At 60.9% G+C, this 57,671-nt stretch carries 45 protein-coding genes (1 of these 45 running past the window's edge); 18 read left to right on the forward strand and 27 right to left on the reverse strand.

What is annotated here, in order from left to right; genetic code table 11:
• Both htpX and D8U71_RS12965 read right to left on the reverse strand, forming a co-directional pair.
• On the reverse strand, positions 1–863 hold an 863-nt coding region (htpX, locus tag D8U71_RS12960; protein WP_130887910.1), incomplete at its 3' end, for a protease HtpX.
• A 303-nt stretch (positions 864–1,166) separates the two neighbouring features.
• On the reverse strand, positions 1,167–2,378 hold the full coding sequence (locus tag D8U71_RS12965) for a pyridoxal phosphate-dependent aminotransferase (RefSeq protein WP_016770856.1): 1,212 nt from the start codon (positions 2,376–2,378) through the stop codon (positions 1,167–1,169).
• A gap of 224 nt (positions 2,379–2,602) precedes the next feature.
• On the opposite strand from D8U71_RS12965, the gene msrB reads away from it, so the two are divergent.
• The 3 genes from msrB (at position 2,603) to D8U71_RS12980 (ending at position 4,045) form a co-directional block, all read left to right on the forward strand.
• A complete protein-coding gene (gene msrB / locus D8U71_RS12970; protein WP_130887911.1) occupies positions 2,603–2,998 on the forward strand; it encodes a peptide-methionine (R)-S-oxide reductase MsrB in 396 nt (131 codons plus the stop codon).
• A gap of 106 nt (positions 2,999–3,104) precedes the next feature.
• Positions 3,105–3,590, forward strand: coding sequence for a glutathione peroxidase (locus D8U71_RS12975; RefSeq protein WP_016770854.1), 486 nt, complete (start codon positions 3,105–3,107; stop codon positions 3,588–3,590).
• Entirely contained in the window at positions 3,587–4,045 is a 459-nt protein-coding gene (locus tag D8U71_RS12980) for a MarR family transcriptional regulator (protein ID WP_130887912.1), read from the forward strand. The genes D8U71_RS12975 and D8U71_RS12980 overlap by 4 nt, the downstream gene beginning before the upstream one ends.
• Here the strand turns inward: D8U71_RS12980 and D8U71_RS12985 are convergent.
• Positions 4,029–6,350, reverse strand: a complete 2,322-nt coding sequence (locus tag D8U71_RS12985) for a response regulator (protein ID WP_130887913.1) — start codon at positions 6,348–6,350, stop codon at positions 4,029–4,031. The two genes, D8U71_RS12980 and D8U71_RS12985, sit on opposite strands and share 17 nt — an antisense overlap.
• Before the next feature lie 165 nt (positions 6,351–6,515).
• Here D8U71_RS12985 and D8U71_RS12990 point away from each other — a divergent pair, with 165 nt between their 5' ends.
• Both D8U71_RS12990 and D8U71_RS12995 read left to right on the forward strand, forming a co-directional pair.
• Positions 6,516–7,406: an ATP-binding protein gene (locus D8U71_RS12990; RefSeq protein ID WP_041478431.1), complete on the forward strand. Its 891-nt coding sequence runs from the start codon at positions 6,516–6,518 to the stop codon at positions 7,404–7,406.
• Entirely contained in the window at positions 7,403–7,885 is a 483-nt protein-coding gene (locus tag D8U71_RS12995; protein ID WP_130887914.1) for a GAF domain-containing protein, read from the forward strand. Before D8U71_RS12990 ends, D8U71_RS12995 begins: the two co-directional genes overlap by 4 nt.
• Here D8U71_RS12995 and D8U71_RS13000 read toward each other — a convergent pair whose 3' ends face one another.
• From D8U71_RS13000 to D8U71_RS13035, 8 genes are all read right to left on the reverse strand, one after another.
• Complete coding sequence (locus D8U71_RS13000; RefSeq protein WP_130887915.1) at positions 7,886–10,831, reverse strand: HD domain-containing phosphohydrolase; 2,946 nt, start codon at positions 10,829–10,831, stop codon at positions 7,886–7,888.
• Positions 10,832–10,880: 49 nt separating this feature from the next.
• Positions 10,881–14,525 carry a transporter substrate-binding domain-containing protein gene (locus tag D8U71_RS13005; protein ID WP_130887916.1) on the reverse strand — a complete coding sequence of 1,215 codons (3,645 nt, stop codon included), beginning with the start codon at positions 14,523–14,525 and terminating at the stop codon, positions 10,881–10,883.
• 8 nt (positions 14,526–14,533) lie between these two features.
• A complete protein-coding gene (locus tag D8U71_RS13010) occupies positions 14,534–15,160 on the reverse strand; it encodes a response regulator transcription factor (protein WP_016770847.1) in 627 nt (208 codons plus the stop codon).
• A 369-nt stretch (positions 15,161–15,529) separates the two neighbouring features.
• Positions 15,530–16,858: a deoxyguanosinetriphosphate triphosphohydrolase gene (locus D8U71_RS13015; RefSeq protein ID WP_016770846.1), complete on the reverse strand. Its 1,329-nt coding sequence runs from the start codon at positions 16,856–16,858 to the stop codon at positions 15,530–15,532.
• Positions 16,859–16,927: 69 nt separating this feature from the next.
• Entirely contained in the window at positions 16,928–18,091 is a 1,164-nt protein-coding gene (locus D8U71_RS13020; RefSeq protein ID WP_024013699.1) for an EAL domain-containing protein, read from the reverse strand.
• 120 nt (positions 18,092–18,211) lie between these two features.
• Complete coding sequence (locus D8U71_RS13025; RefSeq protein ID WP_016770844.1) at positions 18,212–18,550, reverse strand: hypothetical protein; 339 nt, start codon at positions 18,548–18,550, stop codon at positions 18,212–18,214.
• The gene (locus D8U71_RS13030) at positions 18,547–18,933 is read right to left on the reverse strand and encodes a phage holin family protein (protein WP_008079909.1); all 387 of its coding nucleotides are present in this window, start codon (positions 18,931–18,933) and stop codon (positions 18,547–18,549) included. Before D8U71_RS13030 ends, D8U71_RS13025 begins: the two co-directional genes overlap by 4 nt.
• A 2-nt stretch (positions 18,934–18,935) precedes the next feature.
• Positions 18,936–19,250: a YqjD family protein gene (locus tag D8U71_RS13035; protein ID WP_016770842.1), complete on the reverse strand. Its 315-nt coding sequence runs from the start codon at positions 19,248–19,250 to the stop codon at positions 18,936–18,938.
• Between the two features lie 300 nt (positions 19,251–19,550).
• On the opposite strand from D8U71_RS13035, the gene D8U71_RS13040 reads away from it, so the two are divergent.
• The gene (locus D8U71_RS13040) at positions 19,551–20,759 is read left to right on the forward strand and encodes an ammonium transporter (protein ID WP_122880979.1); all 1,209 of its coding nucleotides are present in this window, start codon (positions 19,551–19,553) and stop codon (positions 20,757–20,759) included.
• On the opposite strand, the gene D8U71_RS13045 is transcribed toward D8U71_RS13040, so the two are convergent.
• On the reverse strand, positions 20,756–22,468 hold the full coding sequence (locus D8U71_RS13045; RefSeq protein ID WP_130887917.1) for a monovalent cation:proton antiporter-2 (CPA2) family protein: 1,713 nt from the start codon (positions 22,466–22,468) through the stop codon (positions 20,756–20,758). The genes D8U71_RS13040 and D8U71_RS13045 overlap by 4 nt on opposite strands.
• A gap of 198 nt (positions 22,469–22,666) precedes the next feature.
• On the opposite strand from D8U71_RS13045, the gene D8U71_RS13050 reads away from it, so the two are divergent.
• The 3 genes from D8U71_RS13050 to D8U71_RS13060 all read left to right on the forward strand — a co-directional run bounded on the left by D8U71_RS13050 (position 22,667) and on the right by D8U71_RS13060 (position 24,295).
• The gene (locus D8U71_RS13050; RefSeq protein ID WP_122707244.1) at positions 22,667–22,906 is read left to right on the forward strand and encodes a glutaredoxin family protein; all 240 of its coding nucleotides are present in this window, start codon (positions 22,667–22,669) and stop codon (positions 22,904–22,906) included.
• Between the two features lie 110 nt (positions 22,907–23,016).
• Complete coding sequence (locus tag D8U71_RS13055; protein WP_016770837.1) at positions 23,017–23,334, forward strand: hypothetical protein; 318 nt, start codon at positions 23,017–23,019, stop codon at positions 23,332–23,334.
• Between the two features lie 70 nt (positions 23,335–23,404).
• A complete protein-coding gene (locus D8U71_RS13060; RefSeq protein WP_130887918.1) occupies positions 23,405–24,295 on the forward strand; it encodes a pseudouridine synthase in 891 nt (296 codons plus the stop codon).
• An 82-nt stretch (positions 24,296–24,377) separates the two neighbouring features.
• On the opposite strand, the gene D8U71_RS13065 is transcribed toward D8U71_RS13060, so the two are convergent.
• Both D8U71_RS13065 and mobA read right to left on the reverse strand, forming a co-directional pair.
• On the reverse strand, positions 24,378–24,599 hold the full coding sequence (locus tag D8U71_RS13065; protein WP_016770600.1) for a YgdI/YgdR family lipoprotein: 222 nt from the start codon (positions 24,597–24,599) through the stop codon (positions 24,378–24,380).
• Positions 24,600–24,677: 78 nt separating this feature from the next.
• Entirely contained in the window at positions 24,678–25,280 is a 603-nt protein-coding gene (mobA, locus tag D8U71_RS13070) for a molybdenum cofactor guanylyltransferase MobA (RefSeq protein ID WP_130887919.1), read from the reverse strand.
• Positions 25,281–25,360: 80 nt separating this feature from the next.
• Here mobA and moaB point away from each other — a divergent pair, with 80 nt between their 5' ends.
• A complete protein-coding gene (gene moaB, locus D8U71_RS13075; protein ID WP_016770598.1) occupies positions 25,361–25,900 on the forward strand; it encodes a molybdenum cofactor biosynthesis protein B in 540 nt (179 codons plus the stop codon).
• Entirely contained in the window at positions 25,884–27,110 is a 1,227-nt protein-coding gene (glp, locus tag D8U71_RS13080; protein ID WP_130887920.1) for a gephyrin-like molybdotransferase Glp, read from the forward strand. Before moaB ends, glp begins: the two co-directional genes overlap by 17 nt.
• A 59-nt stretch (positions 27,111–27,169) precedes the next feature.
• Here glp and D8U71_RS28365 read toward each other — a convergent pair whose 3' ends face one another.
• Positions 27,170–27,478 carry a hypothetical protein gene (locus D8U71_RS28365; protein WP_177433352.1) on the reverse strand — a complete coding sequence of 103 codons (309 nt, stop codon included), beginning with the start codon at positions 27,476–27,478 and terminating at the stop codon, positions 27,170–27,172.
• Between the two features lie 315 nt (positions 27,479–27,793).
• Between D8U71_RS28365 and yegS the strand changes: the two genes are divergently transcribed.
• On the forward strand, positions 27,794–28,711 hold the full coding sequence (yegS, locus tag D8U71_RS13090) for a lipid kinase YegS (protein WP_122700120.1): 918 nt from the start codon (positions 27,794–27,796) through the stop codon (positions 28,709–28,711).
• On the opposite strand, the gene D8U71_RS13095 is transcribed toward yegS, so the two are convergent.
• The 3 genes from D8U71_RS13095 to D8U71_RS13105 all read right to left on the reverse strand — a co-directional run bounded on the left by D8U71_RS13095 (position 28,695) and on the right by D8U71_RS13105 (position 31,177).
• Complete coding sequence (locus tag D8U71_RS13095) at positions 28,695–29,354, reverse strand: response regulator transcription factor (protein ID WP_016770832.1); 660 nt, start codon at positions 29,352–29,354, stop codon at positions 28,695–28,697. The two genes, yegS and D8U71_RS13095, sit on opposite strands and share 17 nt — an antisense overlap.
• Positions 29,351–30,244, reverse strand: a complete 894-nt coding sequence (locus D8U71_RS13100; protein ID WP_123443514.1) for a sensor histidine kinase — start codon at positions 30,242–30,244, stop codon at positions 29,351–29,353. Before D8U71_RS13100 ends, D8U71_RS13095 begins: the two co-directional genes overlap by 4 nt.
• Positions 30,245–30,706: 462 nt before the next feature.
• A complete protein-coding gene (locus D8U71_RS13105; protein WP_024013689.1) occupies positions 30,707–31,177 on the reverse strand; it encodes a hypothetical protein in 471 nt (156 codons plus the stop codon).
• A gap of 454 nt (positions 31,178–31,631) precedes the next feature.
• Here D8U71_RS13105 and D8U71_RS13110 point away from each other — a divergent pair, with 454 nt between their 5' ends.
• Both D8U71_RS13110 and D8U71_RS13115 read left to right on the forward strand, forming a co-directional pair.
• Positions 31,632–32,567 (forward strand): chemotaxis protein CheV, encoded by a 936-nt coding sequence (locus tag D8U71_RS13110; RefSeq protein WP_016770829.1) that lies wholly within the window; start codon positions 31,632–31,634, stop codon positions 32,565–32,567.
• 191 nt (positions 32,568–32,758) lie between these two features.
• Positions 32,759–33,565, forward strand: a complete 807-nt coding sequence (locus D8U71_RS13115) for an MOSC domain-containing protein (protein ID WP_130887921.1) — start codon at positions 32,759–32,761, stop codon at positions 33,563–33,565.
• Positions 33,566–33,636: 71 nt separating this feature from the next.
• On the opposite strand, the gene D8U71_RS13120 is transcribed toward D8U71_RS13115, so the two are convergent.
• The 8 genes from D8U71_RS13120 to D8U71_RS13155 form a co-directional block, all read right to left on the reverse strand.
• Positions 33,637–33,921, reverse strand: coding sequence for a pyrimidine/purine nucleoside phosphorylase (locus D8U71_RS13120; protein ID WP_130887922.1), 285 nt, complete (start codon positions 33,919–33,921; stop codon positions 33,637–33,639).
• Between the two features lie 71 nt (positions 33,922–33,992).
• A complete protein-coding gene (locus D8U71_RS13125) occupies positions 33,993–34,535 on the reverse strand; it encodes an exonuclease domain-containing protein (protein WP_016770826.1) in 543 nt (180 codons plus the stop codon).
• A gap of 70 nt (positions 34,536–34,605) precedes the next feature.
• Complete coding sequence (locus tag D8U71_RS13130; protein ID WP_130887923.1) at positions 34,606–36,567, reverse strand: acetyl/propionyl/methylcrotonyl-CoA carboxylase subunit alpha; 1,962 nt, start codon at positions 36,565–36,567, stop codon at positions 34,606–34,608.
• A 112-nt stretch (positions 36,568–36,679) separates the two neighbouring features.
• Positions 36,680–37,477, reverse strand: a complete 798-nt coding sequence (locus tag D8U71_RS13135) for an enoyl-CoA hydratase-related protein (protein WP_130887924.1) — start codon at positions 37,475–37,477, stop codon at positions 36,680–36,682.
• Positions 37,474–38,631: a citronellyl-CoA dehydrogenase gene (gene atuD / locus D8U71_RS13140; protein ID WP_056788533.1), complete on the reverse strand. Its 1,158-nt coding sequence runs from the start codon at positions 38,629–38,631 to the stop codon at positions 37,474–37,476. Before atuD ends, D8U71_RS13135 begins: the two co-directional genes overlap by 4 nt.
• A gap of 30 nt (positions 38,632–38,661) precedes the next feature.
• Entirely contained in the window at positions 38,662–40,278 is a 1,617-nt protein-coding gene (atuC, locus tag D8U71_RS13145) for a geranyl-CoA carboxylase subunit beta (RefSeq protein ID WP_130887925.1), read from the reverse strand.
• A 3-nt stretch (positions 40,279–40,281) separates the two neighbouring features.
• Positions 40,282–41,166 (reverse strand): SDR family oxidoreductase, encoded by an 885-nt coding sequence (locus tag D8U71_RS13150; RefSeq protein WP_130887926.1) that lies wholly within the window; start codon positions 41,164–41,166, stop codon positions 40,282–40,284.
• 12 nt (positions 41,167–41,178) lie between these two features.
• Positions 41,179–42,963, reverse strand: coding sequence for an acyclic terpene utilization AtuA family protein (locus tag D8U71_RS13155; RefSeq protein ID WP_130887927.1), 1,785 nt, complete (start codon positions 42,961–42,963; stop codon positions 41,179–41,181).
• Positions 42,964–43,147: 184 nt separating this feature from the next.
• Here D8U71_RS13155 and D8U71_RS13160 point away from each other — a divergent pair, with 184 nt between their 5' ends.
• From D8U71_RS13160 to D8U71_RS13170, 3 genes are all read left to right on the forward strand, one after another.
• Entirely contained in the window at positions 43,148–43,771 is a 624-nt protein-coding gene (locus D8U71_RS13160) for a TetR/AcrR family transcriptional regulator (protein ID WP_125926324.1), read from the forward strand.
• Positions 43,772–43,864: 93 nt separating this feature from the next.
• Positions 43,865–44,662, forward strand: coding sequence for a transporter substrate-binding domain-containing protein (locus tag D8U71_RS13165; protein WP_125926323.1), 798 nt, complete (start codon positions 43,865–43,867; stop codon positions 44,660–44,662).
• An 85-nt stretch (positions 44,663–44,747) separates the two neighbouring features.
• The gene (locus tag D8U71_RS13170) at positions 44,748–45,761 is read left to right on the forward strand and encodes a GNAT family N-acetyltransferase (RefSeq protein WP_130887928.1); all 1,014 of its coding nucleotides are present in this window, start codon (positions 44,748–44,750) and stop codon (positions 45,759–45,761) included.
• 136 nt (positions 45,762–45,897) lie between these two features.
• On the opposite strand, the gene D8U71_RS13175 is transcribed toward D8U71_RS13170, so the two are convergent.
• Positions 45,898–46,452 carry an RNA polymerase factor sigma-70 gene (locus D8U71_RS13175; protein ID WP_008088195.1) on the reverse strand — a complete coding sequence of 185 codons (555 nt, stop codon included), beginning with the start codon at positions 46,450–46,452 and terminating at the stop codon, positions 45,898–45,900.
• A gap of 370 nt (positions 46,453–46,822) precedes the next feature.
• Here D8U71_RS13175 and D8U71_RS13180 point away from each other — a divergent pair, with 370 nt between their 5' ends.
• On the forward strand, positions 46,823–57,671 hold the 5' portion of the coding sequence (locus tag D8U71_RS13180) for a non-ribosomal peptide synthetase (RefSeq protein WP_130887929.1). It continues 2,150 nt past the right edge of the window; 10,849 of the gene's 12,999 nt are visible here — the first part of the coding sequence; it begins with the start codon at positions 46,823–46,825; its stop codon lies off the right edge, out of view.

The raw sequence follows: 57,671 nt of genomic DNA on the forward strand, positions 1-57,671 counted from the left end.
ATACGCTCTTCCAGCGGCGGGTGGCTCATGAACATGCGGGCGAAGCCCTGTTTGATGCCACCGTTGATGCCGAAGGCGTTCAGGGTGTCGGGCATGTGCACCGGCAGGCCTTGTTCGGCACGCAGACGTTGCAGAGCGCCAATCATCGCGCTGGTACCGGCCAGGCGGGCGCCGGCTTCGTCGGCACGGAATTCGCGCTTGCGCGAGAACCACATGACGATTGCGCTGGCGAGGATGCCCAGCACCAGTTCGGCGAAGATGGTCGCGACGTAGTAGGCGATGCCCTGGCCTTCTTCGTTCTTGAAGATGACCTTGTCGACGAAGTTGCCGATGATCCGCGCGAAGAACATCACAAAAGTGTTCACCACGCCCTGGATCAGCGCCAGCGTGACCATGTCGCCGTTGGCGACGTGACCGATTTCGTGGGCCAATACGGCTTTCACTTCATCGGGCGAGAATCGCTCGAGCAGGCCCTGGCTGACCGCGACCAGCGCGTCGTTCTTGTTCCAGCCGGTGGCGAAGGCGTTCGCTTCGTAGGCCGGGAAAATCCCGACTTCAGGCATCTTGATCCCGGCTTCGCGGGACAATTGCTCGACCGTTTGCAGCAGCCATTGCTCATGACGGGTGCGTGGCTGGCTGATGATTTGCGTGCCGGTGCTCATCTTCGCCATCCACTTGGAGATGAACAGCGAGAACAGCGAGCCGGCGAAACCAAAGACCGCACAGAAAACCAGCAGCTGACTGAGGTCGAGGTCGACCCCGTTGGCCGCCATGAACCCGTTGAAGCCGAACAGGCTCAGGGTGATGCTGGCTATCAGCACGACCGCCAGGTTAGTGGCCAAAAACAGCAGGATGCGCATCATGGTTGTAGAACTCTCCTCAAGCTAAAGATGTAGCGTACTGCGGGGTATATAAGGTGCGGCACCGGGCTATTCAACCGAGTGACTATTTCAAACTGTGTCCTACAGCGGTTTCCTGAGCAAAAAGAAAATTCCCACCCTCGATTCCGACACGGATGACACAGCCTTTCGCCCCGCCGCCATTAGGTCAGATACGTCTGTACGGCTCGCATCGCAAGTGTAGAAGGGCTGCAAAGGCGCGGAACAAAGATGTGTTGCTGAATCAGACAGTGCGCAACAGCCAATCCGTTGCGCACTGCTGGCCCATTACTGGCGGTAGGACTTGAGGAAGTTGCCGATGCGGCCGATGGCCATTTCCAGATCATCGACGCGGGGCAGGGTGACCACGCGGAAGTGATCCGGCCACGGCCAATTGAATGCCGTGCCCTGCACCACCAGCAGCTTCTCGGAAAGCAGCAGATCAAGCACGAATTTCTCGTCGTTATGGATCGGGCAGACCTTCGGGTCGATTTTCGGGAACGCGTACAACGCGCCCATCGGCTTCACGCAGCTGACGCCGGGAATATCGTTAAGCAACTCCCAGGTGCGGTTACGCTGCTCCAGCAGGCGACCCTGCGGCAGCACCAAATCGTTGATGCTCTGGTAGCCCCCCAGCGCGGTCTGGATCGCGTGCTGGCTCGGCACGTTGGCGCACAGGCGCATGTTGGCCAGCATGTCGATGCCTTCGATGTAGCTCTGCGCGTTGTGTTTCGGCCCGGAGATGGCGATCCAGCCGGAGCGGAAACCGGCCACGCGGTAGGATTTCGACAGGCCGTTGAAGGTCAGGCAGAGCAGGTCCGGCGCCAGCGAGGCAGTGCAGATATGCACGGCGTCGTCATAAAGAATCTTGTCGTAGATCTCGTCCGAGAACACCACCAGGTTGTGCGCGCGGGCGATTTCCAGCATGCCCAGCAACACTTCCTTCGAGTACACCGCACCGGTCGGGTTGTTCGGGTTGATGATCACCATGGCCTTGGTATTCGGGGTGATCTTGGCCTTGATGTCGGCCAGATCCGGGAACCAGTCGGCGCCTTCGTCGCACAGATAATGCACAGCGTTACCGCCAGCGAGGCTGACGGCAGCGGTCCACAGCGGATAGTCCGGGGCTGGCACCAGCACTTCGTCGCCGTTGTTGAGCAGCGCCTGCAGCGACATCACGATAAGCTCGGACACACCGTTGCCCAGGTAGATGTCTTCGATGCCGACACCTTCAACCTGCTTCTGCTGGTAGTACTGCATCACCGCCTTGCGCGCGCTGAACAGGCCTTTGGAATCGCTGTAGCCCTGCGCGGTCGGCAGGTTGCGGATCACGTCCTGGAGGATTTCGTCCGGCGCTTCGAAACCAAACGGCGCCGGGTTGCCGATGTTCAGCTTGAGGATGCGCTGGCCTTCCTCTTCCAGTCGTTTGGCGTGCTTGAGCACCGGGCCGCGAATGTCGTAGCAGACGTTGGCGAGCTTGTTCGATTTGCTGAACTGCATGGCGATGTGATCCCGAAAATGAACGATCCAGGCGGCAAATGGACAACCGTACTGGGATTGCTGCGTCTTCGCACAGGCGGAGGTCTGGCGCTTTTGCGCTCAGAATCCGTTTGAATGCGCCCGGTCTGGCTGCCAGACTGGCGCGTGACGAGGCGCAATCATACGTGCCGCCCGATCCGTGGAAAAGGTACAGATCGGGCTTTTTCAGCCGCTGAGGTGTGATGATGGAAAAGTTGCAGAAAACCCTGGAAGAATGGCGTGCCATGCTCGACCCCGAGCAGTACAACGTCTGCCGTCTGAGTGCCACCGAGCGTCCGTTCTCGGGCAAATACAACGACACCAAAACCGACGGTGTTTACCACTGTGTGTGCTGCAACGAGCCTTTGTTCGATTCGAAGACCAAATTCGATTCCGGCTGCGGCTGGCCAAGTTTCTATCAGCCGATCGGCGAAAGCGCGATGACAGAAATCCGCGACACCAGTCACGGCATGATTCGCACTGAAGTGAAATGCGCGCGCTGCGATGCGCATCTGGGGCACGTATTCCCGGATGGCCCGCCACCGACCGGCCTGCGTTATTGCATCAACTCGGTGTGCCTGAATCTCGAGCCGCGCGAATAACCGATAATGAGGCGACATTGCGTCGCCTTTTTATCGAGCAATTAGATTGCACGCAATTCAATTGCTCGTTATGTTTGCGCCTTCCTCACCATTGCGGAGCCGACCCATGAGCGACAACCTGCTGAATATCCCGTGCACCACCATCAAGGGTGAGCAAAAGACTTTGGCCGATTTCGCCGGTAAAGCGGTGCTGGTGGTCAATACCGCGAGCAAGTGTGGCTTCACTCCGCAATACAAGGGCCTCGAAGAACTCTGGCAGACCTACAAGGACCAGGGGCTGGTGGTACTGGGTTTTCCGTGCAACCAGTTCGGCAAGCAGGAGCCGGGCAATGAGGGCGCCATCAGCGAGTTCTGCGAACTGAATTTCGGCGTCAGCTTCCCGCTGTTCAAAAAGATCGACGTCAACGGCGCCGATGCTCACCCGCTGTTCGTGCAGTTGAAGAAGCGCGCCCCGGGCCTGCTCGGCTCGCAGGGCATCAAGTGGAATTTCACCAAGTTCCTCATCGGCAAGGATGGCCAGTTGGTCAAGCGTTTCGCCCCGACGACCAAACCGCAGGACCTGAGCGGCGAGATCGAAGCTTTGCTGAAATGAGTCAGCCGGGTGATTCGCTGAAGCTCGACAGCCAGTTGTGCTTCAAGCTGTACGCGGCCTCGCGGGCGGTGATTCGTGCCTACAAGCCGATGCTCGATCAGTTGGGCCTGACGTATCCGCAGTACCTGGCGATGCTGGTGCTGTGGGAATGGCAGGATGCTGCGCCGGAGCAACCGACGGTCAAGGCCTTGGGCGAACGTCTGGCGCTGGACTCGGGGACATTGACGCCATTGCTCAAGCGTCTGGAGCAGATCGATCTGGTCCGGCGTCGGCGCTCGGCGCGCGACGAACGTGAGATGCATCTGAGCCTGACGCCTGCCGGAGCCGCATTGCGCGAGCGGGTCGGTCCGCTGAAAGCGCGCCTGCTCTGCGACAGTGGCGTTGATCTGGACCGACTCAATGATTTGCGCGCCGGCCTCGATCACTTGCTCGGGCAAATCAAAGCGCTGGCGTAGTCGGCATCCACTGATCGAGCAGCGCGGCGAGTTCTTCGCGGCGAAACGGTTTGGCCAGATAGTCACTCATGCCCGCCGCGCGGCAGCGTTCGCGTTCCTCGGACATGGCATTGGCGGTCAGCGCGACAATCGGCAGATTCGGCCAGCGCCCGCTCTGGCGAATCTGCCGACTGGCTTCATAGCCATCCATCACCGGCATATTGCAATCCATCAGCACCAGATCGAAATCGGCAAACTCCAGCTGATCCAGCGCCTCGGCGCCATGCCCCGCCACCACCACATCGCAGCCAAGCTTGCCAAGCATGCCTTTTGCCACCAGTTGATTGACCGGGTTGTCCTCGACCAGCAGCACCTTGCCCCGACGCGCGGACGGCGAGGCGTCCGCTTGCGCTTCGGTGAGGGCGGCGACCTCCGGTTGCAGAATCCGTCGCAGATGCTGGTACAGCGCGTTGCGCGCCAGCGGCCGGGCCTGCTGCTGCAAGGGGGCGAGGGCGGCGGCTTCTTCGCTGGGCAGAAAACTGCCGTAAGCAGTCACCAGCAGAATCGGCGCGGTGATGCTCGGGCGTAAACCGAACAGGCATTCCGGACAATCGGTGATCAGCACATCCGGATTCAGGCCCAGCAGCGAATCATCGATGGTGCGCTGCGTGTATTCCAGGCCCCACACCGGCAACAGGCTTTTCAGCAATTCCGCCAGGCCACTGCTGGCAGCGGTGATGGCGAGAACCTTGCCGCGTAACGGCAGCGGAGGGAGGGCGCGAGTGTGGCAGGGCAGTGGCAGCTCGGCACAGAACTGGCTGCCAAAACCGCTTTCGGAGCTGATGGTCAGGCGCCCCTGCATCGCTTCGCACAGGTTATATGTCAGCGCCAACCCCAGCCCGGTGCCGCCGTACTGACGGGTGATACCAGCGCCGGCCTGGGTGAACGGCTGGAAGATTTTCACCTGCGCTTCCTGGGCGATGCCGATGCCGGTGTCGCAGACTTCGATGCGCACGCCGCCCTTGTGTGCCGACAGGCGCACATCGACCCGACCGAAACGGGTGAATTTCAGCGCATTCGACAGCAGGTTGCTGACGATCTGCCGCACTCGGGTCGGGTCGCCCAGCACCAGCGCCGGGAAGTGCGGCTCGATCAGGCAGGTCAGCTCTACGCTCGGCGCGGCGTTCTGCGAGAGCAGGTTGGCGGTGTCTTCGATCAGCGAGCCGAGGTCGAACGGGATGTTTTCCAACTCCAGTTGCCCGGCGTCGAATTTCGACAGGTCGAGAATATCGTTGAGCAGTTCCACCAGCACCTTGCCCGAGTCGTGGGCGATCGACAGTTGTTGCTGCTGCTCGGCGTTGAGCGGGCCATCCAGCGACAGTGCGATCATCCCCAGCAGACCGTTGAGCGGTGTGCGGATTTCATGGCTCATGTTGGCCAGAAACGCCGAACGCGCTTCGGCCATGTCCAGCGCAGTGCGGCGGGCCACTTCGAGCTCTTCGTTGGATTGACTGAGGCGGGCGTTGATTGCCTTGAGCTCGGCGGTGCGCGCCGAGACGATGTCTTCCAGTTGCGCGAGGTATTCGGTCAGGCGGTTTTCTGCGGTTCGCCGCTGCTGGATTTCGGTGGCGATGTTTTCGAACTGCTGATTGGCGACCTTGACCAGCACGCCGATTTCATCGTTGCCGTGGCCGGCCGGGCACTCGAGCGTGGTCGGCTCGGCGCTGCGCGGGTCGCGGCCGCTGAGCTCACGGATGACCCGCACCAGTGGTTTGGTCAGCATCACGTAGAACAGCGCCAGGAGGATCCCGGTCAGCAGCAGGCTGCGGGCGAAACCGTTGAGCAGGGTGACTTCCGCGCGGCGCAAGAAGCGGCTGCCAAAGGCGTAGGTGTCGACTTCCAGTTTGAGGACGCCGAGGGATTCGTTGGGCAAATGGTCGAGGTACAGGCGATCTTCGAAATGACGCTTGGCGCCGAACAGGAAGTCGCTGATCAGCCGATAGCTGCTCTGCAGTTCCGGGCGTTTGACGTTGGCCAGGACGGTCTCGTTGTTGTCGATCAATTGCGCGGCGATGATCGCCGGCGAGCGCAGCAGGCCGAGGGTGAGCTCCTGCGCCAGTTCGGCATCGATGTTGTAGGCGATGCGCGAGGCCGGATTGTGGCTGATTTCCAGCAGTGCGAGGATTTCCCGGTTGATGGAAGCGTCTTCGCTGGCATAATCGATGCCGATCTGCAGCAGACTGAGCAGGGTGCCCAGAATGAACCCGACCAGCACGGTAAGCCTGGCTTGCTTGTAAGACAGCCGGTGGGTGAATTTGATATCCATGGGTTGTTGAACCACTTCCGTTTCCCTTCGCTGCTCAAGCATAGTCGATCATGCAGGGATACCGAGGTTCCCGAATCGCCTTGTAACAAGGCTTGCTGAGGCGATTTTATCTGTGTGTCGTCGCTGGATCGTCATCATCACTGTGAAAGTGCCCGAGGAGAAGACGTGGATTCCCGATTGAATGCTTTTCTTGAACGCGCCGAGTCGGTTCTGGCGCGAATCGAACCACTGTTGCCGGCACCGCGCCCCGTCATTGACTGGAACACATGCCTGGCAGCGCGCTGGCAGCGTGACGGTCGCAGCGGCTACCTGTTGCCGCTGGAAGTCAGCCTCGACATGCGTCTGTCCGACCTGATCGGCGTCGACCGGCAGTTGGAGCAGTTGGGGCGCAACACACAACAATTTCTTGATGGCATGCCGGCCAACCACGCCTTGCTCTGGGGTTCGCGCGGTACCGGCAAGTCTTCGCTGGTGCGTGCGTTGCTGGCCGAGCACGCCGGTGCCGGCCTGCGTCTGATCGAGATCGAACGCGATCACTTGGCTGACCTGCCACGGGTGGTCGAGCAAGTCGCCAAATTGCCGCAACGTTTCGTGCTGTTCTGCGATGACCTGTCGTTCGAATCCGGCGAAGGCGACTACCGCGTGCTGAAAAGCGTGCTCGACGGTTCGCTCGAGCAGGCCCCCGACAACGTCTTGCTGTACGCCACTTCCAACCGCCGCCACCTGGTGCCGGAAAAGGAAAGCGACAACGAAAACTGGAAGCGCGTCGACGGCGAACTGCACCCGAGCGAAGCGGTGGAAGACAAGATCGCCCTGTCCGACCGTTTCGGTCTGTGGCTGTCGTTCTACCCGTTTACCCAGGAACATTTTCTAAACGTCGTCGAGCACTGGATCGGACAGTTGGCCGCCAAGGCCGGCCTGAGCTGGCAGCGCGACGAAGCACTGGACATCCTCGCCGTGCGCTGGGCCACCGGCCGCGGTAATCGCAACGGACGTTGCGCGTATCAATTCGCCCGTTACTGGGTGGGACTGAAATTGCTGGAGCACAAGGCATGATTGATTTGCAACAAAGCGGCCAGGGCCTCGAAGGCTACGGTATGTTGGCCGCGCAACTGGAATCGCTACTGGCGGACGAACGCGACTTCATCGCCAATGCCGCGCAGTTTTCCGCATTCCTGTTCAACCAGCTCGATGATCTGAACTGGGCCGGTTTCTACCTCAATCGCAACGAAGAGCTGGTGCTCGGCCCGTTTCAGGGTCAGATCGCTTGCGTGCGCATCCCGTTCGGGCGCGGTGTTTGCGGCGCTGCCGCTGCCAGCCTGCAAACCCAGCGCGTCGAGGATGTACATGCCTTCCCGGGCCACATCGCCTGCGACAGCGCGTCCAACAGCGAACTGGTAGTGCCCTTGGTCAAGGACGGACGCCTGATCGGTGTGCTCGACCTCGACAGCCCGAAGCTGGCGCGTTTCGGCGCCGAGGATCAGTCCGGCATCGAGCAACTGGCGGCGATTTTCCTGCGCCTGACCGACTGCTGATCAACCGCTGAGGCCAGCCTTGTGCAGCAGGCTGGCCGTATCCACGCTGTCGATTTGCGCGGGATCAAGAAACCGCGTCGCGTACTGCATGTACACACCCTCATTGATGAACAGGCCGAACAGCGGCGTATCGATGTGCGCTTCACGGCACATGGTCGCCATGATCCCCAGCGCCTCGCTCAGCGACTTGGCTTTCTTGTAAGGGCGATCGGCGGCGGTCAGCGCTTCGAAAATATCGGCAATCGCCATCATCCTCGCCGGCAGGCTCATCTCCTCGCGTTTCAGCCGTTTCGGATACCCGGTGCCGTCCATTTTTTCATGATGACCGCCGGCGATCTCGGCAATGCTGTCCAGGTGACCGGGGAAGGGCAGGTGGCTGAGCATCATGATCGTCTGCACCATGTGATGGTTGATGATGTAGCGCTCTTCACGGGTAAGGGTGCCGCGGGCGATCTTCAGGTTGTACAGCTCGCCGCGGTTGTACTTGTACTCGGGTACATCGAGTTTGAAGCCCCAGGGGTTGTCCTCGGGGATCAGCTCGTTCTTGTCGCGTTCGATCAGATGCTCGGGTTTGTCGGCGAGCAGTGTTTCACTGACGGGCAGCGTCGCCGCCGGTGTTTTTGCCTGGCGGCGGTTTTCTTCCCATGACACACCGAGGCGATCATCCAGTGTGCGCAGCCATCTGCGTTGCGCGACTTGCTCGAGGCGCAGCAGATCGGCCTCGGCCATGGCCTCGCCACCGAGATTGCAGCGGGCGACAAAGGCGAAGTCGTCGTCGAGCATCAGCAACTCACTATCACGGGCGCGGGCCAGCGCCGCTTCGTCTGCACCGCTTGCCAGCGTCTGCCAGTAGTTGATCCACACGTCACGCTTGAGCACCTCGAAGCGGGTGCGGATTTCGTGGATGCGGTCGTTGATGGTCTCGAGCTTGGTGGCCTTGTCGACTACGTATTCCGGCGTCGTGACCTTGCCGCAATCGTGCAGCCACGCTGCGATGTGCAACGCCTCCCATTCATCCTCGCTCGGTTGGTAAGCGCTGAACGCCGGGTCCTGGCTTGCCGCAGCGGCCTGGGCGAGCATCAGCGTCAATTCCGGCACTCGCTGGCAATGGCCACCGGTGTAGGGGCTCTTGGCATCGATCGCGCTGGCGAGCAGTTGGATGAAGGCATCGAGCAGTTGTTTCTGCCGCGCTTGCAGACGCTGACTTTCGATGCTCACCGCCGCCGCGCCGGACACCGCCTGCAAGAAGGCGATACGGTCGGGGCGCAGCTTTTCCAGGTCGCCCGGCGCGCCGCTGTCATTGACCAGCAGAATCAGCAGGCCGATGGTTTCGTCGTGCTGGTTGTGCAGGCGGATGCCGATCAGGTGGATGCGCGGTGATTCCATGGCCAGGAGGATTTTCTGCAAGTCGCCGGCCTGATCGAAGCCCAGATGGCTGACGGTATTGTTGGCGCTGGCCAGTTGCTCGAACCACGCCGGGCCGGTGTTTTTGTGCAGCTCACGTCCCTCAATGTCAAACGCCTCCAGCTTCTGCGGCACGCCATCGATGACCAGTCCATAGGGTTCCATGCGCGCGCCGTCGGCTTCGCGCAGGTAGATCAGACCGGCCTGCGCCTGAGCGATCTGCACGGTTTCGAACAGCACGCGTTCGAGCAGCGGGGCAAAACGGGTTTCGGCGCAAAGGCTGTCGGTGATGCGGAAGAAACTGCCCAGGGTTTCTTTCATCCGCGCCATCGACAGGCTCAATTGATCGACTTCCAGTACGGGCGAGCGGCGCGCCAGCGGAGAACTGAAGTCGAAGCTGCGGATCGCGTCGGCTTCTTTGACCAAGGCATGCAGCGGCTTGACCAGAATCCGCGAAATCACCCAGCCCAATGGCAGGCACAGCAACAGGATGGCGAGGGTGATCAGCGCGCCTTGCCAGCGCATGCGGAACGCATCCACCAGTAATTCGTCTTCTGGCACCAGCAGCGCCAGTTGCAAACCTTTCGGCCCGCCTTCCTCGATGCTGGTGCGCGCGACGATCCATTGCCGGTCGTTTACTTGCAGACGCTTGCCGATAGTGTCGGAGCTGAGCAGCGCGTTCAGCTCAGGGCTGAGATCGGCCGCTCTGGCCAGACGTGCAGTGCGGTCATCGACGATCAGGCGATGGCTGTCGTGATAGGCCACGGCGTTGCCATCGGTGTCGTACAGTGCGATCTCTGTCGAAGGCGTGACCCGGTGCTTGCCCAAGGCGGTCGACAGCGAAGCGAGGGTCAGATCGGCGCCAATCACCGCGTTCTCGCCGCTGCGCCGGGCCAGCGTGGTGCCGACATTGTGGGTCGAGAAAAATACATAGGGCTCGGTGGTGATTTGCCCGGCCTGTTGCAGGGCGTCGCTGAACCAGGTCCGGCTGCGCGGATCGTAAGGCTCGTCTGGATGATCGCGGCGGCTGAGCGGCGTCAGCGCCTGATCAAAGAACAATGATTGCGAGCGTACAGTGCCTTGCGGCTCGTGCTCGATGCTCCAGACCTGATAGGCCGCCGCTTCCGGCGCCTGAAGCTGTGCCTTGAGTTCCGCCGTGCGCAGCGCGCGCACCATGAAGAAATCACCATTGGTATAACCCAGATACAGCGATGCCAGCGCCGGGTTGTCGGTCAGCGACTGGCTGAAGGGTTTGAGCAACGGCAGGCGTTGTTGCAGATCGCTCGCGTGGGCCGCCGGGGTGTCCGCCAGCAGGCTCAGCAGGTTGCGGATCGGCTGATAGGTTGCCTGCAGATCGAGGCGTACATCCTGCTCGATCCGATCAAACAGCTTTTCGCTGCTCGACAGGATGATCTGCGTGGTCTGGTGGTAATTGAACAGGCCCAGCACCACGCCCGTAAGCAATAAAAGAAAGGTGAACATGACGCTGATGTGCACGTGCAGCGGCAACCGGCGTTGCTCGGGGCGCAGTGGGCTGTGCATTGCTGGCTCTCCATGAATGTTTAACTCACTGCTCAGCGTCCAAGCATAGTTAAGACTCGCTGACTGTGCCTTGATCGGCCAGGGTCAATTGCTGCTGCAGGGCCTGCGCCAGTTCGAGCATCGCCTGGCTGGTTGCCGCCCAGCGACGGGCAATCTCCTGTGATGCGAGCGCTTGCTCGCAAGCGGCCTCAAGCTCATCGCAACATTCGATCAACCGCGAGGCCTGCGCGATGCGTGCTGCGCCCTTGATCTTGTGCGCAGCCACCGCCAGCGCTTCGCGATCATCCTCGGGCGACAGCCTGAGCAGTTCCTCGCGGTCGAGGCGGCTGCTCTTGAGCAGCTCCACCAGCATGCGTCGGGTCTGCGCCGGGTTGTTGCCGGTCAGCAAGCTCAGACTTTGCAGATCGAACACCGAGGCCGGTGAAGCCGGCGTGATGCCGTCGATCCACTGTCCGAGCAGGGTCAGACTCAACGGTTTGAACAGGCAGTCGTCCATGCCGGCGAGCTTGCAGCGCTGGACTTCTTCCGGCTGGGCATTGGCGGTGAAACCCAGCACGGTGCACGGCGGGCGATGGTTTTGCAGTTCAAGCTGGCGAATCCCACGGGTCATCTCATAGCCGTTCATCAAGGGCATGTTGCAGTCGACGATCACCAGATCGAAATGATCGGCCTTCCACCGCTCGAGGCCGCTGCAGCCATCTTCGGCAATGCTGAAGCGATGTCCGAGAAACTCCAGTTGCTGGCACATGAGCAAACGGTTGGCCGGATGGTCGTCGACAACCAGGACATGTAACGGCGTTGTCGCAGGCTTGATCAACGGCTCGCTTTTCGGCGGATTCGCCTTTGCCGGCAGGCTGTCCAGCGGCAGCGATATGCACACCTGAGTGCCGATGCCGGGCTGGCTGCTCAACTGCAGTTGTCCGCCCATCATTTCGCACAGGTTGCGACTGATGACCAGCCCCAGTCCGGCGCCGTTTTTTGCCTGCCGACTGCCGTTTTCCGCCTGCGAGAATGGCTCGAACAAGCGCTGTTGATCTTCGGCGCTGATGCCTGAGCCGCTGTCCTGCACGGTCAGCTGCATCAATGTTCGACCAGCAGCGTCTGCCGGGATCAGGTCGAGGGTGATCCGCACGTGGCCGCTTTCGGTGAACTTGATAGCGTTGCTGACCAGGTTGGACAGCACCTGCTTGAAGCGCAGCGGATCCAGATGCACATCCACAGCCGGGTGCGGCGGGTTGAAGACGACTTGCAAGGCAAGGTTTTTCTGCCGCGCTAGGCCGTCGAAGATGCGTGCAACGGAGGTTACTGTGTCGACCAGATTGATCCACTCCGGGGACAGGCTCAGACGTCCCGACTCAATGCGGGCAATGTCGAGGATATCGCCGATCAGCCCGAGCAGATCCTTGGCCGAATGGTAGGCCGTGTCGATCGATGCGCGATCGGGGTGTTGCGGATCGATGCGTCGCAGGGTCAGTTCGAGCATGCCGATTACGGCGTTCATCGGCGTACGGATCTCATGGCTCATGGTTGCCAGGAAGGTACTTTTGGCCCGGTTCGCCTCGTCCGCCTGCTCTTTGGCTGCACGCAGTTTTTCAAACAATTGGCGGCGTTCACTGATGTCTATCCAGCCGCCGATAATCCCTTGAACGTCACCGCTGGAGTCGCGGTAGGGAAGAATCCAGTGGTAAATCGTCAAACGGCGGTTGCCGATGTGCAGGGGCCGGTCGAGGATCAACGGAATGCCTTCGGCAATGACTCTCTGGTAATCGGCCTGGAATGCCTCGGCCTCGCATGCGTTGCTCAGGGTGCCATGCATCACGCCTTTGCCGATGATGTCCTCGCGTCTGGCGTTGAACGCTTCGAGATAACTGTCGTTGCAACTTTGCAGCAGACCCTGGCGATCTCGCACGTAGATCGGGTGCGGCGTGCCGTTGACCAGCGAGCGCATGAACTCCAGTTGATCGTTCAGTGCACGTTCGGCAGCCTGGCGTTGTTTGATCTGGTGGCGCATGTAGGCGTTCCAGGTCAACAACAGCAGCAGGATCAGGCCGGCGGCTGCGACCACTTGGTAGAACAGGCGCTGGTAGTTTTGCCAGATGTTCTGTGATGCCGTGGAGTAACCGCGCCAGCGGCCGTTGATCACGCCGAGCTCCTCGGGAGCGATGCTCAGCAGCGCCTTGTTGATGATCGAGGCCAGTTCGGTGTTGTCACGGGCGGTCGCCAGCGAGAAGGCTGCCTGACTGGTGCCGATCGTGGTGGTGATTTGCAGTGGCCGATCGAATATGCGCGATGAGATGAAATAGTTGGCGATCACTAGCGAGTTCACCGCACCGTCGACATGGTTCTCGGCGAGCATCGACACGGCGCTGAACGTGTCGGGGGTTTCGATCAGTTCGATGCCCGGAAAATTCTCATGCAAGTAGGCGACCAGCGGATTGCCTTGAGCGATTGCCAGCCGCTTGCCTTTGAGTTGGCCCAGATTGGTCGGGCTGTCGGCGCTTTTGCGGGTCAGCAGCACGTAGGAATTTTCCAGATACGGGCGACTGAAACTGAGGTTTTTTTCACGTTCGGCGCTGGGCAGCAGGGCTGCGATCAGATCGGCCTTGTGATTGTCGATCTGCCTGATCATTTCCGCATCGTTGCGGCTGCGCTGAACCTCGAAACGCAGGCCGGTACGCAAGCGGATCAGCTCGAGCAGGTCGGCGCTGATGCCGCGGAAATTGCCGGCGCTGTCGAAGAAGGTCAACGGTGCGTAAGCTTCATTGACCACCACGCTGACGACGGGGTGCTGCTTGAGCCACTTTTCCTCACGATCAGTCAGCTGCAGTTTTCTGTCAGTGAGCAGCAGGTCGTTGCCGGCGCTCCAGCGCTTGGCGATGTCGTCGCGCTGACTGCTCGGGATCGCTGCGAGCACCGTGTCGATGATGCCCAGCAGCTGCGGATTGCTGCGCCGCACGGCGAAGCTGAAGCCATGGGCTTCCTGCTTGCCGAAGTTGGCCATACGGACGTTGTTGAGATAGCCCTTGTTGATCATGTAATGGGTGGAGAGGGTGTCGCCGAGAAACACATCGGCCTGGTCGAAGGCCACCGCGTTGATTGCGTTCTGGTAGGACGGATAGCAGGTGATCAGTGCTTTGGGATACAGCGCTTTGATCTCGGGCACCGGCAGGTAGTGATACACCATGCTCAGGCGCAGGCCGGCGAGGCCTTCGGTCAGCGAGCGGGTTTCGTCCTCGCGGGTTACCAGTACCGGCTGATCGACCGCATAGGGTCTGGAAAGCGCGAGGTTGGCATTGCCTGCTTCGTAGCCGTTGGCTGTGCCAAGCAGGTCGATCTGGCCATCGATCAAGGCGCGAATTGCAGCCTCGCGCGAGGGAAAGCGTTGCACGCGAATCGGCAAACCGGTGGCCTGACCGAGAATCCCTGCGTAATCGGCGGTCAGTCCCTCGTAGTCCTGGCCACTGACGGTCATGTCGAATGGCGGGTAATCAGGTGCGGAGGTACCCAGTTTCAGTTCGCTGCGAGTCTGCAGCCATTGCCGTTGTGACGGCTGCAGGACAGTTTGCACGGCCTCGGTGGCCGAGCGGCTGAGCAATGCATAGTCCGGTGAAGCGCTTGGCGCGGCGAGGGCATTGGCGCTCAGGTACAGAACAGCGCTCAAGGCAATCAGGTAGTCCTTTACACGGCTGGGCATGCGGAGTCTCACACGAGTGCGTTACGTTTGGCCATCTCGATAAGTTCTACAAGGGATCTGGCTTTGAGTTTTTGCATCAGACGCTTTTTATAAGTGCTGACGGTCTTGTTGCTCAGAAACATGCCTTTGGCTATTTCCTTGTTGGTACGTCCCTGAGCAAATAACTGCAATACCATCAGTTCGCGGTCATTGACGGATTTGAACAGTTCAAGTTCAGCGTATCGAGTGTCGTCGGCGCGCACCGGATTAAGCGCTTGACTGGGGAAATAGTTATAACCGGAAAGTACCGCTTTGATTGCGCTGACCAATTCGCTCAAGTCTTCCTGCTTGCAGACATATCCCGATGCACCGGATTGCATGCAGCGGATACCGAACAGCGTAGGACACTGCGCCGTCAGAATCAGAATCTTGAAATTCGAACCCATGGTGTTGAAGCGGGCCAGCACTTCGAGGCCGTCCAGCTTGGGGATGCTGATATCGAGAATGACCAGGTCGGGCATGCATTCACGGACCATCTGCATGGCATCGACACCGTTATCGGTCTCGCCGACGACCTTGTAGCCTTCATGTTCCAGGAGCATTCGCACGGCGAGGCGGATGACCGGATGATCGTCCACAATAAAAACGGAGTTCATAAATAGAGTCCCATGCAAGCATGAATAAAGCGCGCACCTTAGCTCAGATGCATGAGCACTCGCATGGACTGGTAGTGTCGCGACTACGTTATCGGATTAATCCTACGCGTAATGAGGAAAGAGACTACGTTGAAATTAGGTTCGGCGTAAGGAAGGGCGAGCAATCAATTGGCCGAAGATTGAAATGATCCGAAGGCCAATATTGATATTCAATTATTTGTCGATGTTTAAAGTTGCGTTTAATCAGCGGTGTTTATTTGATCGGGTTAATGGGTCAAGCGTAGTTGAATCTCACTCGGTGCACAGGGGCATTCAGCGAAACTCTCATGGTGGTCAGCCGGTCAGGTGACCGGCCGACCACCATGAGACTCAGTGACTTGAACGCCCGGTCATTTCCAGTGCCATGTCACTGGCGTAACTGTCGGTCATGCCGGCGATGAAATCGATCATGCGCAGAAACGAACTGTGCAACGAACCCTGCGGATCCGGCGCATTGTTGCCAAGCAAATCGAGGATGCGCCGGCTCTTGAACGACGGCGTGCGACCGTTGTGCTGCTCCAGCGCGGCGCCGCAGAACGAATTGAGCAGGATCTCCAGCGTCGTGTACGCGCCGATCTCGTGCAGGGTCTTGCGCTTGTCCTGAAAGATTTTCTTGCGCGCGATGTCCTTGGCGTTCAACACGCAGCGCTTCGCCGGCCCGTGCATGTGTTCGACCAGATCGCCGTGCAGCGTGCCGGCGAGCAGAGCATCCTGCTGTTCGACAAATGCCCGCGCCGCCGCGTTGGTCAGGTGCTCGATGGCCTTGCCGCGCAGGATCGCCAGTTTACGCCGCCGGGAATCCTGCGGGCCGAGCTGGCGATAGGTTTCCGGCAAATCGTCGCCGACCAGACCGAGCAGCAGTGACTCGACTTCGGCGTATTCGAGCAACTCCATTTCCAGACCGTCTTCGAGATCGATCAGCGCATAGCAGATGTCATCAGCGGCTTCCATCAGGTAGACCAATGGATGGCGTGCCCAGCGCTGGTCTTCGATTTGCGGCAGGCCGAGTTTGTGCGCGATCTGTTCGAGCAATGGCAGCTCGCTCTGATAGCAGCCGAATTTGTGTTTCTTGTAGCCGAGGGAGTCGGCGTGGCGCGCGGTCCATGGGTATTTCAGATAGGTGCCCAGCGTCGCGTAGGTCAGGCGCGTGCCGCCGTCGAACTGGTGATATTCCAGCTGCGTCAGCACGCGAAAGCCTTGAGCATTGCCTTCGAAATTGAGGAAATCACCACGCTCGGCCTCGCTCATGCCGTCCAGCCAGCCACGCCCGGCGGCTTGTTGAAACCAGTGGCGAATCGCGTCTTCGCCGGAATGGCCGAACGGCGGATTGCCGATGTCATGCGCCAGGCAAGCCGATTGCACGACCATGCCGAGGTCGGCCGGGTCGCACCAGTCTGGCAGCGCGCTGCGCAAGGTTTCACCGACACGCATGCCCAGCGAACGGCCGACGCAGCTGACTTCCAGTGAGTGGGTCAGGCGGGTATGAATGTGATCGTTGCTGGTGACCGGGTGCACTTGGGTCTTGCGCCCGAGGCGGCGGAAGGCACCGGAGAAAATGATGCGGTCATGGTCTTTGTGAAAAGGGCTGCGGCCGAGTTCTTGCGGGCTGTGCAGCGGCTTGCCGAGGCGTTCGCGGTTGAGCAGGGTTGGCCAATCCAAGGCTGATTCTCTCCGTCTGGTAACTGATCGCCCTAGCTTCCCGGTTCGGCCCCGTGCCTGCAAGCAGAACTACAGGCCTGCTGCGTCGATATCGATCAACAGCAAGCGTTCACCGTTATCGAAAAACTGTCCGGCAGTCAGGCAATACTGGTTGCTGGTGGCATCGCGATAGGTGTTCGACAGGGTCAGGCGGCGTTCTTCCCAGCCTTCGGCCAGCAGATGATAGAAATACGGTCGCCACGACCAGTTGTGCCCCAGATAGCGGTCATCGGCAAACCAGCCGTCATGGCGCCATTCGAGGTTGGGCGTCAGTTGCGTGCCGTGGCGATCGCACTGATAAAAGCGCAGCAGCCAGGGAAACGCCTGCAATTGCGGCAACGCACTGAGCGGGGCGCGGGCCTGCGCCCATTGCTGCAGAATCGCCATCAGTTCGCTGAGCTGCTGACGCATCTGCATCAGCCTTCCGCGCTCGCTGAGTTTCTGTTTTACGTAGCGCTGCCTGAGTTGGGCGAAATGCGCGACGAAAGCATCCGTAGCGAAGAAGTCTTCCTGCGCCCGGGCGAAAAGAAAACCTTGTACGTAGCGCGAGCCGCACTCCAGGGCGAAATTCAGCTGTGCTTCGGTTTCGACGCCTTCAGCGATGATCCAGCAGCCGGTTTTTTCGGCCATCTGCGCAAGTGCTTTGACCACGTCACTGCTCGGTCCGCCGAGGGCCGCAGCCTGAAACAGGCGCATGTCGAGCTTGAGAATGTCCGGTTGCAGGGCCAGTACCCGATCCAGCTGCGAATAGCCGGCGCCAAAATCATCGATGGCGATTCTCGCCCCTGCGTTACGGTAGCGCCCGACCACGTGGGCCAGGCGTTCGCTGTTACCGCCCAGTTCGGTGATTTCGAAAACGATGCGCTGCGGATCAACCTGGTGTCGCGCCAATTGCTTGAGGCTTGGCAGCGCTTGATCGGCGCGCAGGCGACTGATCCAGCGTGGCGACATGTTCAGGCTGAGGAACCACTCCGCCGGCGCTTCATGCAGGCGGCTGAGGGCGTGGTCACGGATCTGCCGATCGAGACGGCGCAAGGCAGTGGCCGGTGTCCGTGGGTCGGCGAACAACGGTCCGACCGAGGTCAGTTGACCATCGCTCTGGCGCAAGCGACCGAGTGCTTCGACACCAGCGATGCGGCCGGTGGCGGTATCGATGAAAGGCTGAAAACAGGCGAGCGGTTGCCCGTCGATCACGGCAAGTCCTTAATCTTGTTTTTGGTTTGGCCGCGCTTGCCGGATAGGCACGCGGGATGGAATCTCCCGATAAGGAGATTCATCCCGGCGCTATTGCAAGAATGTAGCCAGATGGGCGCTTCAGCGTTTGCCCGAGCTGTGCATGACCAGTCTGATCAGCGGCCCAAGCGTCGTGCCCAGACGCAGCAGTCGCGTCAAACCGCCGCCACTGCTGCGTTTCGAGCCTTTGCCGGTGAGGAAACCCAGCAGCGTCACCGCCGCCACGCCCCACAACGGCGCGTGCTTGATGCCAAAACCGTCCTGCACGTTCTGCTTCATGCCACGCATGCGCTGCAACGGTTGCAACACTTGCGCGGTTTCGTGGCGGATTTCCTGACGGTGCATTTCCATGCGCAGGCGGATCAGCGCCTTGCGCATTTCCCGGCGTGAGCTGTTGTGCGGAAGTTCAGGCAGGCTCATGGCAGCAGGCGCTCCCGGTCGTTGGCCAGCTCTTCGAGCGTGCCGTGGAAAGGCGAGGACTCATCGAAAATCGCCGCTTTGAGGCGTAGGCCGCAGAAGATCGACGCCAGCGTGTAAAACACGCACAGGCCGATGATCGCTGCCAGGCGGTAGGTGTCCCAGAAGATGATCATCACCAGCGTCGACAGACCCACCAGCAACAGCAGGGCAAACACCAACGCCAGGCCGGCGAACAGCAGCAGGCTGACAGTGCGTGATTTCTGCTCCTGCAGTTCGATGCCGAACAGTTCGACATGACTGTGCAGCAGGCCCAGAACGGCAGCGCCGAGGCGACGTGTGGAGGAGGCGGTGCCCGCAGTCGGGCCGGATTCACCGATCGACATGATCAGCGCCGAGTTGCCAGCAGGCCGATCAGAAAGCCGACGCCGGCAGCGATGCCCACCGACTGCCATGGGTTGGCCGATACATAGTCTTCAGTAGCGGTGACCGCCGCCTGACCGCGTTCGCGCAAGGTGTCTTCAGTCACTTTCAGGGTTTCCCGGGCACGCAGCAGGCTGTCGTGAATCTGGGCACGCAGCTCATCGGCCTGATCGCCAGCGAGGGTCTTGGTGTGCTCGAGCAGGCGTTCGGTGTCGGCGACCAGAGTCTGGAAGTCGTTCATCAGGATTTCTTGAGCAGTCTTTGCCTTGATGCTGGCCATGGGTGGATCTCCGTAGGTGGCTTTGAAGCGTTCGAGTATGAGCCTTGCGCGAAGGTTCAGTGCAAATGCCTGGTACAACTTTTGCTGTGTCGTGGTGCGTCGCTCGGCGTATGTGCGCTGTTGCCGGGCGTCCGAGCAGAAAACTCTAATTCATTTGCTCGCGGTTCGTGATCGGACATCGATATATGCGCCAAATCAGTTCATCAACCCTGCCGTTGGATATTTGATGAGTCGTAATTTGGTGCATGAAATGCCCGCATGAACCGCTTTGGTGCCTTTTAGCCTTGGGTCTGCCTCCTCATGGAAAATCTGCAAAGCGCTGTGGACACGCTGGTTCACAGCTCCAACACGTTGTTCATTCTGATCGGTGCGGTGATGGTACTGGCGATGCACGCCGGTTTCGCCTTTCTGGAGGTCGGCACGGTCCGGCAGAAGAACCAGGTCAACGCGCTGGCGAAAATCCTCAGCGATTTCGCCGTCTCGACCCTGGCCTATTTCTTTATAGGCTATTGGATCTCCTATGGCGTCACCTTCATGCAACCGGCGGCGGTGCTCACGGCTGACCACGGCTATGGCCTGGTGAAGTTTTTCTTCCTGCTGACCTTCGCTGCCGCGATCCCGGCGATCATTTCCGGCGGCATTGCCGAACGCGCGCGTTTCGTCCCGCAGTTGTGCGCGACGGCGCTGATCGTGGCGTTTATCTATCCGTTTTTCGAAGGGCTGATCTGGAACGGCAACTTCGGCTTGCAAGGCTGGCTGACGGCGCAGTTTGGCGCGGCATTCCATGATTTCGCCGGCTCGGTGGTGGTGCATGCCGTGGGCGGTTGGCTGGCGTTGGCCGCTGTTCTGCTGCTCGGCCCGCGCAATGGTCGCTACCGCGATGGGCGCCTGGTCGCGTTCGCGCCGTCGAGCATTCCGTTTCTGGCGCTGGGCTCGTGGATCCTGATTGTCGGCTGGTTCGGCTTCAACGTGATGAGCGCGCAAACCCTGCAAGGTGTCAGTGGCCTGGTCGCGGTCAACTCGCTGATGGCCATGGTTGGCGGTACCGTCGCGGCGTTGATCGTTGGGCGCAACGACCCTGGCTTTCTGCACAACGGCCCGCTGGCCGGGCTGGTGGCGATTTGCGCCGGCTCCGACCTGATGCATCCGGTCGGTGCGCTGGTAACCGGCGCGATCGCCGGAGCCTTGTTTGTCTGGTGCTTTACCGCTGCCCAAGTCAAATGGCGCATCGACGATGTGCTGGGCGTATGGCCGCTGCATGGTTTGTGTGGCGTGTGGGGCGGGATTGCCTGCGGCATCTTCGGTCAGTCTGTGCTGGGTGGCCTGGGCGGTGTCAGCCTGATCAGCCAGTTGATCGGCACTGCGCTTGGCGTCGCGGTCGCGCTGGTCGGCGGCTTCGTCGTCTACGGCGCGATCAAGGCATTGCATGGGCTGCGCCTGAGTCAGGAACAAGAGTATTACGGCGCCGACCTGTCGCTGCACAAGATCGGCGCGGTGAGTCAGGACTAGATTTCCTCATCATTGGCTCCGGGATAGAAACCGTGGAGCAGGCGATAGCGATCGATACGCACTTGATCGACCTTCTCCTGCACTTTGTGTGCGGGCAGGCCAAGCATGATCAGCGCGTGTGAAGCGAGCATCAGGCTTGACTCCAAAAGCTCCGGCACCACCTCGGTGGCGCCCGCAGCTCTGAGTTCCGCCGATTGGCTGTCGTCACGGGTGCGTACCAGAATCGGCACCTGTCGGTTGAGTCGCCGGGCTTCGCGCAGAATGCGCAACGCCACGTCGCTCTGATCCACGGCGATTACCAGCAGCCGGGCGCGGAACAGGCCAACCGCAGTAAGCAGATCGCCACGCGCCGAGTCGCCGTAGTGTACGTCGCTTTCCGCAGATGCGGCTTCCTGCACCCGCACCGGATCGTTGTCCAGCGCAACATAGGCTTGCCCGGCGTTGCCCATGAAGCGGCCGATGGATTGGCCGACGCGACCGTAGCCGCAGATCACCACGTGCTGGTCGAGGTCGGCGTTGAGCGCGCTGATCTGTTCGATCTGCGCTTCCTGATTGGGCTTGCGGTGCAGCACGGCGGCGATGCGCGGCGCCGCACGCAACAGCAGTGGCGTGAGCAGCATCGAACAGAACGTCGCCGCGAGCAGCAGGGCGCCCGGTTCGGCCGGCAACAGGTTGTTTTGCTGCATCTGCGCCATCAAGGCAAAACAGAATTCGCCACCCTGGGCCAGGGCCAGGCCGCTGCGCCATGCGGTTTCGCTGTCACTGCCGCGCCACTTCACCAGCAGCGCGACCACGATGCCCTTGATCAGCATCAGGCCGAGCGTCAGGCCGATGATCAACAGGCTGTGACTGACGAACAATTGCAGGTCGATCAGCATGCCGATGCTGACGAAGAACACGCCGAGCAGAATGTCGCGAAAGGGCCGGATGTCAGCTTCGATCTGGTGCCGGTAATGGCTTTCCCCGAGCAACATGCCGGCGAGGAAAGCGCCGAGTGCAGGCGACAGCCCCAACAAGTGCGTGAGCCAGGCAGTCAGCAGCACGATCACCAGCGCCAGCAGGACGAACAGCTCCGCAGAGCGCGAGGCCGCCACCTCATGAAACAGCCGTGGCAATAACCAGCGACTGGCGAGCAGCAGGCCGAAGAACAGCACCACGGTTTTGCCCAGGGTCAACGGCAAGGCCCAATACCAGGCCTGCTCGCTGGTGCCGGCGAAGACCGGAACCAGTGTCAGCAGCAATACCGCGACAACGTCCTGAAACAGCAACACGCCGACCGCGTTCTGGCCGTGGCTGCTGAATACTTCACCAAGACTGCCCAGCTCCTTGGTCACGATCGCCGTGGATGACAGCGATAACCCTGCGCCGAGTAACAGCGCCGGCATCAGCGGCATGCCCAGGCCCATCAACAGTGTGCCGAGCAGCGCTGTGCTGATCAGCACTTGCTGACTGCCGAGGCGAAACACCACCTGACGCAGCGCAATCATCTTCGACAGGGAGAACTCCAGACCCAGCGAAAACAGCAGAAACACCACGCCCAGCTCGGCGACATCGGGCAGATGTTCGCTCTCGTTGACCCAGTCGAATGCGTTCGGCCCGACCAGTAATCCCACGCACAGGTAACCCAGCACCGGCGGCAGTCGCAGGCGCCGGAACAGGGCAATCACCACCAGGGATGAGGCGAGGATGATCAACAGATTTGCAAACACGGGACACTCCGCTGTCAGGGCGTTGGCCTCTGAAGCGTAGAGGCAAAAAGTCCGCGAGGATGACGCATTTGCAATTTGCGCTGAATGATTTGCGTCAGGATTTTGCGCCGGGAGCGCTGGGTCCTTTGGGCGGCGCCGGGTCGACGAGGGTTTAGTGGCGTCCTAGAATGGGCTCACTTGTTTTCCGGTAATGCCGTCATGCCTCCTGAATGTCAGCTGTTCGGCACCCTCGGGTGTCACCTGTGTGAAGTCGCCGAAGCCGAGCTGATGCCCTTCGTCGAGCATGGTCTGCTGGTTGAACTGGTGGACATCGCCGAAGACGAATCGTGGTTCGAAAAATACAGCTTGCGCATCCCGGTACTGCGGCGGGTTGACACCGGCGCTGAGCTGGATTGGCCGTTCAGTGGCGACCAGGTAGTGGCATTTTTAGGCTGCTGATTTTGCCTTGATCCTTTCCGCTGGTCGCAGCGATACATCCTTGCGTTGGCGCTCGCTGAATTCTTCGGTTACTGTATGTCCATACAGCAATCGAGTCAGAGGGATGAACCGTGGTCAATGTCGAACAGTTGAAGAGCAGCGTTAACCGGATGTCGGTGGACGTGGTGCGCGAGGCCGTCCTCGAATTGCGCCTGGACGGGCTGGTCACGGAAGGCAAGACGCCATTCAACAAGCTGCATTTCAATACCTGCTTTGCCGAAATCGAAGCCCTTTTTCAACGCGCCGGTTATCACAAGCAGCTGGATGTGGTCGGTTATCAGGGATTGTTATACGCGTTGTACGACCCGGGGCGCTGGGAGGCGGTCGATGTCTTGCGCTGGCTGAAGGAGTTCACCGAAGCAGCGGCTCTCAAATCGATTCCGGCCTGATCAAACTGCGCTAGGTGGCTTTGCCTCACTGTTGGATAATGCCGGCTTGCATTGAGGAATTCTGTTTCGTATGTCCAGTCCCGTATTTTCCGCTGCGCACAATCAGGCCAGCACCTTGTACTTGCCGCCCGGTTCCTGGCTGACGGTACTCGATTGCCTGTGCGAGCACTTCAGTGCCATCGGCCGCGAACAGTGGCTTGACCGGATTGCTCGCGGACGGGTGCTGGATGCGCATGGCCAGCCAATTGCGCTGGACTTGCCGTACAGGGAGGGTCTGCGCATTCACTACTTTCGCGAAGTGCCGGACGAGAAGCCGATCCCGGTTCTCGAGTCGATTCTCTATGCCGATGAACACTTGGTGGTGGCCGACAAACCTCACTTTCTGCCAGTCACCCCGGCCGGGGAATATGTCGAACAAACCCTGCTGCGGCGGCTGATCCGTCGGCTGGACAATCCGCATCTGGTGCCGCTGCACCGCATCGATCGGCATACGGCGGGGCTGGTGATCTTTTCGGCCAATCCGCAGACCCGCTCGGCCTATCAGTCGTTGTTTCCGACCCGGCAGATCGACAAGCGCTACGAAGCGATTGCCCCGGCGTTGCCCGAGCTGAATTTCCCTCTGGTCCACAAGAGCCGCCTGGTGGATGGCGAGCCGTTCTTCCGCATGCAAGAGGGGCCTGGCGCCAGCAATACCGAAACGGCGGTCGAGGTGCGTGAGAAAAATGGTGATCTGTGGCGCTATGGTCTGTATCCCGTGACCGGCAAAAAGCATCAGTTGCGGGTGCACATGACGGCGCTGGGCGCGAGTATTTGCAACGACCCGTTTTATCCGACGGTGTTGAAAGATGTCGAGGACGACTACGCCAACCCGTTGAAGCTGCTTGCGCAAGGCCTGCGCTTCATCGACCCGGTGACCGGTGAGTTGCGGGAGTTCGAGAGTCAAATCACCTTGCAGTGGTAATGCTGAAACTGCTTTCCGAGCGCCCATGAAAAAGCCCGCATGACAATGCGGGCTTTTCTGTATCCGGTAACGACGCGGAGCCTTACAGCTCTTTAACGGTACGAACCTGATCCTTGTTGATGCGGGTCTCTTTGCCGTCCAGCTGCTGGAACTCGTAGAAGCCCGAATCATCATCGTATTTCGGGGTGTCGACGGCCTGGATTTCGCGACCGTCATTCAAGGTGATCACTGTTGGCGAGGAGCAACCGGCGAGGGTTGCCAGGCCCAGTGCGAGCATGAAAGTGGCGAGGGTCCGTTGAGTCATGAGTGTGTCTCCGAATGGGAAATCTTCTGGTTACTGAGCTTGAGACGTAAACAAGGCGTGAGAGTTCCTTGGATAATGTCAGTCTGACACAGTGTTGTGCAGATGTAACAATTCCGGGGTGTTGAGGTTGGCCAGTCGCGGGTCGTTGTCAGGGCATTGCAACGCGACGGCACCGAGGCTGCGCATCACCCGACCCGGGCTGCGCTCGCCTGCATTCCAGGCTGCTTCGAATGCCGGCAACAGCGCCACGGGAATCACGCACAGCAGCGGTTCCCAATGCTCGCCGTGGCGCAGCATTAAAGGTTTTTCACGTTGCTGATCGGCAGTATTCAGCATGTCTTCGAGCAAGGCCTTGTCGATTCGCGGCACATCACATGGCAACACGAGCAGATGCGCATGGCGCGCCGCTTTCAGCCCGGCACGAATACCGGCCAGCGGCCCGGGGAAATCGCCTTCATCATCCATCACCAACTGATCGGCAAACCCGGCATAACGCTCGCGATTGCGGTTGCAGGAGATGATCAGATCGTCGGTCAACGGCCGTACCTTGCGCTGCAAATGCGCGATCAAAGGCTCGCCCAGCCACTCGATAAGCCCCTTGTCCTGACCGCCCATGCGCTGGCCGCGTCCACCCGCCAGAAGCAGGACGGAGCAGGGCGACAATTGACTGTTCGACGGCATGACGACTCTCCAGAGGGCGGCGGAAAAATGAGCCGCTGTGATATAACACCGGGCTGTTTCCCCTACAACTGGAAGAGCCTATGAAAGCCAAGGCTGATGTACCTTTCGTGCCGCTCAATATTGCGGTGCTGACTGTCAGCGACACCCGAACCCTGGAAACCGATACCTCCGGCCAGGTCTTCGTTGATCGCTTGATCGCGGCCGGTCACGCGCTGGCCGAGCGGGTTTTGCTTAAAGATGATCTCTACAAAATTCGCGCGCAAGTCGCCAACTGGATTGCCGACGATGTGGTTCAAGTCGTGCTGATCACCGGCGGCACCGGCTTCACCGGGCGTGACAGCACGCCGGAAGCGGTGGCATGCCTGCTCGACAAACAGGTCGACGGATTCGGCGAACTGTTCCGCCAGATTTCCGTAGCCGATATCGGCACTTCGACTGTGCAGTCCCGGGCCCTGGCTGGTCTGGCCAACGGCACGCTGGTGTGCTGCCTGCCGGGTTCGACCAATGCAGTGCGCACCGGTTGGGACGGCATTCTCGCTGAGCAACTGGACGCCCGTCATCGTCCCTGCAACTTCGTCACCCATCTCAAGCAGGCGGCGCCTTGTGAATCCCGTGGGTAAGCCGGGCAAGACCGGCAGTTTGCTGCCTGTCGAAACGGCGCTCGAGCGTTTGCTGGCCATGGCCGATGCGTCGCGGATTGTCGAGCGCGAGCACTTGCCGCTGGCTCAAGTCGAAGGGCGGGTGCTGGCGGAAGATTTGATCTCGACACTGGATCTGCCGCCATGGCCGAACAGCGCCATGGACGGCTACGCCTTGAACCTGGCGGATTGGCAGGGCGAGCCGCTGCCGGTCAGTCAAAAGGTCTTCGCCGGGCAATCTCCGCAATCGTTGGAACCAGGCACCTGCGCACGCATCTTCACCGGGGCACCGCTGCCGCCGGGCGCCGACTGTGTCGAGATGCAGGAAAATGCTGAAGTCCAGGCCGATGGCCGAGTGCGCTTCCTCGAGCCTTTGAAAGCCGGGCAGAACATTCGTCCGCAGGGCCAGGAAACTACGGTCGGCGAATTGGTGCTGCAAGCTGGAACCCGGCTCGGACCGATTGAGCAAGGCCTGGCTGCTTCGCTTGGCTGTGCCGGGGTTAACGTCGTGCGCAAGCCGCGGGTGGCGGTTCTGTCCACTGGGGACGAACTGGTTGAACCCGGTCAGGCATTGGGGCCGGGCCAGATCTACAACAGCAACCGCGTGCTTCTGTGCAGCTGGCTGCAGCGTCTGGGTTGTGAAGTGATTGATGGCGGAATTCTCCCGGACGATCTGGCCACCACGCGGGCGCGGCTGGGCGAGCTACAAAATGTCGATCTGATTCTGTCTACCGGCGGTGTCTCGGTCGGTGAGGCGGATTTCCTCGGCATTGCCCTGCGTGAAGAAGGCGAGTTGGCCCTGTGGAAGCTGGCCATCAAGCCCGGGAAGCCGTTGACCTTCGGCCATTTTCGCAACGTGCCGGTGATTGGCCTGCCCGGCAATCCCGCCTCGACGCTGGTGACGTTCGCCCTGCTGACGCGGCCTTATCTTTTGCGTCGCCTGGGTGTGCAAGCCGTCGAACCACTCAAGTTTGCAGTGCCAGCAGGCTTTGTCTGGCCGGTGGCCGGCAACCGTCGTGAATATTTGCGCGGACGTTTGGAGCAGGGGCGCGCAATCATTTACCGCAACCAGAGTTCGGGTGTGCTGCGCAGCGCCGCGTGGGCCGACGGGTTGGTGGAAGTCCGAGAGGGCCGCACGCTGAGCGAGGGTGATGCAGTGAGCTTCATTCCCCTCAGCGACCTGCTGGGGTAGCCGGTCTTGCCCATGCACGCGTCGGCGGGTAAGCACGGCGCGTGCAACAATTGATTTCGTCAGTTGCTGATCAACGTCACCAACTGGTCGAATCGGCTGTTGGCCACCCATCCCAGCAGTCCAAGGATGACAGCGGTAGCACCCGCCGAATACGCCAGACGGTGTTTGATCGTCCGCACATCATTGAGCACTTCGTCCATGTCGCGGCGCATGTATTTGAAGTGAGTCTCCAGCTCGCTGACTCGGGGTTCCATATCAAACTCTCCAGGGGTCTTGGCGCTGTTACAGAAGTCTGGTTTCTTGCTGGCACGACTTTCGGCGAGAGCGGCGACCGGGGTCACCGGTGCCTTGGTTTCATGGTTGCGCATGGAAGTACTCGCTGGTCGTAGCAACTGCACGCTTGCTGATTATTCCATTGCTCGATTCATGGAAATGAATCGCGGGGTATCCGTTCATTACCGGCACATCCTTGTGTTATTGAGTTGAAAGTTGGTGCTGCCGGCACACGGTGACCCAATGATCGGACGGGGTCAATTAAGCCGATTCCTCTTGTTCCGTACGAAAAAATACCGCTGTGTAGGACGCTGGCCGTTTGAAAAGCAATTAATTGCCACCCCTGCGGCTTTTTTAACGCGCGCAGTGGTCAAGATGTTTCAATCGATTTCAATTCTTGGAGTGACGTTATGAGTGAACGCCGGGCACTGCTGATCTTGCATGGCAAACAGGCACTCAACGAGGATGTCCGCGCTGCCGTCGAAGCCAAGCGTGAGCAAGGCTGGGAACTGGCTGTGCGAGTGACGTGGGAGGCTGGCGACGCCCAGCGTCTGGTCGAGGAAGCGTTGGCGGCCGGCTACAGCAAAATCATCGCCGGTGGCGGTGATGGCACGTTGCGCGATATTGCCGAGGCGCTGGCGCAGCATCCGCAAAAAGCCAGTCTAATCCTCCTGCCGCTGGGCACCGCCAACGATTTTTCCCGTGCCGCCGGTATTTCCCTGGAGCCTGCTGAAGCCCTTGAGCTACTGGATGTTCAGCCCTCGGATATCGATCTGGGCGAAGTGGGAGGGCAGATTTTCCTGAACATGGCGACCGGCGGATTCGGCAGCCAGGTGACCGCCAATACCTCGGAAGACTTGAAAAAGGTCTTGGGCGGTGCCGCCTACCTGTTCACCGGTTTGACCCGGTTCAGCGAGCTGCATGCTGCTTACGGCGAGTTGCAAGGTCCGGATTTTCATTGGCAGGGTGAACTGCTCGCACTGGGAATCGGCAACGGACGGCAGGCGGGTGGCGGCCATGTGCTGTGCCCCGAGGCGCGAGTCGACGATGGTTTGCTGGACATCAGCATTTTGCCGGCACCGCAGGAGCTGGTCGGCACGCTGAAGAATCTGCTGAGCGAGGGCTTCGGCCTCGACAATATGTTTGTGCGGGCGCGATTGCCGTGGGTCGAGATCAAGGTCGCCGAAGGGCTGAGCATCAATCTCGATGGCGAGCCGCTGGAAGGCGACAGTCTGCGATTTGTTGCGAAACCTGCAGCGTTGCAGGTGCATCTGCCGAAGGACTCGCCGTTATTGGGCCAACAACCGTCAATCAGTCATCAAGGCTGATGATCTGTTCACGCACAGCGAACAGCACCAAGCCCGCCACGTCGTAGATTTGCAGGCGCTTCATGATCTGTGCGCGGTGGGTTTCGACGGTCTTGACGCTTAAGCCCAGGCCGTTGGCGATTTCCCGGGTCGATTTGCCGCGCACGATCAGGCGAAGGATTTCCAGCTGGCGCGCGGTCAGATTGTGCGAATCGGCGACGTCCGGCTGGCTTTTCTGGTTTCGCGTCAGTGCCTGATTGATCACCGTATGGGCGATGGCCGGGCTGAGGTAGCGTTCGTTGTTGCGCAGGGCTTCCAGCGCATGTTCGAGCTCGGTGGCCGTGGTGTCCTTGAGCAGGTAGCCGTGGGCACCGGATTCCAGCGCCTGCATGATCAGCGCTGGATCGGTGTGCATCGACAGGATCAGCACTTTGCTCTGCGGCCGCACACGCTTGAGGCGTTGCAGCGCTTCCAGGCCACCGGTTTCCCTCATCGAGATGTCCAGCAATACGATGTCGGGGCTCAGTTGCTCGACCATTTCGAGCAATTGCGAACCATCACTGGCTTCGCCGATTACCGCGTAACCGGGAATATCCAGAACCAGAGCACGCACGCCGGCTCTGATCAGCGAGTGGTCATCCACCAGAAGTAAGTTACAAGTCAACGCATAACCTTATTCGTACTGGCCCGTTCGAGCGCTCGCGGCGCCCACGGGAAAAGTGCTTCGATTCGAGTGCCTTTGCCCGGCTCGCTGATAACGCTCAATGTGCCGCCCAACTGTTCGATGCGCTCGGCCATTCCGGCCATGCCGCGTTGGCCTTCTCTGGCCGGGTCGGCCGCCGGGGCAAAACCCAGGCCGTCATCACTGATCAACAGCGTCAGACCTTGCGGCAATCGCTGTACCCGAATCAACAGGTTTTTTGCCTGTGCGTGCCGGAGGATGTTGGTCACGGCTTCCTGGGCAATGCGAAACGCCGCGACGGCCATTTCCTCGGGGATGCCGTTGAGCCGTTGCTGGCAATCGAGACTCCAGTTGACCGGCGTGTTGGCCAGTGTCTTGAGCAAATGCGCACGCAGGCTGGCTTCGAGGCCCAGGCTGGTCAATTGACGTGGATTGAGAATCGCCGAGACGTCACGCACCTTGGTCAGGGTTTCATCCAGCGTGTCGCAGAGGACCTTGCATTGTTCCTGCAGATCTTCCGGCAGGCGGCGTTTGAGCCAGTCACTTTGCAGCTTCGCGGCGGTGAGCAACTGGCCGATATCGTCGTGCAATTCACGGCTGAGGCGATGTCGTTCGTTTTCCTGGACTTGCAGCAGTCGATCAGCCAGCTCTTGTGGCTGAAACTTGATCGATTTGCGCGACAAGCGATATTGCACCCAGACGCACGCGGTGGCGGCGATGTCGAGTGCCAGCAACCCCAGTGGAATGTGCGCGGAAAAAACATAGGCCAGCAGACTGCCAATAGTCGCCAGAACACACAGCACTAGTGTGAAGCGCCGGGCGTTTTCCCGCGAGGGTGGCCATGTAATAAGTGACTTGAGACTGGCGTACATAACGGATGGAGCCAATGGATGTTCGCTGCGGGCAGACCGACCGGTGACTGGCGGATCTCTGTGTGGAAATACTGTCAATTATGTTATTGATTCATACCGCATTCGTTAAGCAATCATTGACCGGCAGTAACATTGCTAATGAAACGCTGAAGTCACTGTGCCATTAAACGGCAGGTAATTAACCGGCGGCATAATACCACTTAACATACCGTTGGTCGCGGTCGCTATATATGTCCATTCAGTCAGGAAATACCGGATCGTGGACGCAAGTTCCATATTGGAAAAAGTTGGGATTTTTGTAGTTGGACGACTTCGATTAGCCTGGAAGTGTCTCTGGGAGCACACAGGGAAAACCCTGATGGCGGCCTCTGGAAATCAACCGTTGGTCGGGCAGATTATTTGACCCGGATTGTCGCTGGCAGGTATGCACTATTCAATTACGACAGTTTCGCGGCCAGTTTCTCAAGCCTGGTGCGCTATCAGGGACGCAGAGAGCAAACGTTTGCTCATCATCTTCGGTTCGAACGTGTCCTGGCCCATTTGTGCCGCGAAGGCCTCAAGCAAGGCTGTCTGCTCGCTGCCATCAAGGCTCAGTTGTCCGGTTTTATGATCGACCAGCTCAAGCTGCCATGCCATCAGGGTGAAACAGTCTCGCAAGGCATCGAGGGCCTGTTCGTGCAGGTCGACGCGATCCTGGGTCAGATTCAGCAGGCTGTAGATGTGCAGGGAAAACTCGGAGATTGCTTCCAGTGCCAAGGCTTCGGCGCGGCCAGCAAGCTTCAACAGAGTGCCGAGCATGCAGTCGATGGCATCCTTGTCATTGCTGATCAGTTGCAGATGGCTCAGGCATTCTTCGGACTTGGCGAGAAGCGTTTCGGCCTCGACCAGAAATTCGGGGAAGCGTTGCGCCCAGTCTTTACGGTCGATTGGCATGTTCATCTCCACCACGTCGTGTTGGTTGACGGATGGCCGTGTGTGGCGACGATCGTGAATCGTCGGCAGATCGCGCCCGGCGGTGCAGGTGCACGGACCGAGGGGTTCCAGAGGGTGGGTTGCCACTGAATTGCGATCGCACACAATAGCCTGACTCCGTTCATGCAATGAGAATGGCGTCACAGTAATGGCTATTGGAAATGGCGAATATCAGGTTGGGCCTGATTGATCCTAGGGGAATCCCTTAGGCGCGGGAACCTAACGTGCAAACCGAGGTCGCGCCGCAATGAATCTAGCAGATGAAATCACGATTGCCAGTAAAGCATGATGTCAGTGTGACATCAATGGCCGTTTATGGCATTTTTAGCGGCGCGCTTTACAGCAATCAAGATTAGCTGAATGCAGCCGATAAACCCCCATAGTGAATTCATCAGAACAAGCCCAGGAGTCATTGATGGCCGGCATTCTCGACACGGTAGACCAACGCACGCAACTGGTGGGTGAGAATCGCCTGGAAATCCTCATGTTTCGCCTGGCCGGACGCCAGCTGTTCGCGATCAACGTGTTCAAGGTTCAGGAAGTGCTGCAACTGCCCAAGCTGACCCTGATGCCGCAGCGTCATCCTTTCGTCTGCGGCGTGGTCAATCTGCGCGGGCAGACCCTGCCGGTGATAGACCTGTCCCAGGCAATCGGTATGCGCCCACTGGTGCCGGGCCCGAACAGCACGATCATCGTCACCGAATACAACCGTTCGGTGCAGGCCTTCCTCGTTGGCGGTGTCGACCGCATCGTCAACATGAACTGGGAAGCCATTCTGCCGCCGCCGACCAGTGCTGGCCGCCAGCATTATCTGACCGCGATCAGCAAGGTCGACGATCAACTGGTGGAGATCATCGACGTCGAGAAAGTCCTCGCGGAAATCGTCCCGTACAACGCCAAGGTCTCGCGCGAGAAACTCGACGATCCGGTACTCGAGCGCGCCCGTGGCCGCGAAGTCTTGCTGGTGGACGACTCCAATGTAGCGCTCTCGCAATTGCGCGATACCCTCGGACAGCTCGGGGTGAAAATGCACATTGCCAGCGACGGTCTGAAAGCCTTGAACATGCTCAAGGCCTGGGCCGATACCGGCGTGCACATGACCGATAAACTGCTGATGATCTTCACCGATGCGGAAATGCCGGAAATGGACGGCTATCGCCTGACCACTGAAATTCGCAACGACCCTCGCCTGCGTGGCCTGTACGTCGTACTGCACACCTCGCTATCGGGCAGTTTCAACGACTCGATGGTGAAGAAGGTCGGCTGCGACAACTTCCTCTCCAAATTCCAGCCGGACAAACTGGTTGATGTGGTACGCCAGCGTCTGATGCTCGACGCCGTGCCGGCCTGAAACACGCACATCTTGCTTCCTGTGGGAGCGAGCCTGCTCGCGAAAGCGCAGGGTCGGACACATTGATGGTGAATGTGCCGGCCTCTTCGCGAGCAGGCTCGCTCCCACAGAAGTGTATTTACATTAATGACGGCTTTGATTCGGTATTGAAGCTCGTATAGGGTGGCGTTTTTCCTCCAAGGAAGCTGGCCATGCTGCGTCTGAGCGCGCTTTATCGTTACCCGTTGAAATCCGGCAAGGGCGAAATCCTGCAAAGCATCGAGCTGGACAAGCTGGGCCTGGCGGGCGACCGACGCTGGATGCTGGTGGACGAGGCCAGCGGGCGCTTTCTGACCCAGCGTGCCGAAGCGAAGATGAGTCAGTTGTCTGCTTTGTGGAATGCCAGCGGCGGTCTGACCCTCAGCGCTCCCGAGCAGGGATCTATCGAAGTCGCGCTGCCCGCTGCCGACGCCGAGCTGCGCGGTGTGACGATCTGGCGTGACACCCTGCGGGTGCCGGACGCCGGTGATCAAGCCGCGCGTTTTGTCAGCGACTTCCTCGGCAAGCCGACACGTCTGGTGCAAATGCCACTCGAGCGGGCACGTACCACGCAAGCGGGTTTCGGCAAGGATGACGATCAAGTAGCGTTCGCCGACGGTTATCCATTGCTGCTCATTGGCGAAGCCTCGCGGCTGGCCCTCTCGGAAACGGTAGGGCGAGAGCTGGAGATGCTGCGCTTTCGCCCGAATCTGGTCATCGAAGGCAGCGCGCCTTACGCCGAGGACCAATGGAAACGCATTCGCATCGGCGATATCGAATTCCGCGTGGTCAAGCCATGTGCGCGTTGCATCATGACCACCGTCGACCCGCAAACCGGTGAGCGCAGCGCCGATCGCGAGCCGTTCGCGACGTTACAGAAACATCGCTCAACCGCTGATGGCGCGATGTTCGGACAGAATCTGGTCAACGACGGCAATGGCCGCCTGGAAGTCGGCATGCCGGTGGAAATTCTCGAATAGTTTTTCCCTGAAACGAAAAATGCCCGGGTCTTTTGGACGCGGGCATTTTTTGCGCGGTGAAACCGGCGGGATCAGCCGCGGTATTCGCACAGGTAAGCGGTATCCACTTCGACTTTCAGTTGGAACTTGCTGTTGGCCGGAACGTTGAACTGGCTGCCGGCGGCGAAGGTTTCCCAGTCGCTGCTGTCTGGCAGTTTTACGATCAGCGCGCCGGAAACCACATGCATGATCTCGCGCTGGCTGGTGCCGAATTCGTATTCGCCCGGGGCCATGACGCCAATGGTCGCCGGACCTTCAGCGGTGCCAAAGGCGATCGACTTGACGGTGCCGTCGAAGTACTCGTTGACTTTAAACATGGGCGGATTCCTCGAAAAGGGCTTAAAAGGGGGCGGCCAGTATGCACAAGGCTTTTCGCGCCGTCACGCGTCTAAAGCGGCAGGACCAGCGGCAATAACCGTGCAGTATTGCGGGCATCTTCCAGCGCGCGATGTTGTTGGCCGTTGAACTGCATGCCCGCCAGTTGCAACGCGCCGTTGAGCCCCAGCGGTCGTTCCAGGCGCCGAGCCTTGGCGAAGCGCTGTTTGAGGTTCATGTGCGGGACTTTGCTCAGGCCGCTGTCGATGTTCAGGCGTTGCCACTCCTGCAGCAACTGCTGGCGATCATAACCGCCCCAACTGGCCCAGCCTTCCAGACGGGTTTGATGCTGCGCGAGCCAACGCTCAAAGGCCGGCCAGACCTCGCTCAGCGGTTGCGCCGAATCGATGTTGGCCTGGGTGATGTGTGTCAGCTCCCGACAGAACGGCGTCAGCAATGGCCGGCGGGTCGGTTTGACGAAGCGCTGGAAGTGATCCTGCTCGCGCCCGGCGCGGTCGACCAGGGTCGCACCGATCTCGATAATTTCCATTTCCGTGACCGGCCAGCCACCCTCGTCTGTGGTGGCTTCCAGATCTATGACCAGCCAATGGGGCATCGCAGGGTTCCTGATTTCCGCGTTCTGATTTATCAGAGCGTAGTCAAACCCCGCGCTTGTGCCCGGGCGACTACTCGACCTGCAACAGAACCTGACGATTTTTTACCTGATCGCCGACCTTCACTTGCACCCGTTTGAGCACGCCATCGATGCCGGCCTTCAACGGATGCTCCATTTTCATTGCCTCCAGTACCACCAGCAATTGACCCTTGCTGACCGTACTGCCCTCGCTGACCAGCACGTCGACAATGGCACCGTCCATCGGGGCTTTCAGGATGCCGGAGGCGACGCTGGTCTGACTGTCGATCGGCGCATGAGTTCGATCCTCCAGGCGCAGGCTGCCCGGATGGGTGAACAGCCACAGCTGCCGATCGTGCAGACGATAGGCGTGACATTGGCGCAGACCGTCGACTTCGATGGTGATCGATTGCGCGGCGTGCTCAATGATTTTCACCGCCACAGTGCTTTCGCCAGCCTGCACGACCAACTCGCCGGGTTTGCGCGCCAGCACCGCCAGCGTCCAGTCCTGCTCGTCACTGCCCAGTCGATAGTGCAACGGCACGCTGGCGTTGTTGCGCCAGCCATTCAATGGGGCGCGATGGGGCAGGGCGCTGGCCTGATAGAACAACACCACGGCAATCGCCAGTTGCGCCGTTGTCGGCACATAAGTGATGAGGCTGGCATGGCTGGAAAAATGTTCTTGGATGAAGGCGGTGCTGAAATCGCCACTGATGAACTGCGGATGTTGCAGCAGGCCTTCGAGCAAGCGTTGGTTGCTTTGCACGCCAAGCAGCACCGTGTCCTGCACCGCCCGCAACAATTTGCGCCGCGCCTCTTCGCGGGTTGCGCCGTGGGCGATCAGTTTGCCCAGCAGCGGGTCGTAGAACGGGCTGACCGACTGACCTTCAAGCAGACCGTGGTCGATGCGCGCACCGTGATCCGAAGCCGGTTGCCATGCGGCAATTCGGCCGGTTAGCGGAAGAAAATCCGCAGCGGGATCTTCAGCGTAGAGGCGCACTTCCATGGCGTGACCGTCGAGACGGATCTGCTCCTGCGTCAGCGGTAGCGGCTGGCCCTCGGCAACCAGCAACTGCCATGCGACCAGATCCAGCCCGGTGATCAATTCCGTCACCGGATGCTCGACCTGCAGACGGGTGTTCATCTCCAGAAAGTAGAACTGGCCGCGCGCGTCGAGGAGGAACTCTACGGTGCCGGCGCCGACATAATCCACCGCGCGCCCTGCCTTGAGCGCCGCTTCGCCCATGGCTTGGCGCAGCTCGGCGGTCATCACCGGGCACGGCGCTTCTTCGATGACTTTCTGATGGCGGCGCTGGATCGAGCAATCGCGTTCGCCGAGGTAGACCAGATTGCCCTGCTGGTCGCCGAATAGCTGCACTTCGACGTGGCGCGGTTCGATCAATGCCTGTTCGAGAATCAACTCGTCGCTGCCGAAACCGTTCATTGCTTCGGACCGCGCGGTGCGCAGTTGCGCCGCCAGTTCGCTGGCCTCGTGCACCAGGCGCATGCCACGTCCACCGCCGCCGGCGCTGGCCTTGATCATCAGCGGATAGCCGATGCGCTCGGCTTCGGCCAGCAGCGTCGCGTCGTCCTGCGCTGCGCCTTGATAGCCGGCAATGCACGGCACGCCCGCGTCGAGCATGGCGATTTTCGACAGGCGTTTGCTGCCCATCAGTTCGATCGCTTCGGCGCTGGGGCCGATGAAAATCAGCCCGGCTTCGGCGCAGGCGCGAGCGAAATCGGCGTTTTCCGAGAGGAAGCCGTAGCCCGGGTGAATCGCGTCGGCGCCGCTGCGGCGGGCGGCGTCGAGGATCGCCGCAATGTTGAGGTAGGACTGCTGCACCGGCGCCGGGCCGATACGCACGGCTTGGTCGGCCATTTGCACGTGTAGCGCATCGGCGTCGGCGTCGCTGAAAACGGCAACGGTGCGATAACCCAGCCCCTGGGCCGTGCGCTGGATGCGGCAGGCGATTTCACCGCGGTTGGCGATCAGGATTTTGTGGAGGGTGGGCATGGTGGGGTTCCTGAAATGATAGCGGTGAATGGGATGGCCTCATCGCGAGCAGGCTCGCTCCCACATTTGGAATGCATTTCAACCTGTGGGAGCGAGCCTGCTCGCGAAGCTTTTAGCTGACCCACCGAGGTTTGCGTTTCTGCATAAAAGCCATAGTCCCCTCGATTCCTTCCTCTCCGGTCACTGCCGCGCCGAACCACTGCGCCGCCTCATCAAGCAACTCACTCGACGGCTGCCCGGCACTCGCCAACAGCAATTTCTTGGTCATCGCATTCGCTTCCGGCGCGCAGCGCAGCACCTGTTGCAAAACCTCATCCAGTCGCTCGGCCAACGCCTGCGCATCCTGTTCAACGAAATGCACCAGGCCCAATCGCTGCGCCTCGGCGCCATCGAAACGCGCCGCCGTCAGCGCCAGTCGCCGGGTTTCGGTCAAGCCGATCCGTTGCACCACAAATGGTGCGATTTGCGCCGGGATCAGGCCGAGGCTGGTTTCCGGCAAGCCGAACTGCGCCTTGTGATCGCTAATCGCAACATCGCTGACGCAAGCCAAGCCGAAGCCGCCGCCAAGCACGGCGCCTTGCAGCACAGTGATCAGCACTTGCGGCGTGTGTTGGGCTTGTTCCAGCAACGCACCGAACGCCCGGTTCAACTCGCGGTAAGCGTCCGCCCCTCGAACCCGTGCGCTGGCCATGTCCTTGATGTCGCCACCGGCGCAGAAGTGCCCGCCGGCACCGCTGAGCACTAAGGCCCGCACTGTGCGGTCATCGTGCACCGCCGTCAGCACCGCGCGCAGTTCGTCGACCATTTGCAGGCTCATCGCGTTGCGGCTGTCCGGGCGGTTGAGGGTGATGTGCAGCACGCCGCCATGCAGTTCCAGCAACAGCGTCTGGCAATCGGGCAGGCGGCTCATTTCTTTTTCCCCGGCAGGATGCCCATCAGTTTGCAGATGATCCCCAGCATGATTTCGTCGGCGCCGCCGCCAATCGACACCAGGCGCACATCGCGATAGGCGCGGGCCACCGGGTTGTCCCACATGAAGCCCATGCCGCCCCAATATTGCAGGCAGCTGTCGCTGACTTCACGGCCGAGGCGTCCGGCCTTGAGCTTGGCCATCGACGCCAGTCGCGTGACGTCCTGACCTTTGATGTACTGCTCGGTGGCCTGATAGACCAGGGCGCGCAGGCATTCGATTTCGGTCTGCAATTCGGCGAGACGGAAGTGGATCACCTGGTTGTCGATCAGCGCGTTGCCGAAGGTCTTGCGCTCCTTGCAGTACTCGATGGTGCTGTCGATGCAATATTCCAGGCCCTTGATCATGTTTGCCGCGCCGAACAGGCGTTCCTCCTGGAACTGCAGCATCTGCATCATGAACCCGGCGCCTTCATGGCCGATGCGGTTGCGCTGCGGCACGCGCACGTTGTCGAAGAACACCTGCGCGGTTTCCGAGCTGCGCATGCCGAGCTTGTCCAGGTGCGAGCTGAGGCTGATCCCGGGGGTGTTCATCGGCACCATGATCAGCGACTTATTGATGTGCGGCTTGTCGTCCGAAGTGTTGGCGAGCAGGCAGATGAAATCGGCGCTCGGCGAGTTGGTGATCCACATCTTGCTGCCGTTGATCACGTAGTCATCGCCGTCCTTGCGCGCGGTGGTTTTCAGCCCGGCGACATCGGAACCGGCGCCGACTTCGGAAACGCCGATGCAACCGACCTGTTCGCCCGTGATGGCCGGCCGGAGGAACTCTTCGCGCAGTTCATCGGAGCCGAAGCGGGCGAGGGCGGGTGTGCACATGTCGGTCTGCACGCCGATCGACATCGGAATCCCGCCGCAATGAATGGTGCCGAACTCTTCGGCGGCGACGATCGAATAGCTGTAGTCGAGGCCCATGCCGCCGAATTTTTCCGGCTTGGAAATGCCCAGCAGACCCAGTTCGCCGGCCTTGCGGAAAATCTCGTGGATCGGAAAGCGCCCGGCCTTTTCCCACTCTTCGACGTGCGGGTTGATCTCGTGCGTGACGAACTGGCGGACGGTGCGGCGCAGGGCTTCGTGTTCCGGGGTGAAGATCATTGTTGTTGTTCTCCGTAGGATCCGTGGCGGTCAGAAGCGGCTGACGCCGAAGCTGTTGGGTTGCAGCTTGCGCGTGTCGGCTTCGTGGCAGATATCCAGCAAGTAACCGAGCAGGGTGCGGGTGTCGCGCGGGTCGATCAGGCCGTCGTCCCACAGGTTGGCGCTGCCGTACAGGGCGGTGGATTGGCTGTCGAGTTTCTGCGCGGTCATCTGTTCGAGCATGTCGAGCATTTTCGGATCCGGCTCGATGCCGTCCTTGAGCTGTTTGGCTTCGGTAACGATGCGCAAGACCTTGCCGGCCTGTGCGCCGCCCATTACTGCCGTGCGGCTGTTGGGCCAGGCGAAGATGAAGCGCGGATCGAGCCCGCGCCCGCACATGGCGTAGTTGCCGGCGCCGTAGGAACCGCCGACGACAATGGTCAGTTTAGGCACCCGTGCGTTGGCCACCGCTTGGATCAGTTTCGAGCCGTGCTTGATCACGCCTTGCTGTTCCGATTCGGTGCCGACCATGAAACCCGTGGTGTTGTGGAAAAACAGCAGCGGCGTCTGGCTCTGGTCGCACAACTGGATGAACTGCGCCGCCTTGCTCGCACCTTGCGGGGTGATCGGGCCGTTGTTGCCAACGAAGCCGCAGGCGCGGCCCTGGATTTTCAATTGGCCGCAAAGGGTTTGCTGATCGAACTCGCCTTTGAACTCGAGAAAGTCCGATTCATCGGCAATCCGCGCGATGATTTCGCGCACGTCGTAGGGCTTTTTTGCATCGTCCGGGATCAGCCCGAGCAGTTCGTCGATGGGGTAAAGCGGTTCTTTGAATTGCCGCTCCGGCAGCCACGGCAACTGCTCGTTCCAGGGCAGCATGCGCATGATCTCGCGGACCTGGCGTATGCCGTCAGCGTCGTTTTCGGCGAGATATTCGGCAGTGCCGGCGACCTGCGCGTGCATCTCGGCGCCACCGAGTTCTTCATCGGTGGCCACTTCGCCGGTCGCTGCTTTGAGCAATGGCGGGCCGGCGAGAAACAGCTTGGCCTTGCCGCGCACCACCACCACGTAATCCGACAACCCCGGTTGATAGGCGCCGCCCGCCGTGGCCGAGCCGTGCACCACGGTGATCTGCGGCAAACCCATCGCTGACATGCGCGCCTGATTGGCGAAACTGCGCGCACCTTCGACAAAGATCTCTGCCGCGTAATTGAGGTTGGCACCGCCGCTTTCGGCGAGGGTGATCATCGGCAGTTTGTTTTCCCGCGCGATCTGTTGCAGGCGCAGGGATTTTTTCAGGCCGCTCGGCGAGATCGTGCCGCCCTTGATTGCGCTGTTGTTGGCGACCACCATCGCGCGGATGCCGCAGACATAACCGATGCCGGCAATCAGCCCGCCACCGGCCGAACTGCCGTCCTTGTCGTCATGCAACTTGTAGCCGGCGAGGCTGGCCAGTTCGAGGAACGGCGCGCCGGGGTCGAGCAAAAGGTTCAGGCGTTCGCGGGGCAACAGTTGCCCGCGTTTGCTGAATTTGTCTTTGGCTTCGGCGGCCTTGTTCAACAGGTTCTGTTCGAGCTGCTGCACCTGCTCGATGGCGGCGAGCATGGCCGCGCGGTTGCGCGCGAATGTTTCGCTGTGCGGATCGAGTTGCGACTGAATCTGCGCCATGGCTTATTCCTTGTCCTTGAGCACGTCGGGACGCAACACTTCTGGTAAATACGCGCGGTGGAAACCGTTGAACGATTCGCTGTGGCTGGCCTTGTGCAGCGGCCAGGCGCGACTGCCGAGGCTGGCGGCGCCGTCGATTTTCACCGTGGTGCCGCTGATGAATGCCGCCGCCGGGCTGAGCAGAAACACGATCGCCGCACTGACTTCCGATTCGGTGCCGATACGCTTGAGCGGCACATGCTCGCGCAGGGTCGGAATCACTGCTTTGAATGCGCCCTCGTAAGTGTCCATGCCGCTGGAGGCGATCCAGCCCGGCGCCACGGCGTTGACCCGGACCCCGGCGTAACCCCACTCGAACGCGGCAGTCTTGGTGAAGTTGTCCATGCCCGAACGCGCGGCGCCCGAGTGGCCCATGCCGGGCATGCCGCCCCACATATCGGCAAGCATGTTGACGATGCTGCCGCCGTGTTTGCTCATCGACTGGTTGAACACTTCGCGGGCCATCAGAAAGCCGCCGACCAGGTTGGTCCGCAGCACGGTTTCAAAGCCCTTCTGATTGATCGAGGCCAAGGGCGACGGGTATTGGCCGCCGGCATTGTTGACCAGACCGTGGATCGGCCCGTGTTCGGCGATCAGTTCTTTGACCAGTTGCTTGACCGCTTCTTCATCGCGGATATCGCAGGCCCTCCAGTGCGCGCGGCCGCCGTCCTCGGCGATTTCGGCGGCGACCTTTTCGAGTTTTTCCGGCTTGCGCCCGACCAGCAGCACATTGGCGCCAAGGGCCGCCAGTTCATGGGCGGTGCAGCGACCGATGCCGCTGCCGCCACCGGTGACAATCAGGTTCTGGCCGCTGAACAGATCGGCGCGAAAAATCGACGCGTAAGCCATGCACACCATCCTCTAGTCGAGCTGTTCGGCGATGCTCTGCGGCACCGGGATCTGGATTTCCAATAGTTGCTGGGCGAAGGCTTTGCCTTGCGGGTCGATGCGCAGACTGGCGACACCGCCACCGCCGAGCGCGTTTTCCAAAAGAAAGTTGAGGCTGTGGGTGCCGGGCAGATACCAGCGTTCGACGCGCCCGAGAACTGGATCGAGGACGTGGCGCATCCAGTCGACCACCACCGATGTGGTCAGCGCCTCGGCGATCCATGGCAGGTAATCGGGATGGCGCGGCATCACGCCGATGTTGCTGTGATTGCCCTTGTCGCCGGAGCGCGCCACCGCCAGTTTCACCAGCGGCACACTGGCATCGGCGCGGCCCTGGGGTTTGGGTGGCTGATGGGCGAGCGGCAAACCTGCGCTGTCGAGGGCCACTGGGTCGGGGAGGGCGCACGGATGGCGCTCACCGGCCATGTCGATTTGCAGTGTGCAGGCATTTTTATCGACGAGAAATGAGAACAGGCGGATGACTGGGTACACGGTCGGACGTCCGCCGACGATGCCGGTCAAACCGGGCGCCATACCGGTCGCGGCCTGGGCGATCTCTTTGGAAAACAGCACCAGCGCGCGTTTGTCAGGATGGCGTACGGCGATTTTGATCACCACTTCACGGCTGTCGCGGCGCTGGCCGTGTGGGCCGTAGGTGGCTTCGCTGCCGAGCAATTCGACATGGGTTTCGCTGTACGGCGCCCAGCCGCGCAGGCTGAACATCTCGGCGGTCTTGTCGATGATCGCCTGACTGACCCGCCGCGCCTTGTCCACCGCGTCGATGCCGGCCATCAGGCAACTGGCGGTGCAGCGAAAACCATCCGGGTACGTGGCGCTGACCTTGTATTTGTCGCTGGGCGGCAGGCCTTTGGCACCGTGCACGTGCACGACGTTTTTGCCTTGTTGCTGAAGTTTGACCTGGCTGAAATCGCAGATAACGTCGGGTAGCAGATAAGCCTGCGGATCGCCGATTTCGTAGAGCATCTGCTCGCCGACGGTCAGCGGCGTGACCAGGCCGCCGGAGCCTTCGGGTTTGCTGACGAGGAACTGGCCATCGGCGCTGACCTCGACGATCGGAAAACCGATGTGCTCGTAATCCGGCACCTCGCGCCAGTCGGTGAAATTACCGCCGGTGCACTGCGCGCCGCATTCGATGATGTGCCCGGCCAGCGCGGCCTGGGCGAGTTTGTCGTAGTCATGCCACGACCAACCGAATTTGTGAACCAGCGCCGCACTGACCACGGCGCTGTCGACCACCCGGCCGGTGATGACAATGTCGGCGCCCAGGCGCAACGCTTCGACAATTCCCGGCGCGCCGAGGTAGGCGTTGGTCGACACGCACATGCGCGGAAGCGGCGCGCAGCTGAACATTTCGCGGATATCGGCGGGGCTTTTGAGCTGTCCTTGCAGGTCATCGCCGAGCAACACGGCAATCTTCAGCTGGACTCCAGCCTGATCGCAGGCCGCTTGCAGGGCCGCCGCGCAAGCCTGCGGATTGACCCCGCCGGCATTGCTGATCACGCGGATGTTCTGTTCGGCCAGTTGCGTCAGCAGCGGCGCCAGCACTTCGATGAAGTCTCCGGCGAACCCGGCCTGCGGGTCTTTCAGGCGCGCGCCGGCCATCAGCGACATGGTGATCTCGGCCAGATAATCGAACACCAGATAATCCAGGTTTCCGCCGGAGACAAGCTGGGCGGCAGCAGTGGAAGTGTCGCCCCAAAAAGCACTGGCGCAGCCGATTCGCACGGTGGTTGGCATTTTTATCTCCGACTCAGGGACCTGCGACAGAAGTGTCTGGAGGCTACCAAGCAAGCGCTTGGTTTGTAAACAGGCGAAACATTCTTCTGCCCAAGCGCTTGCTTGGTGCCCGCGCGCGGCTTAAATTGCGCGCAACCCTGCGGTTACAGGGGGCAACACACTGATCGACTGTAGGAGAGAACGGGTGGACGAGCAAAAAGCCCTGCGGGTCATGCGCGAACTGGTCGACCAGGGCCAGTTGACCGACCCGGACAGCGCCCGCGGCAAATTGCTGCAAGTGGCGGCTCACCTGTTTCGCAACAAAGGCTACGAGCGCACCACGGTGCGTGATCTGGCCAGCGCTGTGGGCATTCAGTCGGGAAGCATTTTTCATCACTTCAAAAGCAAGGATGAAATCCTCCGCGCGGTGATGGAGGAAACCATCCGCTACAACACCGCGTTGATGCGCGCAGCCCTGGCCGAGGCGAGCGATGTGCGCGAAAGGGTGCTGGCACTGATTCGTTGCGAATTGCAGTCGATCATGGGCGGCAGTGGCGAGGCGATGGCGGTGCTGGTGTACGAATGGCGCTCATTGTCCGAAGACGGCCAGGCTAAAGTCCTTGCTTTACGTGACGTTTATGAAGACATCTGGCTGCAGGTTCTGGGCGAGGCCAAGGACGCCGGCTATATTCGCGGCGACGTTTTTATTACCCGACGTTTCCTTACCGGCGCACTGTCCTGGACCACCACCTGGTTCCGTGCCGGCGGCAGTTTGAGCCTCGATCAGCTCGCCGATGAAGCGCTGATACTGGTCCTCGAAGCGCGTTGAACGGTTGTCGGACCGGCCGACAAACTGGCTAAGTCGGCGAAACCGCCTAGCTTGAATGCATTGATCGCTATTTTTTTCGGGGAGTGGGGTGTTTTGAAGTCTTCGCCAATTCGGACAGCCGCCGGGCTGATGCTCGCTGCGCTGGCTGCGTTATGGGTATTGCCCGCTCAGTCAGCGCAATTGGTCCGGGTCGGCGCCGCGCATTTCCCGCCCTACACGATTCGCCCGGAAAACGGCGCCGACACCGGCCTGTTGCCGCAATTGATCGAGGCGCTGAACCGCTCGCAGAGCGACTATCAGTTCGTCCTGGTGCCGACGTCGATCCCGCGCCGTTTCGGTGATTTCAAGCAGGGCCGCATCGATATGGCGATCTTCGAGAACCCCGAGTGGGGCTGGAAGGACATTCCCCACGACGACGTCGACATGGGCCTGGAAGACGCCGAGATTTTCGTCGCGCAACGCGAGGACGGCCGCCAGCAAAACTACTTCTCGAGCCTGTCAGGCAAACGTCTGGCGCTGTTCAGCGGTTATCACTACGAATTTGCCAACTTCAACGCCGACCCGAAATACCTCGCGCACAACTACAACGCCACACTGACCTATTCCCACGACAGCAACCTGCTGATGGTCCTGCGCGGGCGCGCCGACATTGCCCTGGTGACCCGCTCCTATCTGTTCGATTACCTGCTGCGCAACGAGAAGGTCCGCGATGAGCTGTTGGCGTCGCAGCGTACCGATCAGATCTATCACCATTACGCGATTCTGCGGCCAAGCGCTCCGATCAGCGGCGACGCCTTCGGCAATCTGTTGCAGCGTCTGCGTGACAATGGCGAATTGCTGAAGATTTTCGAGCCTTACAAGATTGCCGTGGTGCCCGTGCCGCATCACTGAAGCGCTGTTTTCGTCCCGCGCTTAAATTTCCCTTCCCGGCTCACGTCACTTCGTTGAACTGTCGACGATTACGTGAGCCCGACCCATGTCCAATCTGAATGACCTGACTGCCCTGGCATTGCCCTCGGGCAGTCGCTTGATCGCTGATGCTACCGAGAGCCGCTTGAGCCTGAGCCTGGACGGGCAACCGCTGATTCGGCTGCGCCTGGACCGCGAGGCCAATGGCCCGATTCAGCTTGATGAACGTTTTGCCCTGCCGCCCGGGCAAGCCTTGTGGGCCGCCTGTTATTGGTTGTTCGCCCGTGCCCCGGCGTGCCAGCAATTGACCTGGCAACTCGATCAGCCACCGACCGAAGCCTTGCGCAGTGGTCTGCTGATCAATACCGAAGTCGCCGGTGAGTATCGCTGCGAGCGCACGCTGTTCTGGCAACTGCCGCAGCCGTGGCTGGGCACTTCACTGACCGGCAGCTATCCGCAGCAAATGGTCATCAGCCATGGCAAGCGCCATCCGCTGCGACCGGTGAAGCCGCGCGGTGAAGTCTACCGGCGTTTCGATGCGCGGCTCGGCGCGTGGATTTCCTTGCGAACGCTGGAAATCGAGGAAGATCTGTCGCGCTTCAATCGCTGGCAGAACAGCCCGCGCGTGGCGAGTTTCTGGCAGGAGGAGGGCAGCCTTGAGCAGCATCGCGACTATCTCAACAAGCTCGATGCCGATCCGCACACGCTGACGCTGATCGGCTGTTTCGATGATCAGCCGTTCGCTTATTTCGAAGCCTACTGGGCCAAGGAAGATCGCATCGCGCCGTTCTACGATGCCGGCAATTACGACCGTGGCATTCACATGCTGGTCGGCGAAGAAAGTCATCGCGGCCCGCATAAAGTGGCGAGTTGGTTATCGGCGCTGGTGCATTACCTGTTTCTCGATGATCCACGGACCCAGCGCGTGGTCGCCGAGCCACGTGCCGACAACGCGAAGATGATCGGCCATATGCACAACCAATGCTTTCACTGCGAGAAGGAATTCGATTTCCCGCACAAGCGCGCGGCGTTGATGATTCTGGGACGGGAGCGGTTTTTTGATCGGTGCCGGTTGGCCTGATGTATTCGGCCTCGGAATTTCGTTGGGTCTGAGGCCGCTTTCGCGAGCAGGCTCGCTCCCACACTGGATTTGTGTCGTTAATCAAACCCTGTGGGAGCGAGCCTGCTCGCGAATGGCTTGACGCAGAATCCGGATCCTAACGACGACCCGCAATCACCGCATCCCGCCGACTGCCCGAGACCTTGCGGCAGTGCACCAGCGCATCACGAATCATGAAGTTGACCAGGGTGGGCGATACGCCCAGTTCCTTGGCGATGTCCTTTTGCGGCACGCCGTGCAAGCGGTACATCTCGAAGGCATAACGGGTGCGGCTGGGCAGTTCGGTCAGCGCATCGGCGATGTGTTCGAGGGTCGAGAAGTTGATGTGCGAAGTTTCCGGCGAAGCGCCCTGAATCACCACGTTCAAGCCTTCCTCTTCCGGGCCTGAGTATTTCTGTTCGAGCGCCTGCTTGCGGTAGTGATCGATGGCGAGGTTGCGCACGATCTGGAACAGGTAGCTCAGCTGAGCCTTGATCGACGACGTGATCGGCGGCGCCGATTGCAGTCGGAAAAACGCATCCTGAACCACATCTTCGGCACGAGACCTGCAACCGGTAATGCGGGCTGCAATCTTGACCAGAATCAGTCGATTGTCGACGAATGCCTGAAGTAGCGGTGAATCGCACCTGCTTGTGGATACTTGTTCCGTCATGGAAATCACCTTGCTGCCAATAGGTTAGTGGGAGGGCCTCGGGGGACGGCGCCGTCCTACACATCGAGCGACAAATTATGTTGAATGATAATGATTGTCAAATGAGAAAGAGAGGTATTGCTGTAAGGCGATGTGTTTTGCCAACTGCGACACGCCGCCGCACCCCAGCCCCGCTGGACGTCGCGCCTGCCGACTAATTATTTCCCCACTCCATCCGTTCTCATTGGTGAATGGCCCGGGTGCAGATCCCCGGCCTCAGCGCATTCCGATGCCTTGCGCGGTCGGCACAGACCGCGCCCCGCACGCCTCTCGACAGGTGTGACGCAGCCACCCGATTCCACTTGCAAGCCGAATTCAGGCAGGAAACCTCATGACCGACGCGTTCGAACTCCCCAGCACCCTGGTCCATGCCCTCAAGCGTCGCGCGGCCCTGACGCCGGACCGACTGGCCTTGCGTTTTCTCGCCGAAAACCCGGAGCAGGCTGTGGTGCTCAGCTATCGGGAACTGGATCAACGCGCGCGCACCATCGCCGCTGCGTTGCAGGCTCAGGCTGGATTCGGTGAGCGTGCGGTGCTGCTGTTTCCCAGTGGCGCGGATTACGTCGCGGCTTTTTTCGGCTGCCTGTATGCCGGTGTGATTGCGGTACCGGCCTATCCGCCGGAATCCGCGCGTCGTCATCATCAGGAGCGTTTGCTGTCGATCATCGCCGACGCCGAGCCCACGCTATTGCTGACCAGCGCCGACCTGTGCGATGCCTTGCAACAAATCGACGGCGCGCCGCCGCTATTGTGTGTCGACACCCTCGACAGCGCATTGGCCGAACGCTGGATTGAACCGAGCCTGCCGCCCGAACACATCGCCTTTCTGCAATACACTTCCGGCTCCACCGCGCTGCCCAAGGGCGTGCAGGTCAGCCATGGCAATCTGGTCGCCAACGAACTGCTGATCCGTCACGGTTTCGGCATCGACGTCAACCCGGACGACGTCATCGTCAGCTGGTTGCCGCTGTATCACGACATGGGTTTGATCGGTGGTCTGCTGCAACCGATTTTCAGCGGCGTGCCGTGCATTCTGATGTCGCCGGCCTACTTCCTCGGCCGGCCGTTACGCTGGCTGGAAGCGATTGCCGAATACGGCGGCACCATCAGCGGCGGCCCGGATTTCGCCTACCGTTTGTGCAGTGAGCGGGTCAGCGAGTCGGCCCTTGAGCGCCTCGATCTGAGTCGATGGCGCGTGGCCTATTCCGGTTCCGAGCCGATCCGTCTCGATACCCTCGAGCGCTTCGCGGAAAAATTCGCTGCTTGCGGTTTCAGCGACAACAGCTTCATGGCTTCGTACGGTCTGGCCGAGGCGACCCTGTTTGTTGCCGGCACGCCGCGTGGCACCGGCATCCCGGCGCTGCGCGTGGACGATCAGGCGCTGGCGCAAAACCGCGCCGAGCCGGGCGACGGCAGCGCGATCATGAGCTGCGGCATCAGCCAGCCTGAGCACGCGGTGCTGATCGTCGAACCGAATACGCTCGAAGAACTCGCCGACAACGCCGTCGGCGAAGTCTGGGCCGCCGGCCCGAGCATCGCCCACGGTTACTGGCGCAATCCCGAAGCCAGCGCCAAGACTTTTGTTCAGCATGCCGGCCGCACCTGGCTGCGCACCGGCGACCTGGGTTTTATCCGTGCGGGCGAGTTGTTCGTCACCGGGCGCCTGAAAGACATGCTCATCGTCCGTGGCCATAACCTCTACCCGCAGGACATCGAGCAGACTGTCGAGCGCGAAGTCGAAGTGGTGCGCAAGGGCCGCGTGGCGGCGTTCGCGGTCACTCACAACGGCGAAGAGGGCATCGGCATCGCTGCGGAAATCAGCCGCAGCGTGCAGAAAATCCTTGCGCCAGATGCGCTGATCAAAGCCATTCGCCAAGCCGTGGCTGAGGCGTATCAGGAGGCGCCAAGCGTGGTGGTGCTGCTCAATCCGGGCGCGTTGCCGAAAACCTCCAGCGGCAAACTGCAGCGCTCGGCGTGCCGCAATCGTCTGGCTGATGGCAGCCTCGACAGTTACGCGCTGTTCCCTTCGATCACAGCCGCAACGGAAAACGCGACCAGCAGCACTTCGGACCTTGAAGCGTTGATCGGGCAAATCTGGGCCGAGCAACTCAACGTCAAGCAGGTCAGTGGCGACGACCATTTCTTTCTGCTCGGCGGCAACTCGATCGCTGCCACGCAAGTAGTGGCGCGGGTTCGCGAAGCACTCGGTGTCGAGCTGAGCCTACGCCTGCTGTTCGAAGCGCCAACCCTGTCTGCCTTCGCCGCCGCTGTGGCGCAGCTAAACCAGGACGGCGGCAGCGCTCAAGGTCCGATCAGCACCTTGTCGCGCAGCGAGCCGATGCCGCAGTCGCTGGCACAAAACCGTCTTTGGATCACTTGGCAACTCGATCCACAGAGCAGCGCGTACAACATTCCCGGCGGCCTGCGCCTGCGTGGCGAGCTGGACGAAGACGCCGTGCGCAGCAGCTTCCAGCAACTGATCGAACGCCATGAATCACTGCGCACACGTTTCTTCGAACGCGACGGTGTGGCATTGCAGCAAGTGCTTGCCGCTGCCGAATTCGACCTGCAACTGATCGACATCAGCGACCTGCCAGCGCCCGAGCGTGAAGCCCGTGCCGAGCAGATTCGCGAAGACGAGGCGCGCACTCGGTTCGATCTGGAAAAAGGCCCGTTGCTGGCGGTGACACTGGTGCGTCTCGATGACGAAGAACATCAACTGCTGGTGACCCTGCACCACATCATCGCTGACGGCTGGTCACTGAATATCCTGCTCGACGAATTCTCGCGCCTCTATGCCGCCGCGACCCAAGGTGTGCCGGCGACACTGGCAGCGCTGCCCACGCAATACGCCGATTACGGCAACTGGCAGCGGCAATGGCTGGCGCAAGGTGAGGGCGAGCGGCAACTGGCGTACTGGAAAGCGCAACTGGGTGAAGAACATCCGCCACTGGAACTGGCCACCGATCACCCGCGCTCGACCAGAACCAACCACAGCGCCGCGCGCCACAGCGTGCGCTTGAGTAGCAAACTCAGCGAGGCGATTCGCCAGACTGCGCAGGCCCACGAAGCCACGCCGTTCATGCTTCTGCTCGCTGCGTTGCAAAGTTTGCTGCACCGCTACAGCGGTCAGCGCGACATTCGCATCGGCGTGCCCAACGCCAACCGTCCGCGCCTGGAAACCCAAAGCCTGATCGGCTTCTTCATCAATACCCAGGTGTTGCGTGCGCAGATCGATTCGCGTCTGACATTTGCCGAGTTGCTGAACCAGACCCGCCAGGCCGCACTCGGCGCCCAAGCCCATCAGGATCTGCCCTTCGAACAACTGCTCGAAGCGTTCCCGCAGGCCCGCGATCAGGGCTTGTTCCAGGTCATGTTCAACCATCAGCAGCGCGACCTCAGTGCACTCAAGCGCCTGCCCGGTCTGCTCGCCGAAGAACTGCCGTGGCACAGCCGCGAGGCCAAGTTCGACCTGCAACTGCACAGCGAAGAAGATCGCAACGGCCGCCTGAGCTTGGCGTTCGACTACGCCAGCGAACTGTTCGACGCCGCGACCATCGAGCGTCTGGCCGAGCATTTCCATAATCTGCTCAGCGAGGTCTGCGAACAGCCACAGCAGGCCATCGGCGATCTGCGCTTGCTGGCCGCCAGCGAGCAGAATCAGCAGAAGGACTGGAGCGTCGCTCCGTGCACCCCGGCGCAACAATGGCTGCCGGAACTGCTCGAGCAACAATTGCGCAACACCCCGCAACGCACCGCGCTGGTGTGGGACGGCGGTAGTCTGGATTTTGCCGAGCTGCACGCGCAAGCCAACCGGCTCGCCCATTACCTGCGCGACAAAGGCGTTGGCCCGGACGTGTGCGTGGCCATTGCCGCCGAGCGTTCGCCGCAACTGCTGATCGGTCTGCTGGCGATCATCAAGGCCGGCGGCGCCTATGTGCCGCTTGATCCGGATTATCCGGCCGAGCGTCTCGCGTACATGCTCCGCGACAGCGGCGTCGAACTGCTCCTGACCCAGACGCAATTGCTCGAGCGTCTGCCGGCCAGCGATGGCGTCAGCGTGATCGCCATGGATGCGCTGCACCTGGATAAATGGCCGAGCCAGGCACCGGGCCTGCGACTGCACGGCGACAACCTCGCCTACGTGATTTACACCTCGGGTTCCACCGGGCAACCGAAAGGCGTCGGCAACACCCACGCCGCGCTGGCCGAGCGCTTGCAATGGATGCAGGACACTTACCGTCTCGACGAAACCGACGTGCTGATGCAAAAAGCGCCGATCAGTTTCGACGTCTCGGTGTGGGAATGCTTCTGGCCGCTGATCACCGGCGCGCGTCTGCTGCTTGCCGCCCCCGGCGAGCACCGCGACCCGCATCGCATCGCGCAACTGGTCCAGCAATACGGCGTGACCACGCTGCACTTCGTCCCGCCGCTGCTGGCGCTGTTCATCGACGAGCCGCTGAGTGCCGAGTGCACGAGCCTGCGCCGGGTGTTTTCCGGCGGTGAAGCCTTGCCCGCCGAGTTGCGCAACCGTGTGCTGACGCAACTGCCGGCGGTGCAATTGCACAACCGTTATGGCCCGACTGAAACCGCGATCAATGTCACCCATTGGCATTGCAGTGCCGCCGATGGTGCGCGCTCGCCGATTGGCCGGCCGCTGGGCAATGTGGTCTGCCGCATTCTCGATGCCGATCTCAATCCAGTGCCGGCGGGTGTGGCGGCTGAGCTGTGCATCAGCGGCATCGGTCTGGCTCGCGGTTACCTGGGTCGTCCGGCGTTGACCGCCGAGCGTTTTGTCGTCGATCCACTGGGCGAGCAGGGCGCCCGCTTGTACCGCACCGGCGACCGTGCGCGCTGGTCCTCGGATGGCGTGATCGAATACCTCGGTCGCCTCGATCAGCAGGTCAAGCTGCGCGGCTTTCGCGTCGAACCGGAAGAAATCCAGGCGCGACTGCTGGCGCAAAATGGCGTCGCCCAGGCCGTGGTGCTGGTGCGCGAAACCGCTGCCGGTGCGCAACTGATCGGCTACTTCACGGCGAGCGATGCGCAGGAAAATGCAGATGAGCAAATTATTCGGCTGAAAGCTGCCCTCGCTGCCGAGCTGCCGGAATACATGGTGCCCGCACAATTGCTGCGCCTTGATGCGATGCCGCTTAGCCCCAGCGGCAAACTTGATCGCCGCGCCTTGCCCGAGCCGCAATGGCAAGTGCGTGAACACATCGAACCGGTCAGCGAACTGGAGCAACAAATCGCCGCGATCTGGCGCGAAGTGCTGGGTCTGAAGCAGATCGGCCTGCGCGACGATTTCTTTGCTCTCGGCGGTCATTCGCTGCTGGCCACGCAGATCATTTCACGCACACGTCAGGCCTGTGACGTCGAACTGCCGCTGCGCACCTTGTTCGAGCACAGCGAACTGGGCGATTACGCCGAACAGATTCGCCTGATCCAGGTCAGCGGCCGCACCAACCAACAGTTGCCGATCGCAAAAATCGACCGCAGCCAAGCGGTGCCGCTGTCCTATTCGCAGCAGCGCATGTGGTTCCTCTGGCAGATGGAACCGGACAGCCCGGCTTACAACGTCGGCGGCATGGCGCGCTTGCGCGGCGTGCTGCATGTCGAGCATTTCGAGGCGGCGTTGCAGGCGCTGATCCTGCGCCACGAAACCCTGCGCACCACATTCCCAAGTGTCGATGGCGTCGCCCGCCAACAGGTGCATGCCGAGACCGGCGTGCGCATGGGCTGGAAGGATTTCTCCAGCCTGCCGGCAGAAGTCCGGGAGCTACAAGTCCAGCAACTGGCCGATGCAGAAGCGCACCAGCCGTTCAATCTGGAAACCGGACCGCTGCTGCGCGCCTGCCTGGTCAAGACTGCCGAACACGAGCATTACTTCGTCCTGACCTTGCACCACATCGTCACCGAAGGCTGGGCGATGGACATCTTTGCCCGTGAACTCAGTGCGCTGTATGAAGCGTTCGTCGATGAGCGCGCCTCGCCGCTCGAGCCGCTGCCGGTGCAATACCTCGACTACAGCGTCTGGCAGCGTCAGTGGCTGGAGTCCGGCGAGCGCCAGCGCCAGCTCGATTACTGGACCGCGCAGCTCGGTCGCGAACATCCGCTGCTGGAACTGCCCGGCGACCGTCCGCGTCCACCGGTACAGAGCCATCAGGGCGAGCTGTTCCGTTTCGATCTGAGTGACGATCTCGCTGCGCGGGTGCGGGCGTTCAATGCGCAAAACGGCCTGACCCTGTTCATGACCATGACCGCCGCGCTCGCCACGCTGCTCTACCGCTACAGCGGCCAGACCGACCTGCGCATCGGTGCGCCGGTGGCCAACCGCATCCGCCCGGAAAGCGAAGGGCTGATCGGTGCGTTTCTCAACACCCAGGTGCTGCGTTGCCAGCTCGACGGGCAGATGTCGGTCGGCGAACTGTTCGAGCAGGTGCGCCACACCGTGATCGAAGGCCAGTCCCATCAGGATCTGCCGTTCGATCATTTGGTCGAAGCCTTGCAGCCGCCACGCAGCGCGGCCTACAACCCGCTGTTCCAGGTGATGTGCAACGTGCAGCGCTGGGAATTCCAGCAGAGCCGCACGCTCGCTGGGATGACTGTCGAGTATCTGGCCAACGATGCGCGGGCGACCAAGTTCGATCTCAATCTGGAAGTCACCGACCTCGACCATCGCCTCGGCTGCTGCCTGACTTACAGCACCGATCTGTTCGACGAACCGACCATCGAACGCATGGCCAGGCATTGGCGCAACCTGCTTGAAGCGTTGATCGCTGATCCGCAGCAACGCCTCAGCGAACTGCCGTTGCTCGATAAGTCTGAGCAACTGCAGCTGCTCGACAGCCTTGGCGTCGAGCCGGGCGAACATCGTCTCGACCAGTGCATCCATCATTTGTTTGCCGAACAGGCACTGGCGCGCAAAGACGCGCCGGCGCTGACCTTCGCCGGGCAGACCCTGAGCTACGCCGAACTCGATACCCGGGCCAATCGCTTGGCCTGGGCGCTGCGTGAACGTGGGGTCGGCCCGCAAGTGCGGGTGGGGTTGGCGCTGGAGCGTTCGCTGGAAATGGTCATCGGCCTGCTGGCGATTCTCAAGGCTGGCGGCGCCTATGTGCCGCTGGATCCGGAGTACCCGCTCGACCGTCTGCACTACATGATCGAAGACAGCCGCATCGGTCTGCTGCTCAGCGATCGGGCGATGTTTCAGGCCCTGGGTGACTTGCCGCCAGACGTGGCGCGCTGGTGTCTGGAAGATGACAGCCCGGGATTGGCCGACTATCCGGCCAGCGAGTTGCCGTTTATCAGCCTGCCGCAACATCAGGCCTACTTGATTTACACCTCGGGCTCGACCGGCAAACCGAAAGGCGTGGTGGTCTCTCACGGCGAAATTGCCATGCACTGCCAGGCCGTGATCGAACGCTTCGGCATGCGCCCGGACGACTGTGAACTGCATTTCTATTCGATCAACTTCGACGCCGCCACCGAACGTCTGCTGGTGCCGCTGCTCAGCGGTGCGCAGGTGGTGCTGCGGGCGCAAGGGCAGTGGGACGCGGAAGAAATCTGCGGCTTGATTCGTGCGCATCGGATCAACGTCCTCGGCTTCACGCCGAGCTACGGCAGCCAGTTGGCGCAGTTCCTTGCCACGCAGAATGACGTCCTGCCGGTGCGCATGATCATCACCGGCGGTGAAGCGCTGACCGGCGAGCATCTGCAGCGCATCCGCGCGGCGTTCCAGCCAGCGCTGTTCTTCAACGCCTACGGCCCGACTGAAACCGTGGTCATGCCGCTGGCCAGTCTGGCGCCGCAGGTACTGGAAGAGGGCGCCAGCAGTGTGCCGATTGGTAGCGTGATCGGGTCGCGAGTCGCCTACATTCTCGATGCCGATCTGGCCTTGGTGCCGCAAGGCGCGACCGGTGAATTGTTTGTCGGCGGCGCCGGTCTGGCTCAGGCCTATCACGACCGCCCGGGCATCAGCGCCGAGCGTTTTGTCGCTGACCCGTTTACCGCTGATGGCGGGCGCATGTATCGCACCGGCGACCTGGTGCGCCAGCGTGCCGATGGTCTGGTCGAGTATCTGGGGCGGATCGACCATCAAGTGAAAATCCGCGGTTTCCGCATCGAACTGGGCGAAATCGAAACGCGCCTGCTCGATCACCCTTCGATCCGCGAAGCGGTGGTGCTGGCGCTGGATGCGCCGAGTGGCAAGCAGTTGGTGGGTTACCTCGTTACGGAGGTCGCCGGACACGGCGAAGCGCAACAGGCTGAACTACGAGAAGCGCTCAAGTCGCACCTCAAGGCGCAACTGCCGGACTACATGGTGCCGACCCAGCTGATGCTGCTGGCAAGCATGCCGCTGACCGCCAACGGCAAACTCGACCGCCGCGCCTTGCCGGCGCCGGACACGGACCTCAATCGTCAGGTCTATGTCGCGCCGAGCAACGAGCTTGAGCAGACCCTGGCGCAGATCTGGTGCGATGTGCTCAACGTCAGGCAGGTCGGCCTCAACGATAACTTCTTCGAACTCGGCGGCGACTCGATTCTGTCGATTCAGGTGGTCAGCCGCGCGCGTCAGCAGGGCATTCATTTCAGCCCGCGCGACCTGTTCCAGCACCAGACCGTGCAGACGCTCGCCGCCGTTGCCAGCCGCACCCAGCAAGTGACGGCCGAGCAGGGCCTGGTGGTCGGCGAGTCGCGCCTGACGCCGATTCAGCACTGGTTCTTTGATACGGACATTCCCCAGCGCCAGCACTGGAATCAGGCGCTGTTGCTGGAACCGACTGCGCGCCTCGAACCGCAACGATTGCAGCAAGCCTTGCTGGCGGTGATTGAGCAGCACGATGCGCTGCGTCTGCGTTTCACTGAAACCGATGATGCATGGCAAGCGACGCATCAAGTGCTGTCGAGTGATGATCTGCTCTGGCAATTCAACGTCGATTCGCTGGACCGGTGCGAAGCCCTGTTCGCCGACGCGCAACGCAGCCTGAATCTGCAAAACGGCCCGTTACTGCGCGCGGTGCTGGTCGATGTTGCGGATGTTCAGCAACGCCTGTTCATCGCCATCCACCACTTGGTCGTCGACGGCGTTTCCTGGCGCGTGCTGCTGGATGATCTGCAAACCGCCTATCGCCAACTCGACGCTGCGCAGCCGCTGAACCTGCCGGCGAAAACCAGCGCCTTCAAGGACTGGGCCGCGCGTTTGCAGGCCTACGCCGGCAGCGAATCGCTGCGTGAGGAATTGAGCTGGTGGCAGGCGCAACTGGCCGGGCCGAGCGCTGATCTGCCTTGCGAAAACCCGCAGGGCGGCAGGCAGAATCGCCATGCGCAAACCGTCAGCGTACGCCTCGATGCCGAGCGCACCCGGCAGTTGCTGCAACAGGCACCGAGCGCTTATCGCACTCAGGTCAACGACCTGCTGCTGACCGCGCTGGCCCGTGTGCTGTGCCGCTGGAGCGGCCAGCCCTCGGCACTGATTCAACTGGAAGGACACGGTCGCGAAACCCTGTTCGACGAGATTGATCTGACCCGCACCGTCGGTTGGTTCACCAGCGCTTATCCGCTGCGCCTGACTCCGCACAATGTCGAAGAGGCCGCCGGGCAGGGCGCTTCGATCAAGGCGATCAAGGAACAACTGCGCGCCGTGCCGCACAAAGGCCTCGGTTATGGCGTGTTGCGTTATCTGGCCGATGACGGCTGCCGGCAGAGCATGGCCGCGCTGCCGCAGGCGCAGGTCACCTTCAACTACCTCGGCCAGTTCGACCAGAGCTTCGGCAGCGATGCGCTGTTCCGTCCTCTCGATGAGCCAATCGGTGCAGCCCACGATCCGCAGGCGCCGTTGCCCAACGAGCTGAGCGTCGACAGTCAGGTTTACGGTGGAGAACTGCTGCTGCGCTGGAATTTCAGTGCCGAGCGTTACGAGGCGCAAACCATTAACGATCTGGCCGCCGCCTACCTCGGTGAGCTGCAAAGCCTTATCGCCCATTGTTTGCAAGACGAAGCCGGCGGCCTGACGCCATCGGACTTCCCGCTGGCCAGACTGACTCAGGCGCAACTCGATGCGCTGCCGGTGCCGGCCGCGCACATCGAAGATGTCTACCCGCTGACGCCGATGCAGGAAGGCATGTTGCTGCACACCTTGCTCGAGCCGGGCACCGGTCTGTACTACATGCAGGATCGATATCGCATCAACAGCGAACTCGACCCCGAGCGTTTCGCCCAGGCCTGGCAAGCGGTGGTCGCTCGCCATGAAGCATTGCGGGCCTCGTTCTGCTGGAACGTTGGCGAAGACATGCTGCAAGTGATTCACACGCCGGGGCGCACGCCGATCGAGTATCTGGACTGGAGCGCCGTCGCCGAAACCGAGCAGGAACCACAGCTGCAAGCGCTGCTGAAAAGCGAGCGCGAAGCCGGGTTCGATCTGCTCAATCAGGCGCCGTTCCACCTGCGCCTGATCAAGGTCGGCGCGGCGCGCTACTGGTTCATGATGAGCAACCACCACATCCTCATCGACGCCTGGTGCCGTTCTCTGCTGATGAACGACTTCTTCGAGATCTACACCGCCCTCGGTGAAGGTCGTGAAGCGCAGTTGAGCGTGCCGCCGCGTTATCGCGATTACATCGGTTGGCTGCAACGCCAGAGCCTGGCCGAGGCGCGGCAGTGGTGGCGGCAGAATCTGCAAGGCTTCGAGCGCACCACGCCGATCCCGAGCGACCGGCCGTTCCTGCGCGAACACGCCGGTGAAAGCGGCGGCATGATCGTCGGCGACCGTTACACCCGCCTCAATGTTGAAGACGGAGCACGGTTGCGGGAACTGGCGCAGGCACATCAACTGACCGTCAACACCTTCGCCCAAGCTGCGTGGGCTCTGGTTTTGCGGCGCCTGAGCGGCGATCGCGACGTGCTCTTCGGCGTGACCGTGGCCGGGCGGCCGGTGGAGATGCCGGAAATGCAACGCACCGTCGGCCTGTTCATCAACAGCATCGCCCTGCGGGTGAAGATGCCTGAGGACGATCAGCGCAGCAGCGTGCGTCAATGGCTCAGCGCTTTGCTCGACAGCAACATGCAACTGCGCGAGTACGAATACCTGCCACTGGTAAACATCCAGGAACAGAGCGAATTGCCCAAAGGCCAGCCGTTGTTCGACAGCCTGTTCGTCTTCGAAAACGCCCCGGTGGAAG

The sequence above is a fragment of the Pseudomonas sp. Sample_21 genome, from assembly GCF_004307525.1.
In the GTDB taxonomy this organism is placed as follows: domain Bacteria; phylum Pseudomonadota; class Gammaproteobacteria; order Pseudomonadales; family Pseudomonadaceae; genus Aquipseudomonas; species Aquipseudomonas atacamensis.

Bases quoted from the DNA above. Each gene is read 5' to 3' on its own strand.
- D8U71_RS12965 (WP_016770856.1), bottom strand. From the start codon at position 2,378: ATGCAGTTCAGCAAATCGAACAAGCTCGCCAACGTCTGCTACGACATT.
- msrB (WP_130887911.1), top strand. From the start codon at position 2,603: ATGGAAAAGTTGCAGAAAACCCTGGAAGAATGGCGTGCCATGCTCGAC.
- D8U71_RS12975 (WP_016770854.1), top strand. From the start codon at position 3,105: ATGAGCGACAACCTGCTGAATATCCCGTGCACCACCATCAAGGGTGAG.
- D8U71_RS12980 (WP_130887912.1), top strand. From the start codon at position 3,587: ATGAGTCAGCCGGGTGATTCGCTGAAGCTCGACAGCCAGTTGTGCTTC.
- D8U71_RS12985 (WP_130887913.1), bottom strand. From the start codon at position 6,350: ATGGATATCAAATTCACCCACCGGCTGTCTTACAAGCAAGCCAGGCTT.
- D8U71_RS12995 (WP_130887914.1), top strand. From the start codon at position 7,403: ATGATTGATTTGCAACAAAGCGGCCAGGGCCTCGAAGGCTACGGTATG.
- D8U71_RS13000 (WP_130887915.1), bottom strand. From the start codon at position 10,831: ATGCACAGCCCACTGCGCCCCGAGCAACGCCGGTTGCCGCTGCACGTG.
- D8U71_RS13005 (WP_130887916.1), bottom strand. From the start codon at position 14,525: ATGCCCAGCCGTGTAAAGGACTACCTGATTGCCTTGAGCGCTGTTCTG.
- D8U71_RS13010 (WP_016770847.1), bottom strand. From the start codon at position 15,160: ATGAACTCCGTTTTTATTGTGGACGATCATCCGGTCATCCGCCTCGCC.
- D8U71_RS13025 (WP_016770844.1), bottom strand. From the start codon at position 18,550: ATGAGCCTGCCTGAACTTCCGCACAACAGCTCACGCCGGGAAATGCGC.
- D8U71_RS13030 (WP_008079909.1), bottom strand. From the start codon at position 18,933: ATGTCGATCGGTGAATCCGGCCCGACTGCGGGCACCGCCTCCTCCACA.
- D8U71_RS13035 (WP_016770842.1), bottom strand. From the start codon at position 19,250: ATGGCCAGCATCAAGGCAAAGACTGCTCAAGAAATCCTGATGAACGAC.
- D8U71_RS13040 (WP_122880979.1), top strand. From the start codon at position 19,551: ATGGAAAATCTGCAAAGCGCTGTGGACACGCTGGTTCACAGCTCCAAC.
- D8U71_RS13050 (WP_122707244.1), top strand. From the start codon at position 22,667: ATGCCTCCTGAATGTCAGCTGTTCGGCACCCTCGGGTGTCACCTGTGT.
- D8U71_RS13060 (WP_130887918.1), top strand. From the start codon at position 23,405: ATGTCCAGTCCCGTATTTTCCGCTGCGCACAATCAGGCCAGCACCTTG.
- D8U71_RS13065 (WP_016770600.1), bottom strand. From the start codon at position 24,599: ATGACTCAACGGACCCTCGCCACTTTCATGCTCGCACTGGGCCTGGCA.
- mobA (WP_130887919.1), bottom strand. From the start codon at position 25,280: ATGCCGTCGAACAGTCAATTGTCGCCCTGCTCCGTCCTGCTTCTGGCG.
- moaB (WP_016770598.1), top strand. From the start codon at position 25,361: ATGAAAGCCAAGGCTGATGTACCTTTCGTGCCGCTCAATATTGCGGTG.
- D8U71_RS28365 (WP_177433352.1), bottom strand. From the start codon at position 27,478: ATGCGCAACCATGAAACCAAGGCACCGGTGACCCCGGTCGCCGCTCTC.
- yegS (WP_122700120.1), top strand. From the start codon at position 27,794: ATGAGTGAACGCCGGGCACTGCTGATCTTGCATGGCAAACAGGCACTC.
- D8U71_RS13100 (WP_123443514.1), bottom strand. From the start codon at position 30,244: ATGTACGCCAGTCTCAAGTCACTTATTACATGGCCACCCTCGCGGGAA.
- D8U71_RS13105 (WP_024013689.1), bottom strand. From the start codon at position 31,177: ATGCCAATCGACCGTAAAGACTGGGCGCAACGCTTCCCCGAATTTCTG.
- D8U71_RS13110 (WP_016770829.1), top strand. From the start codon at position 31,632: ATGGCCGGCATTCTCGACACGGTAGACCAACGCACGCAACTGGTGGGT.
- D8U71_RS13115 (WP_130887921.1), top strand. From the start codon at position 32,759: ATGCTGCGTCTGAGCGCGCTTTATCGTTACCCGTTGAAATCCGGCAAG.
- D8U71_RS13120 (WP_130887922.1), bottom strand. From the start codon at position 33,921: ATGTTTAAAGTCAACGAGTACTTCGACGGCACCGTCAAGTCGATCGCC.
- D8U71_RS13125 (WP_016770826.1), bottom strand. From the start codon at position 34,535: ATGCCCCATTGGCTGGTCATAGATCTGGAAGCCACCACAGACGAGGGT.
- D8U71_RS13130 (WP_130887923.1), bottom strand. From the start codon at position 36,567: ATGCCCACCCTCCACAAAATCCTGATCGCCAACCGCGGTGAAATCGCC.
- D8U71_RS13135 (WP_130887924.1), bottom strand. From the start codon at position 37,477: ATGAGCCGCCTGCCCGATTGCCAGACGCTGTTGCTGGAACTGCATGGC.
- atuD (WP_056788533.1), bottom strand. From the start codon at position 38,631: ATGATCTTCACCCCGGAACACGAAGCCCTGCGCCGCACCGTCCGCCAG.
- atuC (WP_130887925.1), bottom strand. From the start codon at position 40,278: ATGGCGCAGATTCAGTCGCAACTCGATCCGCACAGCGAAACATTCGCG.
- D8U71_RS13150 (WP_130887926.1), bottom strand. From the start codon at position 41,166: ATGGCTTACGCGTCGATTTTTCGCGCCGATCTGTTCAGCGGCCAGAAC.
- D8U71_RS13155 (WP_130887927.1), bottom strand. From the start codon at position 42,963: ATGCCAACCACCGTGCGAATCGGCTGCGCCAGTGCTTTTTGGGGCGAC.
- D8U71_RS13170 (WP_130887928.1), top strand. From the start codon at position 44,748: ATGTCCAATCTGAATGACCTGACTGCCCTGGCATTGCCCTCGGGCAGT.
- D8U71_RS13175 (WP_008088195.1), bottom strand. From the start codon at position 46,452: ATGACGGAACAAGTATCCACAAGCAGGTGCGATTCACCGCTACTTCAG.